Annotated in this window: 53 protein-coding genes and 1 pseudogene (2 of these 54 only partly in view); 19 read left to right on the top strand and 35 right to left on the bottom strand. The window is 54.7% G+C overall.

All coding sequences use genetic code 11. The annotated features are described in order from the left end of the window. From GN112_RS29655 to mnmG, 4 genes are all read right to left on the bottom strand, one after another. Positions 1–736, bottom strand: partial view of a zinc-ribbon domain-containing protein gene (locus GN112_RS29655; RefSeq protein WP_155314449.1) — the 5' portion only. Its footprint begins 1,820 nt before the window's first position; only the first 736 of its 2,556 coding nucleotides appear in the window; its start codon is at positions 734–736; its stop codon lies off the left edge, out of view. Positions 737–751: 15 nt separating this feature from the next. Next, a complete protein-coding gene (gene hpt, locus GN112_RS29650) occupies positions 752–1,273 on the bottom strand; it encodes a hypoxanthine phosphoribosyltransferase (RefSeq protein ID WP_155313455.1) in 522 nt (173 codons plus the stop codon). A 128-nt stretch (positions 1,274–1,401) separates the two neighbouring features. Next, positions 1,402–2,307, bottom strand: coding sequence for a DnaJ C-terminal domain-containing protein (locus GN112_RS29645; RefSeq protein WP_155313454.1), 906 nt, complete (start codon positions 2,305–2,307; stop codon positions 1,402–1,404). Between the two features lie 214 nt (positions 2,308–2,521). Beyond that, entirely contained in the window at positions 2,522–4,396 is a 1,875-nt protein-coding gene (gene mnmG / locus GN112_RS29640) for a tRNA uridine-5-carboxymethylaminomethyl(34) synthesis enzyme MnmG (RefSeq protein WP_155313453.1), read from the bottom strand. 157 nt (positions 4,397–4,553) lie between these two features. Here mnmG and mnmL point away from each other — a divergent pair, with 157 nt between their 5' ends. Next, a complete protein-coding gene (gene mnmL / locus GN112_RS29635) occupies positions 4,554–5,474 on the top strand; it encodes a tRNA modification radical SAM protein MnmL/YtqA (RefSeq protein WP_331457551.1) in 921 nt (306 codons plus the stop codon). Between the two features lie 136 nt (positions 5,475–5,610). On the opposite strand, the gene GN112_RS29630 is transcribed toward mnmL, so the two are convergent. Then, positions 5,611–5,808, bottom strand: coding sequence for a hypothetical protein (locus GN112_RS29630; protein ID WP_155313452.1), 198 nt, complete (start codon positions 5,806–5,808; stop codon positions 5,611–5,613). A 255-nt stretch (positions 5,809–6,063) separates the two neighbouring features. Between GN112_RS29630 and GN112_RS29625 the strand changes: the two genes are divergently transcribed. From GN112_RS29625 to GN112_RS29605, 5 genes are read left to right on the top strand one after another with little or no spacing between them, the layout of a single operon-like run. Continuing rightward, positions 6,064–6,765, top strand: a complete 702-nt coding sequence (locus GN112_RS29625) for a CerR family C-terminal domain-containing protein (protein WP_155313451.1) — start codon at positions 6,064–6,066, stop codon at positions 6,763–6,765. After that, positions 6,762–7,949 (top strand): beta-barrel domain-containing protein, encoded by a 1,188-nt coding sequence (locus GN112_RS29620; protein WP_155313450.1) that lies wholly within the window; start codon positions 6,762–6,764, stop codon positions 7,947–7,949. Before GN112_RS29625 ends, GN112_RS29620 begins: the two co-directional genes overlap by 4 nt. After that, positions 7,946–9,892: an ATP-binding cassette domain-containing protein gene (locus GN112_RS29615; RefSeq protein WP_155313449.1), complete on the top strand. Its 1,947-nt coding sequence runs from the start codon at positions 7,946–7,948 to the stop codon at positions 9,890–9,892. The genes GN112_RS29620 and GN112_RS29615 overlap by 4 nt, the downstream gene beginning before the upstream one ends. Before the next feature lie 36 nt (positions 9,893–9,928). Further along, on the top strand, positions 9,929–11,050 hold the full coding sequence (locus tag GN112_RS29610; protein ID WP_155313448.1) for an ABC transporter permease: 1,122 nt from the start codon (positions 9,929–9,931) through the stop codon (positions 11,048–11,050). Beyond that, complete coding sequence (locus GN112_RS29605; RefSeq protein ID WP_155313447.1) at positions 11,047–12,168, top strand: ABC transporter permease; 1,122 nt, start codon at positions 11,047–11,049, stop codon at positions 12,166–12,168. Before GN112_RS29610 ends, GN112_RS29605 begins: the two co-directional genes overlap by 4 nt. Positions 12,169–12,221: 53 nt before the next feature. Here GN112_RS29605 and GN112_RS29600 read toward each other — a convergent pair whose 3' ends face one another. The 6 genes and pseudogenes from GN112_RS29600 to GN112_RS34095 all read right to left on the bottom strand — a co-directional run bounded on the left by GN112_RS29600 (position 12,222) and on the right by GN112_RS34095 (position 16,568). Continuing rightward, entirely contained in the window at positions 12,222–13,070 is an 849-nt protein-coding gene (locus GN112_RS29600; RefSeq protein ID WP_197743433.1) for a formylglycine-generating enzyme family protein, read from the bottom strand. 41 nt (positions 13,071–13,111) lie between these two features. Continuing rightward, on the bottom strand, positions 13,112–13,243 hold the full coding sequence (locus GN112_RS34960; RefSeq protein ID WP_269434958.1) for a hypothetical protein: 132 nt from the start codon (positions 13,241–13,243) through the stop codon (positions 13,112–13,114). A 36-nt stretch (positions 13,244–13,279) separates the two neighbouring features. Then, positions 13,280–13,375, bottom strand: a pseudogene (locus GN112_RS35475) (formylglycine-generating enzyme family protein); the annotation flags it as partial. A 42-nt stretch (positions 13,376–13,417) separates the two neighbouring features. After that, the gene (locus tag GN112_RS29590) at positions 13,418–14,428 is read right to left on the bottom strand and encodes a reverse transcriptase domain-containing protein (RefSeq protein ID WP_155313446.1); all 1,011 of its coding nucleotides are present in this window, start codon (positions 14,426–14,428) and stop codon (positions 13,418–13,420) included. Further along, positions 14,425–14,904: an HRDC domain-containing protein gene (locus GN112_RS29585; RefSeq protein WP_155313445.1), complete on the bottom strand. Its 480-nt coding sequence runs from the start codon at positions 14,902–14,904 to the stop codon at positions 14,425–14,427. The genes GN112_RS29590 and GN112_RS29585 overlap by 4 nt, the downstream gene beginning before the upstream one ends. Further along, positions 14,901–16,568 carry a formylglycine-generating enzyme family protein gene (locus GN112_RS34095; RefSeq protein WP_197743432.1) on the bottom strand — a complete coding sequence of 556 codons (1,668 nt, stop codon included), beginning with the start codon at positions 16,566–16,568 and terminating at the stop codon, positions 14,901–14,903. Before GN112_RS34095 ends, GN112_RS29585 begins: the two co-directional genes overlap by 4 nt. Positions 16,569–16,736: 168 nt before the next feature. On the opposite strand from GN112_RS34095, the gene GN112_RS29575 reads away from it, so the two are divergent. Then, on the top strand, positions 16,737–16,931 hold the full coding sequence (locus tag GN112_RS29575; RefSeq protein WP_155313444.1) for a hypothetical protein: 195 nt from the start codon (positions 16,737–16,739) through the stop codon (positions 16,929–16,931). 929 nt (positions 16,932–17,860) lie between these two features. Here GN112_RS29575 and GN112_RS29570 read toward each other — a convergent pair. The 3 genes from GN112_RS29570 to GN112_RS29560 are packed head-to-tail and all read right to left on the bottom strand — an operon-like array spanning position 17,861 to position 20,717. Beyond that, positions 17,861–18,868 (bottom strand): AAA family ATPase, encoded by a 1,008-nt coding sequence (locus GN112_RS29570; protein ID WP_155313443.1) that lies wholly within the window; start codon positions 18,866–18,868, stop codon positions 17,861–17,863. A gap of 14 nt (positions 18,869–18,882) precedes the next feature. After that, a complete protein-coding gene (locus GN112_RS29565) occupies positions 18,883–20,382 on the bottom strand; it encodes a S1 family peptidase (protein ID WP_155313442.1) in 1,500 nt (499 codons plus the stop codon). An 11-nt stretch (positions 20,383–20,393) separates the two neighbouring features. After that, positions 20,394–20,717: a CU044_2847 family protein gene (locus GN112_RS29560; protein ID WP_155313441.1), complete on the bottom strand. Its 324-nt coding sequence runs from the start codon at positions 20,715–20,717 to the stop codon at positions 20,394–20,396. A gap of 259 nt (positions 20,718–20,976) precedes the next feature. Here GN112_RS29560 and lgt point away from each other — a divergent pair, with 259 nt between their 5' ends. Beyond that, entirely contained in the window at positions 20,977–21,840 is an 864-nt protein-coding gene (lgt, locus tag GN112_RS29555) for a prolipoprotein diacylglyceryl transferase (protein WP_155313440.1), read from the top strand. A gap of 2 nt (positions 21,841–21,842) precedes the next feature. Here lgt and GN112_RS29550 read toward each other — a convergent pair whose 3' ends face one another. Then, positions 21,843–22,337 carry a DUF3124 domain-containing protein gene (locus GN112_RS29550; RefSeq protein WP_155313439.1) on the bottom strand — a complete coding sequence of 165 codons (495 nt, stop codon included), beginning with the start codon at positions 22,335–22,337 and terminating at the stop codon, positions 21,843–21,845. Between the two features lie 110 nt (positions 22,338–22,447). On the opposite strand from GN112_RS29550, the gene GN112_RS29545 reads away from it, so the two are divergent. From GN112_RS29545 to GN112_RS35470, 3 genes are all read left to right on the top strand, one after another. Next, a complete protein-coding gene (locus GN112_RS29545) occupies positions 22,448–23,842 on the top strand; it encodes a CDP-archaeol synthase (protein WP_155313438.1) in 1,395 nt (464 codons plus the stop codon). Positions 23,843–24,156: 314 nt separating this feature from the next. Next, a complete protein-coding gene (locus tag GN112_RS29540) occupies positions 24,157–24,357 on the top strand; it encodes a type II toxin-antitoxin system HicB family antitoxin (protein WP_155313437.1) in 201 nt (66 codons plus the stop codon). Next, positions 24,357–24,482, top strand: a complete 126-nt coding sequence (locus GN112_RS35470) for a type II toxin-antitoxin system HicA family toxin (RefSeq protein ID WP_155313436.1) — start codon at positions 24,357–24,359, stop codon at positions 24,480–24,482. Before GN112_RS29540 ends, GN112_RS35470 begins: the two co-directional genes overlap by 1 nt. Before the next feature lie 303 nt (positions 24,483–24,785). Here GN112_RS35470 and GN112_RS29530 read toward each other — a convergent pair whose 3' ends face one another. Further along, positions 24,786–25,643: a chitobiase/beta-hexosaminidase C-terminal domain-containing protein gene (locus GN112_RS29530; protein WP_155313435.1), complete on the bottom strand. Its 858-nt coding sequence runs from the start codon at positions 25,641–25,643 to the stop codon at positions 24,786–24,788. A gap of 862 nt (positions 25,644–26,505) precedes the next feature. Further along, the gene (locus GN112_RS34955) at positions 26,506–26,811 is read right to left on the bottom strand and encodes a DUF1016 N-terminal domain-containing protein (protein ID WP_155313434.1); all 306 of its coding nucleotides are present in this window, start codon (positions 26,809–26,811) and stop codon (positions 26,506–26,508) included. Positions 26,812–26,861: 50 nt separating this feature from the next. Between GN112_RS34955 and GN112_RS29520 the strand changes: the two genes are divergently transcribed. Continuing rightward, a complete protein-coding gene (locus GN112_RS29520; RefSeq protein WP_155313433.1) occupies positions 26,862–28,097 on the top strand; it encodes an ATP-binding protein in 1,236 nt (411 codons plus the stop codon). Positions 28,098–28,337: 240 nt separating this feature from the next. Here GN112_RS29520 and GN112_RS29515 read toward each other — a convergent pair whose 3' ends face one another. Together GN112_RS29515 and GN112_RS29510 are read right to left on the bottom strand one after the other, a co-directional pair. Then, a complete protein-coding gene (locus GN112_RS29515; protein WP_155313432.1) occupies positions 28,338–28,841 on the bottom strand; it encodes a hypothetical protein in 504 nt (167 codons plus the stop codon). After that, positions 28,763–29,092 (bottom strand): hypothetical protein, encoded by a 330-nt coding sequence (locus GN112_RS29510; protein ID WP_155313431.1) that lies wholly within the window; start codon positions 29,090–29,092, stop codon positions 28,763–28,765. The genes GN112_RS29515 and GN112_RS29510 overlap by 79 nt, the downstream gene beginning before the upstream one ends. A gap of 398 nt (positions 29,093–29,490) precedes the next feature. Here GN112_RS29510 and modA point away from each other — a divergent pair, with 398 nt between their 5' ends. From modA to GN112_RS29495, 3 genes are read left to right on the top strand one after another with little or no spacing between them, the layout of a single operon-like run. Next, positions 29,491–30,249, top strand: a complete 759-nt coding sequence (gene modA / locus GN112_RS29505) for a molybdate ABC transporter substrate-binding protein (protein WP_155313430.1) — start codon at positions 29,491–29,493, stop codon at positions 30,247–30,249. Continuing rightward, entirely contained in the window at positions 30,237–31,019 is a 783-nt protein-coding gene (locus tag GN112_RS29500) for an ABC transporter permease (RefSeq protein ID WP_155313429.1), read from the top strand. Before modA ends, GN112_RS29500 begins: the two co-directional genes overlap by 13 nt. Next, complete coding sequence (locus GN112_RS29495; RefSeq protein WP_155313428.1) at positions 31,016–32,080, top strand: ABC transporter ATP-binding protein; 1,065 nt, start codon at positions 31,016–31,018, stop codon at positions 32,078–32,080. The genes GN112_RS29500 and GN112_RS29495 overlap by 4 nt, the downstream gene beginning before the upstream one ends. Positions 32,081–32,240: 160 nt before the next feature. On the opposite strand, the gene tsaA is transcribed toward GN112_RS29495, so the two are convergent. Further along, positions 32,241–32,663, bottom strand: a complete 423-nt coding sequence (gene tsaA, locus GN112_RS29490; protein ID WP_155313427.1) for a tRNA (N6-threonylcarbamoyladenosine(37)-N6)-methyltransferase TrmO — start codon at positions 32,661–32,663, stop codon at positions 32,241–32,243. 89 nt (positions 32,664–32,752) lie between these two features. Further along, positions 32,753–34,102, bottom strand: a complete 1,350-nt coding sequence (locus GN112_RS29485; protein ID WP_155313426.1) for a replication-associated recombination protein A — start codon at positions 34,100–34,102, stop codon at positions 32,753–32,755. 156 nt (positions 34,103–34,258) lie between these two features. On the opposite strand from GN112_RS29485, the gene GN112_RS29480 reads away from it, so the two are divergent. Continuing rightward, positions 34,259–35,422, top strand: coding sequence for an amidohydrolase family protein (locus tag GN112_RS29480; protein WP_162459170.1), 1,164 nt, complete (start codon positions 34,259–34,261; stop codon positions 35,420–35,422). 35 nt (positions 35,423–35,457) lie between these two features. Here the strand turns inward: GN112_RS29480 and der are convergent, their stop codons facing one another. From der to GN112_RS29460, 4 genes are read right to left on the bottom strand one after another with little or no spacing between them, the layout of a single operon-like run. Continuing rightward, positions 35,458–36,843 (bottom strand): ribosome biogenesis GTPase Der, encoded by a 1,386-nt coding sequence (gene der, locus GN112_RS29475; protein ID WP_155313424.1) that lies wholly within the window; start codon positions 36,841–36,843, stop codon positions 35,458–35,460. Between the two features lie 30 nt (positions 36,844–36,873). Beyond that, a complete protein-coding gene (gene grpE / locus GN112_RS29470; protein ID WP_155313423.1) occupies positions 36,874–37,332 on the bottom strand; it encodes a nucleotide exchange factor GrpE in 459 nt (152 codons plus the stop codon). Continuing rightward, complete coding sequence (locus GN112_RS29465; protein ID WP_155313422.1) at positions 37,329–37,610, bottom strand: hypothetical protein; 282 nt, start codon at positions 37,608–37,610, stop codon at positions 37,329–37,331. The genes grpE and GN112_RS29465 overlap by 4 nt, the downstream gene beginning before the upstream one ends. A 14-nt stretch (positions 37,611–37,624) precedes the next feature. Further along, on the bottom strand, positions 37,625–39,688 hold the full coding sequence (locus GN112_RS29460) for a tetratricopeptide repeat protein (protein ID WP_155313421.1): 2,064 nt from the start codon (positions 39,686–39,688) through the stop codon (positions 37,625–37,627). A gap of 198 nt (positions 39,689–39,886) precedes the next feature. On the opposite strand from GN112_RS29460, the gene GN112_RS34650 reads away from it, so the two are divergent. Continuing rightward, a complete protein-coding gene (locus tag GN112_RS34650; RefSeq protein ID WP_231716904.1) occupies positions 39,887–41,143 on the top strand; it encodes a hypothetical protein in 1,257 nt (418 codons plus the stop codon). On the opposite strand, the gene GN112_RS29450 is transcribed toward GN112_RS34650, so the two are convergent. Together GN112_RS29450 and GN112_RS29445 are read right to left on the bottom strand one after the other, a co-directional pair. Then, positions 41,058–42,077: a LysM peptidoglycan-binding domain-containing protein gene (locus tag GN112_RS29450; RefSeq protein ID WP_155313420.1), complete on the bottom strand. Its 1,020-nt coding sequence runs from the start codon at positions 42,075–42,077 to the stop codon at positions 41,058–41,060. The two genes, GN112_RS34650 and GN112_RS29450, sit on opposite strands and share 86 nt — an antisense overlap. After that, positions 42,078–44,390 carry an Hsp70 family protein gene (locus GN112_RS29445; RefSeq protein ID WP_155313419.1) on the bottom strand — a complete coding sequence of 771 codons (2,313 nt, stop codon included), beginning with the start codon at positions 44,388–44,390 and terminating at the stop codon, positions 42,078–42,080. Between the two features lie 168 nt (positions 44,391–44,558). On the opposite strand from GN112_RS29445, the gene GN112_RS29440 reads away from it, so the two are divergent. Beyond that, positions 44,559–45,407 carry a D-amino acid aminotransferase gene (locus tag GN112_RS29440; RefSeq protein ID WP_155313418.1) on the top strand — a complete coding sequence of 283 codons (849 nt, stop codon included), beginning with the start codon at positions 44,559–44,561 and terminating at the stop codon, positions 45,405–45,407. Positions 45,408–45,415: 8 nt separating this feature from the next. Here GN112_RS29440 and GN112_RS29435 read toward each other — a convergent pair whose 3' ends face one another. The 6 genes from GN112_RS29435 to GN112_RS29410 all read right to left on the bottom strand — a co-directional run bounded on the left by GN112_RS29435 (position 45,416) and on the right by GN112_RS29410 (position 54,287). Then, positions 45,416–48,853, bottom strand: a complete 3,438-nt coding sequence (locus GN112_RS29435; RefSeq protein ID WP_155313417.1) for an adenylate/guanylate cyclase domain-containing protein — start codon at positions 48,851–48,853, stop codon at positions 45,416–45,418. Between the two features lie 32 nt (positions 48,854–48,885). Continuing rightward, complete coding sequence (gene alr / locus GN112_RS29430; protein WP_155313416.1) at positions 48,886–50,010, bottom strand: alanine racemase; 1,125 nt, start codon at positions 50,008–50,010, stop codon at positions 48,886–48,888. Between the two features lie 12 nt (positions 50,011–50,022). After that, the gene (locus GN112_RS29425; RefSeq protein WP_155313415.1) at positions 50,023–50,799 is read right to left on the bottom strand and encodes an amino acid ABC transporter ATP-binding protein; all 777 of its coding nucleotides are present in this window, start codon (positions 50,797–50,799) and stop codon (positions 50,023–50,025) included. 68 nt (positions 50,800–50,867) lie between these two features. Beyond that, positions 50,868–51,962 carry an amino acid ABC transporter permease gene (locus tag GN112_RS29420; RefSeq protein WP_155313414.1) on the bottom strand — a complete coding sequence of 365 codons (1,095 nt, stop codon included), beginning with the start codon at positions 51,960–51,962 and terminating at the stop codon, positions 50,868–50,870. After that, a complete protein-coding gene (locus GN112_RS29415) occupies positions 51,959–53,137 on the bottom strand; it encodes an amino acid ABC transporter permease (RefSeq protein WP_155313413.1) in 1,179 nt (392 codons plus the stop codon). The genes GN112_RS29420 and GN112_RS29415 overlap by 4 nt, the downstream gene beginning before the upstream one ends. Before the next feature lie 136 nt (positions 53,138–53,273). Next, positions 53,274–54,287 carry an amino acid ABC transporter substrate-binding protein gene (locus GN112_RS29410; RefSeq protein ID WP_155313412.1) on the bottom strand — a complete coding sequence of 338 codons (1,014 nt, stop codon included), beginning with the start codon at positions 54,285–54,287 and terminating at the stop codon, positions 53,274–53,276. Between the two features lie 359 nt (positions 54,288–54,646). On the opposite strand from GN112_RS29410, the gene GN112_RS29405 reads away from it, so the two are divergent. After that, the gene (locus tag GN112_RS29405; protein ID WP_155313411.1) at positions 54,647–55,258 is read left to right on the top strand and encodes a hypothetical protein; all 612 of its coding nucleotides are present in this window, start codon (positions 54,647–54,649) and stop codon (positions 55,256–55,258) included. Between the two features lie 7 nt (positions 55,259–55,265). On the opposite strand, the gene GN112_RS29400 is transcribed toward GN112_RS29405, so the two are convergent. Together GN112_RS29400 and GN112_RS29395 are read right to left on the bottom strand one after the other, a co-directional pair. Further along, on the bottom strand, positions 55,266–56,663 hold the full coding sequence (locus GN112_RS29400) for a sigma-54-dependent transcriptional regulator (RefSeq protein WP_155313410.1): 1,398 nt from the start codon (positions 56,661–56,663) through the stop codon (positions 55,266–55,268). 21 nt (positions 56,664–56,684) lie between these two features. Continuing rightward, a protein-coding gene (locus tag GN112_RS29395; RefSeq protein WP_155313409.1) for a sensor histidine kinase crosses the window boundary here: on the bottom strand, positions 56,685–57,671 show its 3' portion. 552 nt of this gene lie beyond the right edge of the window; 987 of the gene's 1,539 nt are visible here — the last part of the coding sequence; the start codon falls outside the window, past its right edge; it ends in the stop codon at positions 56,685–56,687.

Raw genomic sequence — 57,671 nt, 5'->3', positions numbered from 1 at the left:
GTTCAAGTGAGAAGTCATCTTCCAGGTCCAAGGCATCGAGGTCGGCGACGATGGTGGCGGTCTCCGCCTCGGTATCGTCAGGCAGGTCCGTCAGTTCCATTCCCAGGTCATCCTGATCCAGGTCGACAATGGTGGTTTCCACGGCATCCGGAAGATCATCGAACGCGAGATCAAAATCATCATCGTCCAAATCAACGATTACCGTCGCTTCCGCTTCTGCGTCGACGGATTCCGAAGAGAGGTCAAGGTCCGTGTCATCGTCGTCCAGACTGGCGATCATGGTGGCATCGCTCTCAAAGCTGTCATCCGCTTCAAGGTCCGGATCAGGGATCGATTCCGTTTCAAATGAAATATCGGACAGATCCTCATCGGCAACAGGGGGTAATGGTTCTTCGATTTCGGTAGCGGAACCGGTCTCTTCATCCGCATCATCCACGTCGAAATCGAGGTCAATATCCTCATCAAGGGGTGACGCTTCAAGGTCGGAAACCATTGGGCGGTCCGAATCCACCGTCTCTGTGGCCGTATCCGTGATGGATTCGGCGACAGGCTCAGGCGGCGGCACCGGAATTTCCGGGTCCGCAACGACGTCAGCTGTCGCTGAAGGGAGTTCCGCCTGTGGGTATGCGGTAAAAACATTGGCGCAGACCGAGCATCTGACCTTTGAACCAGAGGGCTTGAGCATTTTGTCATCAAGATTGAAACTGGTGCCGCATGTTTTACAGGTGATAATCATAGCTCCCCTCACTGACTAAAGTTTCATATGATATATTTCTGGAAGGTTTCTGTAATTCTCGGCATAATCCAGGCCGTATCCCACCAGAAAGCCTTCTTCAACACAGCCACACGCATAATCGACATTGACGGCCACTTTTCTCCGTTCGCGCTTGTCGATCATGGCGCAGATACGGATGCTGTTGGGATCATGGCGTTTGAGATGTTCGATCAGACGGGCCATCGTCAGCCCGGTATCGACGATGTCTTCGACCACCAACACGTCTTTCCCGCGAATATCAACGTCAATATCCTTTTTTAGAACGATATTTTCTGATGATACTGTATCGGCACCGTAACTGGAAGCTTGAAGGAAATCGATTTTAATTTTTTCAAGTTTCAGCTCGCGAACCAGATCGGCAAGAAACAAAAATGCCCCTTTGAGCACACCGATCATAATCAGTTCCCGACCCTGATAATCTGCCGAAATGGCTGCGGCAATGCGTGTTATCTGGCGCTGGATGTCATCTTTCTTAATAACAGGAATAAATTCAGGCATATGAAATCTTCAGTGCGCATTGCCTGGCTGGCAAGCACGATAACTGTTGGGAACAGCGGGTAAACCGGTCATTGAGGTTGACCGGAAAATTACCCCACCATGGGTTAGTTGTCAATGAATTTAATTTGTTACATACCTGTGGCCGATAGTTCGCCCACCAGTTTTTTCTGCTCGGAAGTCAATTTTTTGGGTACATCCACGATGACGGTAACATACAGATCCCCCTTTTCGCCGCCCTTCATTTTGGGCAGGCCGTGCCCGGCCAGTCGCATGCGTGTTTTGTGGCGGGTGCCCGGCGGAATCTTGAGACTCAACTCCCCCCCGTCGACAGTGGGAATACTCACCTGGGTACCGAGCAGCGATTCACTAAGCCGAATGGTCACAGTGGTGTTGAGGTTCCATTCCTCGCTGGTAAAAACCGGATCGTCAACAACCCGGGACTGAATAAAAAGGTCCCCGGCAGGGCCGCCAAAACCGCTCTGTTCCCCTTTTCCCGCCAGTCGCAATTTTTTCCCGGTAATCATCCCCGGGGGAATTTTAACGGTGATGTTTTCATTGCGTCCCTGATGCTGAAAAGTGACCGTTTTACTGGCACCACTGGCCACCTCTTGCAACGTCAGGGGAAGTTCATAAACCAGGTCCGAACCCTTTGGCGGTGCCTGGCGACGCTGATGCCCGCCAAAGGGCCCCCCACCGAAGGGGGAACCGCCGCCAAAAGAGAACCGCATCCCCTTACCGCCAAAACCGAACTCCTTGAGGATATCTCCCAGGTCCGCGTTTCTGAAGATATCCTCCTGGGAATAACGCTGATGGAAATCCGTGGAGCCGAAGGTATCGTACTGCTGCCGTTTCTCCTTGTCGCTGAGCACGGCATAGGCTTCACTGACCTTCTTGAACATCTCTTCGGCATTCTTGTCACCCTTGGAGTGGTCCGGGTGGTATTTCATGGCGAGTTTGCGATACGCTTTTTTGATTTCACTATCGGTGGCGGTTTTGGATACGCCCAAAATCTGATAATAGTCCTGTTGGGACATGATCGGTCCTGCTCCCTGCAATGGTTAACTTTTTTTAAGCACAGCAACGGTGCCGTTGAAATTCCCCAGTTCCGGCAGCCGCACGATGAATACAGTGAAAAAAAAATAAGGTGTAAGCCTTTTGATGTCAAGCCGTTGGGATTGACTCGGCCGGCCTGTGGAGACGGTCGAGACGCAACCGATGCCGGTCGTCGAACAAACGGCGGGCAGGGCATCAGCGATTTTTCCATAAGCGCAGATAGACCATCAGCACCGAAATGGCCGCCGGTGTCATGCCCTCGATTCGGGAGGCCTGTCCCAGGGAGGTCGGTCGCACGGCACTCAATTTCTCTTTGAGTTCACTGGAAAGGCCGTGAACCGTGGCATAATCGATGCCTTCGGGAAGTTTGATCTGCTCCAGGTGCCTGAATTTTTCAATCTCCTGAAGCTGACGCTGGATATAGCCCTCGTACTTGATTTCGATCTCCACCTGCCGGGCGGCCGACTCTCCCAGGGGCGGGTCGACCGGCGCCAGTGCCGTCACGGCGCCATAATCCAGTTCGGCCCGCTTGAGCAGCTGGACCAGGTGAATGCCGTTGTCGATGGCCGGCGTCTGCCGGGATTCCAGGTAGCGGTTCACCTCGGGAAGCGGTTTGATCACGGTTGTCTTGATTCGCGCGATCTCGGCCTCGATATGGGCTTTGTGGCCCCGGAGGGTCTTCACCGTGTCGGCATCGACGATACCCAACTCATGGCCGATTTCCGACAGGCGCAGATCGGCGTTGTCCTCACGCAGCATGAGGCGGTACTCGGCCCGGGAGGTAAACATGCGGTACGGTTCAAGGGTTCCCCGGGTGACCAGGTCGTCCACCATCACGGCCATGTATGCCTGGCTGCGGTCCAGCACGAAGGGCGGCCGCTTCTGCACGGCGCAGGCGGCATTGATGCCGGCCCACATGCCCTGGGCGGCGGCCTCCTCATAACCGGACGTGCCGTTGATCTGTCCGGCAAGGTAGAGTCCCCGCACCCGCTTGGTCTCCAGGGTGGACCGCAGCTGGATGGGATTGATGAAATCGTACTCAATGGCGTAGGCCGGACGCATGATCTCCGCCTCCTCCAGGCCGCGCACCTGCCGGACCACCTGAATCTGAACGTCCATGGGCAGGCTGTTGCCCAGACCGGAGGCATAGATCTCACGGGTATCCAGCCCTTCGGGTTCGAGAATGATCTGGTGGCGGTCACGGTCGGGGAAACGTACGATCTTGTCTTCGAAAGAGGGGCAGTAGCGCGCCGGCACACCTTTGATAATGCCACTGTGCAGGGCCGACAGGTGCAGGTTGTCCCGGACCAGGCGGTGAACGGCGTCACTGGTGTGCCCGATGTAACTGGGCACCTGGGGCAGCCGCATCGACGGTTGGGAAAAGGAAAACGGACGCGAGAGCTCATCCAGCGGCTGCATCTCAAACTGGGTAAAATCGATGCTGTCCCGGTTAAGGCGCGGCGGCGTGCCGGTTTTCATGCGCCCCAGGGCAAAGCCGAGTTCCTTGAGATGCTCCGGCAGCCCATAGGCGGCGAACTCTCCGGCACGACCGGCCTGCATGGTCTTGAAGCCGATGTGCACCAGACCGGAAAGGAAGGTGCCGGTGGCCAGCACCACCGTCGGCGCCTGAAACCCGAAACCGGTGTGGTCCTCAACACCACAGACCCGCCCCTCCTCGACAATCAGGCGTTCCACCAGAGCCTGTTTGAGGTCCAGGTGGGGTTGCGCTTCGATCACCGATTTCATGGCACTGTGGTAGCGCCCCTTGTCGTTCTGGGTGCGGGTGGACTGGACCGCCGGCCCTTTTTTGGTATTCAGGGTCTTGTACTGAATCGCCGTCTGGTCGGCGATCTTGGCCATCTCGCCGCCCAGGGCATCGATCTCCTTGACCAGCTGGCCCTTGGCCATACCGCCGATGGAGGGGCTGCACGGCATGGCGGCCAGTTTGTCCAGGTCAATGGCCAGCAGCAAAACCCGGCACCCCATGCGCGCCGCAGCCAGCGCCCCCTCGCAGCCGGCGTGCCCGCCGCCGACGACAATTACATCATATTGTTTTTGATAGACGCTCATCGATGTTGACGCTTTTGCGCAAACGGGCACCCACACACCAGCGGGGGAGCCCGTTTGAATGGTCACGATTGATACACACGAATGATACCCGGTTGCTTTTATTTCGTGCAGCGGACTATATAATTGCGGGGAGATTAAGGTCAAGCAGAGGATGATGATGCCTGAAAAACCATATCGGGATCTGAATACTTACTTCCGCGGCCTGTTCGGCGGCCGGGTGCACAAAGTCACCGTCGATGCCGGGCTGAGCTGCCCCAACCGCGACGGCACCCTCTCCACCGGCGGATGCATCTACTGCAACGCCAGGGGGTCGGGCACCGGTGCCCATCAACAGGGAATATCGATCGGCCAGCAGATCGAGCGCAGCAAGACGCGCATCGCCCGGCGTTTCAAGACCAACCGGCTGATGGCCTATTTCCAGTCCTTCACCAACACCTACGCCCCGTTTGACCGGCTCAAGGCGATTTATGATGAAGCCCTGGCCGTGGAGGGAGTGGTGGGGCTGGCCATCGGCACCCGGCCGGATTGTGTGACCGGCGACGTGCTGGACCTGCTCGAGGAATATGCCCGCAGCCGTCTCATCTGGATCGAGTACGGCCTGCAGAGCGCCCACGATCGCACCCTGGCCCTGATCAACCGGGGTCACGATTTTGCCTGTTTCGAAAAGGCGGTCGCCGCCACACGCCACCGCGGCATCAACATCTGCGCCCACGTCATCCTGGGGCTGCCCGGCGAATCCCGCCGGGACATGCTCGACACCGCCGATATCATTGCCGATATGGGCATCGACGGCCTCAAGCTGCATCTGCTTTATGTGGTGCGGGGAACCGCCCTGGAAGCACTCTATCGCGACGGCCGCTACCACTGCCTGGAGCAGCGCGAATATGTGGACCGGGTCTGCGCATTCATCGAACGGCTCCCGGAAACCATGATCATCCAGCGCCTCACCGGCGACCCCCACCCCAACGAACTGGTCGCCCCGGCCTGGTCCCTTGAGAAACGGGAAACCCTGGAGATGATCCATGATCTTTTCCGGGAGCGCAACACCTGGCAGGGGAAACAGTACAGCGGCAGCTGAGCAGTTACTGTTTTCCTGCTATGGCCAAAGCGTGGTTTTGGCCATGGCAGGGCTTCCATTTTGCTTTTTTCCCTATCCGCCAACATTTTTGGTCAGGCCGTGATCACGACCCAGTGGGCCGATTTCCGGACGGAATCTATTTGGCCTCCTCCTGATCGAGAAGGGCGGCGATATCGAGCCCCCAATGGGACTGATTTTTCCGAAACGTCATCCCCGGATTGATCCGATAAATTCCAAAAGCATTCTGAATGTCCGTGTTTTGTTTAGAAGACCATGAGCCATCGGGATTTTTGCTGAATTGCTCAGGCTTGATCAGGACGACATTCGGGTCCATTTTTGGCTTTTCTTTTGTTGAACTGTGGTGCATCGCTTTTTTCCTTTCTTTTTGTGATTGGAATGAGTGCGTTTCCGTTACAGACCAATGGTTCTCTATAAATATTTTTGACGCAGGATGTCAAAATTTTTTTCCGCTCACCGTTCTTTTTTTCCCTTCGTCTTTGCGCTTGACGAATCTCCCCGCATGGTTTAATCATTTGTTTAGATCATTTGATTTAAACATGTGTTCATATCCAACCCCAAGACAGATACCATGCCAAATGTTTCAGATGACAAATCGGTCAAGCAAAAAATCCTGGATGCCGCCGGGGATGTATTCGGCCGCGTGGGCTACAAGGCCGCCACAACCCGCGAAATCTGCCGCGCAGCGGGTGTCAACATCGCCTCGATCAATTATTATTTCGGCAGCAAAACGTCGCTTTACCAAACGGTGGTGACGGATCTGATCGCCCGGACCTTCGCACGCTATCCCGTGGATAGCGGGGTTACGCCGCAGTCGCCCCCCCATGTGCGGCTGCGCGCCTTCATCAATGGCGCCCTTTTGCGTCTGCTGTCACCCGACGGGCTTTCCGGCTACCCGGGCAAAGGGCAGCTGGTGGCTCGGGAACTGGCCGACCCGTCCCCGTTCATGGATGATCTGGTGAACGAATTCATCCGTCCCGCAGCCGCCATCCTCACCGCCATCATTGCTGAATTACTGGGACCGGAGGCGAATCCGCAGGCAATCATGCGCTGCCAGATCAGCGTGATCGGCCAGTGCTTTCACTATGCCACGGCACGCCCGATTCTCTCCCGCCTGGCAGGAACGAATGCATCCGATGCATCCGCGATCAACGCATTGACCGACCACATCACCCGTTTTTCCCTGGCCGGAATCGCGTCGGTCCGCAACACCCTGGCGAGTGCAAAGGACGCTCCCGCCCAAGCCGGCTCCGTGAATGGAGGGACCCCATGAAAAAACGCCTGGGCATCATCATCCCCGTGGCCATCGTTATCCTGGCGGTTGGAATTTATAGCGCTTTTCTGAAGCCGGATACCGGTAGGGGCGAACTGCAATTGTCCGGCAACATCGATATCACCCAGGTGGACCTGGCCTTCAAAGTCGCCGGCCGCCTCAGGCAGCGTTTGGTGGAGGAAGGGGATACGGTAACCCGCAACCAGGTCGTGGCCGAACTGGATGACACGGACCTTGAGATCCAATTGCAAAAGGCGCTCGCCGACACCGGTTACGCCGCCGCCGTGCTGGCCGAACTGGAGGCCGGCAGCCGCCCGCAGGAGATCCAGCGGGCCAGGGCACGCGTCAGGCAGGCCCGCGCGAATCTGGACGACCTGCTCAGCGGCAGCCGCAGCCAGGAAATCGCCGAAGCCGCCGCGGATCTTGAACGGGCCAAAGCCGACGAACGCACGGCGAAAAGCCAGCTGGAACTGGCCCAGGCCGATTTCACCCGCTATCGGTCGGTCTTCGCCGAAGGCGGTGTCAGTCGACAGGACTTTGACACCCAACGCACCCGGCTGGAGGCTGCCCGGAACGCCGTGGCCGCGGCGACATCGCGGCGGCAGGCGGCCGAACAGCGCCTCAGCCTCCGGCGCGAGGGCAGCCGCCAGGAGCAGATTGGCCAGGCCCGTTCGGCCCTGGCCCAGGCCGAGGCCGATTACGCCCTGGTGGAAGCCGGCCCGCGCAAGGAGGTCATCGATCAGGCCCGGGCCAAAAAAGCGGCGGCCACGGCCGGTGTGGCCGTGGCCCGGCAGCAACTCGATGACACCCGGCTGCCCGCCCCCTTTGACGGCGTGGTACTCAGCACCTCGGCGGAGGCCGGCAGCTATCTCTACCCCGGCACCGCGGTGCTCACCATCGGCGATTTGCGCAATGTCTGGCTGCGGGCCTTTGTGGCCGAAGCCGATCTGGGCCGCATCCGCATCGGGCAGCCGGCGTCGGTAACGGTGGACGCCTACCCGGATCGAACCTGGAAGGGCCGGGTCAGCTTCATCAGCAGTGCCGCCGAATTCACTCCCCGGTCGGTTCAGACTTTCAAGGAGCGCACCACCCTCGTCTACCGGATCAAGATCCAGTTGGACAATCCGGACGGCGTGCTCAAACCGGGAATGCCCGCCGACGCCATGATCGAGGTGGCCCCGTGAATCGTCCGGCGGACCCGCCGGCCATCGTGGCCGAGCAGGTGACCCGCCAATTCGGCGACCTGGCGGCGGTGGACGGGCTTTCGCTCACGGTTTCCGCCGGTGAAATTTACGGACTGGTGGGCCCGGACGGCGCCGGCAAAACCACGACCCTGCGCATGCTGGCCGGCCTGCTGGATCCTTCCGGCGGACGCGTGCGGGTGGCCGGGTGCGAGCTGCCGGCCCAAAGCGCAACCGTCAAAACCCATCTGGCCTACATGAGCCAGCGCTTCGGCCTCTACCCCGACCTGACCGTGGATGAAAACATCCGCTTCTACGCCGACCTGTACGGCATGACCCGCCGGGCACACCGGGCAAGGCTTGACGAATTGCTCGATTTCTCCAATATGCGTCCGTTCCGCAAACGGCTGGCCGGCAATCTTTCCGGCGGCATGAAGCAGAAGCTGCAGCTGATCTGTGCCCTGATCCACACCCCCGAGGTGCTGCTGCTGGACGAGCCCACCAACGGCGTGGATCCGGTCAGCCGACGGGATTTCTGGCGCATCCTCTACCGCATGCTCAAGGCCGGCGTGGCCATCCTGGTGACCACCGCCTACCTGGACGAGGCCGAGCGCTGCAACCGCATCGGCCTGATGGATCAGGGACGCCTGCTGGCCGAAGGCCGCCCGGACCAGGTTCGCCAATCCTTTGCAGGGCGGATTTTATCGGTCCGCAGTGCCCAGAGCCGCCGAGCCAGCCGCATCCTGCACGACCGGCTTGCCGATGTCACCAGCGTGGATCTTTATGGGGATAGCGTTCACATTGTCTGCCAGGATCCGCAGGCGGCCACGCGAAATGCCACCCGGATCCTGGCGCACGAAAACATCCCGGTCCAGGAGATCCGAACCATCGCCCCCACACTCGAGGATGTCTTCGTCAATATGGTCGCCTCGCCTAACGAACGCGTTTCGGACATCGTCTCCAGCCAGACGCCGGTCCCCACCCCCGACACTGCTGCCATCGCCGTCCAGGTCACCGATCTGACCCGGCGCTTCGGTGATTTTGTTGCCGTGGACCGCCTCAACCTGAGCGTGGAGACCGGTGAAATTTTCGGATTCCTCGGCCCCAACGGTGCCGGCAAAAGCACCACGATCCGCATGCTCTGTGGATTGCTCAGCCCATCTGCCGGCGGCGGCCGGGTGGCTGGGTGTGAAATCGTTGGCCAGGCCGAGGCCATCAAACAGCAGATCGGTTACATGAGCCAGAAATTTTCGCTTTACGAAGATCTCACGGTTTCGGAAAATATCGATTTTTACGGCGGCATTTACGGACTGAGCGGCGCGCACCTGACCGACCGCAAACAGTGGGCCCTCTCCATGGCCGGACTGGAAGGGAGCGAGGCGCAGCCGGCCCGGCTATTGGCCGGCGGATGGAAACAGCGGCTCTCCCTGGCCTGCGCCATCCTGCACCGGCCGCCGATCATCTTCCTGGACGAACCCACCAGCGGGGTGGACCCCTTGAGCCGGCGGCGCTTCTGGGATCTGATCTACGACATGGCCGGTCGCGGCCGCACCGTCTTCGTCACCACCCATTACATGGAAGAGGCCGAATATTGCGACCGCGTGTCCCTGATCTACCAGGGCCGCATGATTGCCCTGGGTTCTCCCCGGGAGCTGAAAGAGCGGTTGGTGGAGGAAACCATCCTCGATTTGCGTTGCCCGGCCCCCCAGGATCTTCTGGATCCCCTGGCGGCCGTTGAGGGGGTTCGGGATGTAGCCCTGTTCGGCGCTGGTCTGCACCTGAAAGTGGATGATGAGGCCGCAGCCACCCGTCAAATCAAACACCTGCTCGACCGCCTGGGTCGCAGCGATGTCACTGTGGAATCGATCGTTCCCACCATGGAGGATGTTTTCGTCTCCCTGATCGAAAAAGAGGATCGTCGCAATGGGTCAACCCAACACCCCTGACATGGCCGGCAAAAGCCACCCCAAAAGGGGCCGTCGATGAAATGGCAGCGATTCGTGGCCGTGGCCCGCAAGGAATTCATTCATGTCTTGCGCGACTGGCGCAGCCTGGTGCTGGCCATCGCCATTCCCATGCTGCTCATCGCCCTGTTCGGCTATGCGCTGACCATGGACCTCAAGCACGTGCCCACGGCTGTCTGGGACCGGTCGCAGACCGCCGAAAGCCGCGAATTGGTCAGCCTCCTTGACGGTTCGGCCTATTTTTCGGTGGACCATGCCACAGACAATTACCGCGACCTGGGCGACCTGCTCGATGCGGGCCGGATCATGGTGGCGCTGGTGATCCCGGCCGACTTTTCCGATCGTGTCCGCGCCGGCCGGCCGGTAACCATCCAGGCCTTGATCGACGGTGCCGACGCCAACAACGCCACCCTGGCGGCCGGCTATCTGGATGCCGTCAGCACCATTTACAACAGCCGTCTGAAAGTGGTGCGCCGATCTTTGCAAAGCGGCACGGGTCGGATCACTCTGGAACCCCGCGCCTGGTACAACCCGGAGATGGAGAGCCGCAATGTGATCATTCCCGGCATCATCGCCCTGGTGATGGTGGTCATTGCCGCCATGCTGACCAGCGTCACCATTGCCCGCGAGTGGGAGACCGGTACCATGGAACAGCTGATCAGTACACCGATCCGGGTTCCGGAACTGGTGCTGGGCAAGGTGGTGCCCTACTTTGTCATCGGCCTGGCCGATGTGGCCATTGCCGTGGCCATGGGACACTGGATTTATGGCGTACCCTTAAGAGGCAGCACGGCCCTCTTGTTTCTTTCGGCATCGGTCTTTCTCACCGGCGCCCTGTTCCTGGGCCTTTTGCTGAGCATCAATCTGAAAAGCCAGGTACTGGCCAACCAGATCGCCCTGTTCACCGGCTATCTGCCAACGTTATTGCTCTCGGGATTCGTCTTCGGCATCTACAACATGCCCGTGGCCATCCAGGCGATCACGTTTATCGTGCCGGCGCGCTATTTTATCGCCCTGCTCCGGGGTATTTTTCTCAAGGGCATCGGCCTGGAAATTCTCGGCCTCAACATGGTTCTGCTCACCATCTACGCTGCCGTAATGGTGCTGCTCTGCCACCGCCGGATGAAGCTGAAACTATGATCCTGCGCATTCGTCAGATACTGGTCAAGGAATTCCTGCAGATGTTCAGGGACGTGCGCATGCGCATAGTGGTACTGGCCATGCCCCTGGTGCAGATGACCGTCCTGGCCTTTGCCCTGACCACGGACGTCAAGGAGATCGCCACGGCCGTGGTCGACCCGGACAATACCCCGGCCAGCCGCCTTCTAGTGGATGAGTTTACCGGTGGCAACTACTTTGCCGTCACCCACCGTCTGGCCACCGACCGGGACGTACAGGAATTGCTCGACGCCGGCCGGGTGCGCGCGGTGCTCCGCATTCCGCAAAACTTCAGCGCGCGCCTGCGGGAAAACAAAACCGTTTCCGTCCAGTTGCTGGTGGACGGCACGCTGAGCAACGATGCGGCCATCACCTTCAACTACGCCAACCAGGCAGCCACGCATTTCAACCGGCGCATGGCCGCTGAAGGCGGTGGCACGGTTGCGGTTGCCGGCGGGATCGTGGAGATGCGTACCCGGACGTGGTACAATCCCAACCTGGAGAGCAAATACTACTACATTCCCGGCCTGATTGCCGTCATGCTGATCCTGATCGGCCTGATGCTCACCTCCATGGCCATCGTGCGCGAAAAGGAGATCGGCACCATCGAGCAGGTCATGGTCACACCCATCCGGCGGGTGGAGTTCATCGTCGGCAAAACCCTGCCGTTTCTATTGACCGGTATATTGACCATGACCCTGATGTTCGTCATCGCCCGCCTGATCTTCGGCATCCGCATCCACGGCAGCCTGACTCTGCTTTACGCCGCGGCAACGATCTACATCCTCGGCAACCTGGGAATGGCCCTGTTGGTCAGCGTTACTGCCCGAACCCAGCAGCAGGCGCTGCTGACCGCCTTTTTCATCCTCGTGCCGGCCATCCTGCTCAGCGGGTTCATCTTCCCCATCCGCAATATGCCGGAGACCGTCCAGTGGCTCACCATCCTCAACCCCATGCGCTGGTTCCTGCAGATTCTGCACGGCATTGTGGTCAAGGGGGTGGGCGTTCGCATCCTGTGGATGCCCCTGGGTACACTGACTTTTCTGGCAGGCGGTTTTCTTGGTCTGGCGGTATCGCGTTTCAAGAAAACACTGGAATAAGGCTATTTCATTTGAGCATGGGCCGGGTTGGGTTTCGTCCCTCAACCCAACGTCTATCTTGTTACTGGACCGGCTGTCTGACCTCGGGCAAGCCGCAAGCCGCTGTCGTCGTTGCGAGCATCAGGCGCGTTCCTGTAACGGTAGGCAGAGCGCACGTTCCTGCCGTTGCCGATCCAGGAACCGCCGCGCAGGACACGGCCGTCGCCTTCATCAGGTCCGGTCGGGTCGACAGACGCCTCCTCAGGATATGGTCCATACCAATCCGCGCACCACTCCCAGACATTGCCGTGCATCTCATAGAGTCCCCAATCATTGCAGGGGAATGTCTTCACCGATACCGTTTCCTCACGATATTCTCCCTTGGGTCCGTAGTTGTATGGATAGTTTCCATCAAAGTTGGCCTGATCGGTGCCGATGGTTTCCCCGAAATGAAACGGCGTCGTCGTTCCCGCCCGGCAGGCGTATTCCCACTGCGCTTCGGTGGGAAGCCCCACGTCCATCCCTGGAATTACGGCATTGAGCTTTTCGATGAAGTCTTGGCAATCGTCCCAGTTGACATTTTCCACCGGACGATCGTCCCCCTTGAAGCGACTGGGATTCTTGCCCATCACTGCTTGCCAAAGCGCCTGGGTGCAGGCCGTTTCCGCAAGCCAGTACCCCTGGGTAAGAAGCACCTCGTGCTGGTGCTCATTATCAAACCGCTCGGGTTCAGTATCGAGGGAGCCCATCATGAACCAGCCCGGCATGATCCAACGGAATCCATGACGAATGCCCTGGTACCTGAAGGCCATCCAAACGCCGTAACCATCCTGGCCCCAGTCCGATGCCCATGGCTCCGGGAACCTTTTGGGAATACGCGGATCGGCCGCGTCTCTTTCAACCGTGGGAACACTGTCGGTCAATGTCAGCTCCGTGATAAAATTCTGTTCGCTTCGATGTCATATCACCATTGGATCGGATCACCCGGCAAGCGTTCGACGTTCGCCTCCACGTCAACGCCTACTGACATGCCGGGGTCCTTTTGCTTTTTGCCAAGCCTCATGCACCTGGACAGGATGACGATCTGGTCAGACATTTGCCATCCGGCAAATCTTTGAGCTCGGGCAAGCCGCAAGCCGCTGTTGTCGTTGCGTTCATCAGGCGCGTTCCTGTTACGGTTGGCAGAGCGCACGTTCCTGCCGTTGTTGATCCAGGAACCGCCGCGCAGGACACGGCACGGCCAGCACCTTGATGACCGTCACCCTAAGCCTTAAGCCTCTATCGTTACAGACCTTTCTAAATGATTTTTTCGCCATTGCATGCTGTCCGCATGCTGTGTCATGGCGTGAACCGCCGCATATCCCTGCTGTAATTTCTTTGCATCTATCGTTCCGCTGATGAATAGGCGTTCCCATTTACGCCGTAGCGCACCATATCTTCTTTTCCGGCGGGCACCCAATCGAATGGCCCCAGGTAAAACGCGAAAGCCGCAAAAGCTGATGCCACGTCGACTCCGATTGATTTGGACAGAGCTGGGCTTAACCCGCAAAGAGCGACGCTCTCGGAGATATGCTTCAACGGCTGCAAGCGTTCTTCCGGCAGCTTGTTTATCCATACACCACCAAACCACATCATCCATATATCTTGCATGGGCAAAGGCTTTTAGGGTTTCCATGAGGTGGCGATCGAGCCCGTCAAGATAGTAATTTGCAAAATGCTGGGACGTCAGTGAACCGATGGGTAGTCCTTTGCCCGGGAGGGTTTGATAGCCCGATATAATCCTGCCAACCAGCGCCATGAAATTCTCTCCCTTGAAGCGCCGTTCCAAAAGCTGCAACAAGAGCCGCTGGTCAATGGTGTCAAAATAGTGCTCGATGTCAATCTTCACATACCAGGGGTATTTGCGCAATTTCGATTGGACGTGTCTTATGCCGCAATGAATCCCCTTGTCCGGGCGGCATGCAAAAGAGGATGCAACCATGGCGCGGTCAATCGGTGGTCCCGCCACGTTCATTATCGCATGGTGCAATACCCGATCCTTGAAACAGGCTGCATGGATTATCCGTTCTTTAGGGTCGAAAATCCGAAATTGTTTAAACTCCCCCTCCGGCACCCGACCGGCAAGTATATCCCGGCTCAGCTGGTTCAGATTATGATCCAGGCAATGGAAAAACGTTTGCACCTCCGGACGATGGCGCTTGGCCCTGGCTGCGTTTTTGGCTGCTTTGGCAAGGTTATGGAGATCAGCAATATCTTCTACGTCGATGCGCAACCGTTTCAATTGGCCTTCCCTTCACCAACGGATGGGGAGGAATCATATTCGTTTCGCAACAACGCCAGAAATTCCTGACCATATTTCCCTATCCGAGCTTTCCCCACGCCATCGATGGCGGCCAATGCCGATTGCGTGGTAACCCGTTGTTGAACCATGACGGCCAATTGTTCATTGGAGAACAGCGCATACAGTGGCAACCCCTCTTTATCAGCGATACGTTTTCTCAAACTCCTGAGTTTCGCAAATACGGCAAAATCCTGTTCGTTTAAAATTTCCTTGTAGTCGATACGGCTTTTCGAGTGATTCTTCTTGTCACCATCGCCGTCTATCCAGGTAACACAAACGGACCAAAAGCTTCGCTCGCCGTCAGCCACAAATTCCTTTTCCACATTCAGAACCTGGCATCCTGAACAAAATGTATTGAGCGACTGCTGGGCATCATCGGGGTGTCTCGCTGGAATACTGAAAAACGCATATTTCATGATTTGAGTCCCCTTTTGAAAAACGTTTTCACGCGGTTGGCAATTTTTCCTGCAGATTGACCTTTCTCCTTTTGCCCGCTGGTCTCGCTTTGTCCGGCTCCGCCGGACACCCGACCGGCTGTCTGACCTCGGGCAAGCCGCAAGCCGCAGCGGCCGTTGCGTCCATCAGGCGCGCCCCCGCCACGGCCGGCACAGCGCACGTACCTGCCGCTGCGGATCCAGGAACCGCCGCGCAGGACACGGCCGTTGCCTTCATCGGGTCCCGTCGGGTCGGCAGACGCCTCCTCAGGGTATGGGCCAATCCAGTCCGCACACCATTCATAAACATTGCCGTGCATCTCGTACAAGCCCCAAGCATTGCAGGGAAATGTCTTCACCGATACCGTTTCCTGACGATATTCTCCCTGGGGCGCGTTGTTGTATGGATAGTTCCCATCGAAGTTGGCCTGGTTGGTGCCGATGGTCTCCCCGAAATGAAACGGCGTGACTGTTCCCGCCCGGCAGGCGTATTCCCACTGCGCTTCGGTGGGAAGCTCCACATCCAACCCTGGGATTGCGGCATTGAGCTTTTTTATGAAATCTTGGCATTCATTCCAGCTGACATTTTCCACCGGACGATCATCCCCCTTGAAACGACTGGGATTATTGCCCATCACCGCTTTCCAAAATGCCTGGGTACAGGTTGTTTCCCCAAGCCAGTACCCCTGGGTGAGAATCACCTCGTGCCGGTGTTCATCCTCATACCGCTCTGGCTCGGTTTCAGGTGACCCCATCAGAAATTTGCCCGGCATGATCCAACGCATTCGCTGAGAAACGCTTTTTATTTGAAAATCAGCATAAATCCCATACCCATCCAGGCCAAAATCCGTCGCCCAAGATGGTCTTTTAAAACCGATATCAAAATTTTCCGCCAAATCATCCTGATCCCACCAGAACCCTTGCTCCACAACGATTTCAGGACCACTTGCGGTCCAACTTCCGACCGGGTACTTTCCAGGAGGGAACCAGTATATGTGCCGTGTTTTTTCTTTCTCCTGTAAAATCAGGAACAGCCCCTTTTCGTCGCGCCCCCACCCTGTCGCCCAGGATGGCCGCGCCTGGCAGTCGAGAATGATTTTCTGGTGGGTGGTGATCAGCTCTAACCGGCCTTCCATAGGAACATCAACGGGCACGCGTTCCTTATGATTCAGATTCACGGCATATTCGTGTGAATGGCGCGTCTCAATTTCCCTTACCTGCAGCACGCCATTGGAAGAGACGAGATCGACGACCGGGCTGCCGCCTGGAAAGATCGCACCCCCGAAGGAGCCGAATTCCGATCGATTCGCGGCAATGAATCCCTGCCCCTTTCTGAACAGGGTATAATACCGGACCGATCCTTCCGGGGCGAATACCCAGGTCGCACAAGCGGGATCCATCCCTTCGGGTAAAACAATCTTTCCACGCGTCCACGCATCCTGGTTGGCCTTGGCCCACAAGGCGCACAGGGCGTGGCTTTGCCACATGGGTGGATCCCACCCGTGACGGTGCATGAGACGCTTGATCCACGATTCAAGCCCGGCCATTTCCCTGAATTCCGGCGTTGACAGGGTCCGCAAACTGCTCCAAAAGAAACACTCCGCCTCTTCGGAGGGTTTTCCTTGAAGCAGCGTGTCCGCAATCAATTGCTCCTCTTTTCCAACGGCTGGAGACAAATGCCGGTGATGGGATTCGATAAGCTTGCAAGCGCTCTTTTGTATGTCAGGGGCATTATTTCGGACAAAATCCGCTCTGTGGATTGCAACATGCGCGGGATCAAATGAAAAACCGGTATATCCCCGCCGGACATGGTCATGATTCCAAACCGCGGCTTCGTTCCCTGCGTCACACTGGTCGACGGGCAACAGCATACGCACAGCTCGCAGCAAGGCAGGCTCGACACGAATGGCTGGCGCCAGCAACGCGAGAAGCCGCTCGGTTCCGTCGCGTTTTGTTTCCAAGGGTTGACGCCCTACGCCTTTTTTCCCGAACGCGCCTCGTTTGGGTAGACGCATCCCCCTGTCCCAGCAGGCCATGCGATATAGTGATGTCAGCTCACGGGTCCACAACCGATACGGCGCCGGTGTCAAGACAACTGGCTGGAAATTGGATTGTCTCAATTTGTGGCCAAATTTAATCCAATCGTTTTTTACCTTTGCATCTCGGGAAAAAAGCCCCAAATCACTGATGATTAAAATGGGTGTGCCCGGTTCCGGGTTTTTGAAGGGTGAATGCGAAAGGGGCGCTTTACCAGGCTTACTGACAGGTCCGGATGGACCATTTTCGAAAAGTTGCAAATCAAGACCCAGCCTGCCCCTGACCTTTAGCACATTCCTATAAAGTTGCCTGGCGTCCTGCAAAAACGGTATGATCCTTGTGTCGGCATCAATGATTAAAACACAGCGGCGGGCCCACCCTGGCCTGTAGACACGGGGGAGTCGCTTCATCGGCCGCATTTCGGCGGTGGACTGAATCACCTTGGGAATATCGATGGCCCCAAGGTCTTTTATTTCACCCAAGATGCTTCGTTGAAATGGCCACATTCGCGCCCAGGGACACAATGGTTGGTGAACCGGCGGACGCTTATCAGGATCGGCTCTGATCGATTCTTCATCAAGGGCAACGGCCTCGATAAACGCCTTTGGCGCCTGGTGGTCCATTTCATCCTGATTGATGAATTCACACGATCGCGGCCGCCAAAAAGGGATCGATGTTTTTGTTTCACTCGATGTCGCCTTGGGCGGAACGTCACCCACTCCTTTCCCCGGTTCCCCAGGCCTCGAACCGTCGATATCATCATCCGGCTGCGGTTCTTTAGAATCATCTTTCGAGCGATAACCGACAACAATGCTCGCAGGAATCAATGCATCCGCACCAAAAGCCCCATAGAGCCTGATCAGATCAGCTCTTGAGATTGCCGGTTTGCCGCTGATTTTCATCAGGGCACCCGCTCGTATTTAACCAATGCAAAACGACTGATGGCCTTGAGGGTTTTCAGTTGTTCATCCTTATCTTCCTTGGCAATGCCGACCACGGCCCTGAGGATATCAAGATACTCCGCCTGGCCTGGTGTGGGTAAATTTAATTTTTCCGCCTCGTTGCGATCTTTGACCAACTGCTCGGCGGCCTCTTTTCTTACATCTATATGGCACTGGTCTTCAAAATGAACTTTTCCACGTTCGCAAAGCCAATTGATGAGTTTGTCATCACCTCTAGGTAAATCGAGGTGCAGCACCATGCACCTGCGTATGAATGCGGCTGGTAACTCCCGCTCTTCATTGGTTGTGATAACGACCAGCGGGACAGGATCCCCCTCGTTGACCTGAACCGGCTCATCCATATGGGGTACGGAAAAGGAACCATTTCCAAGGGTTTCCAGAAGACCATTGGGAAGATCGGCATCCGCCTTATCGATCTCGTCGATAAGCAGTACCGTCCCTTTTTCGGAAGTCCAATCCGCCGGTTTTTCCGGCCGACGGGCCGCTTTATTGCTTTTTTCGTATTGTTTTTCGGCTGCTGTCCAGTTGAAGGCCCACCACAAGGCTCCAGGATTAAGAAAACATATAGGATCGAGGGGGTTTTTCATATTTCTCTCGATAGCCGGCAGCAGGTCTTTGATCGTGTCGCCACCGGCCCCGATCAGCCCGAGCGTCTGGGCGGCCCCCAATCTCGCCACGGCATCGAAATAATATTGAAGGTCCTGGCATTCGCTTCGCGAATGCACCACCTCGGAGATAAATGCACGCCCCAGATAATATGCTGCGGCCCTTGCCAGTTGACTTTTACCGGTACCCGGTTCGCCGCGCACCAACAGCGGCCTTTCCGCCGCAACAGCAGCCTTGATTGCCCAGAGGCTTTTTTCATCGAATTGATGCCGGGTCTCGGGCCATGTACCCGTTTTGGGCAGTGTCACCGGCTCCGTCAGCACCTTTTCCGGGATTGCCATGACAACTCCTTTTGTTAACGGAAAAAGTTCTCAAGATACATATAGAACGTTATTTCAGAGACATTAAACGCATCCCCCGGCTCGTCGGTGTTGTGAAAAATCACCTGCAGGTCGGGAAGATCGTTTAGCAACGCCGTGTATACATCACGATCAATCGGGCAAGAGGTATCCGAGCGTCGAATCACCAAATATTTTCCTTGACGATGTCCATGGAACCACTTCAGCTGCGCATTCAAGGCCTCGTCATCATCACGTGTAAAATGGTCTGGAATATCCTTTTCTCCCCAGTACAGGTTCATGTAGCCAAAAATCGATCGTTTGATTTCATTGACCTTATTGACCGCTGCAATACCACCTTCCAGAAAATGGTCATCCGGTGCCGGCATCCGGTGGGATCCAAACAGGGTCGCATTTTGCAGGTTAAACCGCGCCTGTCGCCGATTCAGCGCAGCATGAATGATCTCGATACCGGTATCGCGCTTGACGGGCAACTCGATGGCGCCTGGATATTCCTCCAGATGCAACCGCTCTCGATTGGTCTCCAGCCACGCCGAGTTTACCGCGAGCAGCACCAACCAACCCAAAATATCCTCAACACCCCGACGAACGTAGCTTAAAGCCCCCTCACCGGCATTGTTTTTTTCAAGCGCCTTGATTGCTGATTCCTTTGCCAGGCTGACCAGCATCAGGGCATCCGTAGTTTTCAATTTAACGAGCGCAGCTGAAATAGCTGCTGGACGTTTCGCATCAACGCCCTCCTTTTCAAGGAATTCCTTCTGGAAGCCATTAACCAATTCTGTTAGCCCCGGCCCGTCAAGCGTTTCAGCGATCTTCGCTTCAACCTGGTCTTTCAAATCTCCAGGAATGCTTACACCGATTTTCGTGTACCAAGTTGGATGTTTCTGGTGATACTCTTCCTGCAACGCCTCAAGATCATCAAATACGCTCAATAAGGTTGCGGCAGTCACCCCGCCGCCCCCAAGCATCGAATTTTTATCGTCGGTGAAATTGATCATCCCACAAACGCGTTTGGTTTCCATGTTAAGCACCGGCGAGCCGCTCATCCCGCCACGGATGTTGTCCATTTTAATTTTCAACATAGGGGGCTTATCATCCGAGTATCCCTTGCATTCGAAAGTTGCCGGCTCAGCATGTTGTGCTTCTTTGGGATAACCGAATGTTGATAGCCTATCGTACGTAAGACACGCCCTTCCTAAAAGAACGCATGGGGGGTGTGGTTCAGGCATGGGATGGCATTGCAAAAGCGCAACATCCTCGTCTGGCTTCCATTTATCCGGTAAGACCGTTGCTGTTGAAAAATCGTCGTTATCCTGCCAACGAACCTTGATGGTGCCCTTTGGATCACCGTAAAAATCATTTGTCTTTCGATTACCGACAACATGCGCACAGGTGACAATAAGGCCAGGGACGACAAAAAAACCGGTACCGACGGCCTGTGGAGAAGTCAATTTGACTACACATGCATGCGTGAGATCAATTACAGGATGATCCATCGATCATACCCTCACTTACCTTTGTTATCCCATTCCAATGTAATTTCCAGGATTCCTTTTCCCGCCCCTTTTACAATCATTGTTGTCAAAGCCCCGGATTCGACGGCCATCTCGACACCGAATTTCACCGTGGCCTTATCCGGTTTTGCCTTGTCCAGCGCCCCTTTCAATTCGCTGACGATCTCTTTTAACGTTTCTGAAAAATCCTTGAAGGAAAGATCATTCAACCCAGCCACATCCTCGCGCCCGGGCCCTTCTTGAGGCGTGACTTCAATTTTAATTGTAGTGCCATTAGCCAACTTTACCGGCATTGGTTCGGTTTTTGTCCGGTCCATCAGGCCTCCTACAGAGTTGAGATTATGCCAAATGAATTGTATTTGTTATTTTGACGGGAAGGTTAAAATCATGGAACATGTTGGTTTTTTAGCAAATTATATTCAGCAAAGCAACAATCGAATTTCCTATGGTGAACGCTCACCCGAAATATCCACAACGCCGTGGTTAAGAAAAAAACGGTTTTGTTGACGCTGGTCTGTGCTGAGTGTAAGGTCTGCGTGTTATTCGAATTAGGGAAAAACAAGGAGTTGATCCCGCATGGAAGAATTTCTCAACTGGTGGCAACACCTGCCGGAGCACATGGACCCGGTGATTTTTCAGATCGGCAGCTTTCGGCTGCAGTACTATGGCCTCATGTACATCGTGGCCTTTGCCTTCACCTATGGGCTGGCTGCCTGGCGCCTGCGACGCGAGGATCGCTTCCCCATCGATACCGAGCAGTTGCAGGGTCTCATCACGGCCCTGATCCTGGGGCTGATCATCGGTGCCCGCCTGGGCTACGTGATCTTCTACAACTTCTCATACTACCTGCAGCACCCCCTGGAGATCGCCCTGCCCTTTGAGTTTTCCGGTGGGCTCCGGTTTACGGGGATTACGGGCATGTCCTATCACGGCGGGCTGATCGGCGTGGTGATCGCAGCGGTGATCTTCGTGCGCAAAAACAAGCTGTCGTTTTTCAACATGGCCGATCTGATCGTCCCCTGCATTCCGATGGGCTACACCTTTGGCCGGCTGGGCAACTTCATCAACGGCGAGCTTTACGGGCGGATTACCACCCATCCCATCGGCATGTTTTTTCCCCTGGCCCCCGGGCCGCACCGGCGCCACCCCTCCCAGCTCTACGAAGCCTTTTTCGAAGGCATCGTCCTGTTCATTGTTCTGTGGACCGTAAAAGGACGCGTCCGGACCAACGGCGCCATGCTGGCCCTCTATCTCATGGGCTACGGCCTGGTACGTTTTTTCATCGAATACGCCCGCCAGCCCGACGCCCAGTTGGGGTTCGTCTTCCTCTCCTTCTCCATGGGCCAGATGCTGTGCATGGCCATGATGGTCGCCGGTGCGGGACTCCTTTTCTATCTGAGAACAGTGGCCGCGGTGGAATCCAGGAAAAAGCGCCGGTAGCATCACCGGGCAAATTCCAGCACCCGCCCCCGCGAAGTAAATGAGATTCCTTGCTGGGTCTTGGTGCTGATCATCACCGATTCGATGAGCGGCTCGGCCACGGCTTGTTGCGACTGCCAGACAACGATGAACTTGGCCCCCGAGCCGCCGCTTTTATCCGATTCATGCACCACGTAGCGTTTGGTGGCCATGGGCCCGAGGGTTATCGGGGCCTCCAGATAATGTTTCAGGAACTTTCCATCGGAATCGTAGTAATCCACCGCCGTGAGCTGGATCGGATGGCGGCGGTCCGTATTGCGGATGCTCAGGGTGGCGGCCAGGTAGAACGGCAGCTCACGGTCGCCACTGTAAATGTGCGAATAGACGGGCACATAAACGGTCTGTCCGCTGAACAGGGGCATATCGGCAAGCGCGGTTTGGATCGAGCCTCCCCACACCACGGCCAGCAACAGGCAGCAAACAGTCGACACGGCTTTCAAACGACGGCATTTCGGCATCCCGAACCTCCCTTGATTTTAAAGATTCCGCCAATGGCGGGTTGTCATATCGACAATTGCTTTGTTATCAATATGGACGACTTAAATCAATTGACAGAAAGCGCCCCGTCATGTGGATCGTACTGAAATTCCTGTTTCTGCTCTGGCTGGTCAATCTGGCGCCGCCACTCCTGTCCCTTCTATTGAAGGAACGCTTTCGCACGCCCCTCGACCTGGGATACCGGCTGAACGACGGCCGGCCGCTCCTGGGCGATCATAAAACGATTCGTGGTGTCCTGGCCGGCATCATCACCGGCGGAACGCTGGGATGGCTGATGGGATGGCCGGTGGGGATCGGATTGGGCATAGGCGCCCTCAGCATGGCCGGCGACCTGTTGACCAGCTTCATCAAGCGCCGCCTCGGAAAGCCGAGCGGATCGGTCGTTCCCGGACTGGACCAACTGCCCGAGGGGGCATTGCCGCTGCTGGTGCTGGTGCCTTACGCCCACCTCGGCGCGATGCCATCCACAATCCTGCTGCTGTTGTTCTGTGCCGGGGCCTATGCCGGGTCCTTTCTCTTCAGCTGGATTTTCCTTAACCGCGCGGCCCGGCGTTACCGCCGCAACCTCCGTCCCGGCCTGCGGTGGCGGGAGTGGCGGGCCTGCGATATGGCGTACCATCCATTGCATCCCGTGCTCAATGCCGACCGGTCCATCTTTTACCATCTGCTGATGAAAACCGCGTTTCGGGTGTTGCGACTTTATGGCCGGGGCCGGAAAAATGCATTAGATATTGGGCTGAGCCCGGTGACCTTGTATTTTGAAGATCTACCGGCCGCTTTCGACGATTATACGATCCTGTTTCTCACCGATCTGCATCTGGACGGGTTGGCGGGCATCGACATAGCGGTCGAGGCCCTGGTGGCACCGCTTGCCGTCGACCTGTGCCTGTTCGGTGGTGATTACCGGGCCAAACTGTCCGGCCCCTATTCCAAAGTACTGCTCCGCATGCGCCGCCTGGTGCACGCCATCGACGCCCGCGATGGCTGTTATGCCGTACTGGGTAATCATGACTGCATCGGAATGATTCCGCCATTGGAAAAAAGGGGGCTTCGTTTTCTGATCAACGATGCCGCCGAGCTGACTCGGGGCAAGGATCACCTCTGGCTGGTGGGAGTCGACGACCCCAACTACTATCAGGCGCACGACCTGCGGCAGGCCTTCAGCGACGTTCCCGCCGGCGCATTCAGCCTCCTGCTCGTCCATTCGCCCGATGTCTACGATGAAGCCGCATCCTACGGCGCCAGGCTCTACCTGTGCGGACACACCCACGCCGGGCAGGTACAAATCCCCGGATTCGGACCGCTGGTCACCCATTCCCGGGCCCCCCGGGAATTCATCCAGGGGCACTGGCGGTTCGGCCGCATGCAGGGCTACACGAGTACCGGGGTCGGGGTTTCGGGTGTTCCCGTGCGTTTCGGCACCGTGGGCGAGGCGGTTTTGATCCGGCTCAAACGGAAATGTTAGCTTCCGTCATAGTTGGGTTTCATCCTTCAACCCAACCTACGCGGCTTTAGCGCTATCCAGTAATTTCAGTGCATTCTGGATGCCGGATCAAGTCCGGCATGACGATCCGGCGACTTTTTACGAGACCATCAACATTGTTCTGCCGCATTTTTTCGAGAATGGAATTGGCTACCGGTGACAAAATAAGCTATTATTAGGCTACTAATGAAAGGAGTTGTCCTACTTTGCTGTCTTTAAACCCCAAAAAAAATGATAGTTTTCCACTGAATATATATCTTGTTGATAAAATTAATAAATAAACACATGGTGACGCTATGAAATTGCATGTTATTATCGAAAAAGATGAAGAAGGATATTACGTTGCCGAGGTACCTGCTCTCCCGGGATGTTTTTCTCAGGGCAAAACCGAAAAAGAAGCGATTGCGAACATAAAGGAAGCCATCGAGGGATGGCTTGAAGTTATGGAGGCCAAAAGCCCCTTTGTCCCTGAACATGCCATCGCTGTTTCTGTCTAATGGCAAAGGATCGAAAGCTCTGTTCAGGAGCCCAAGCAGTCCAAAAGCTGCAAAAAGCCGGCTGGACTGCCGTGCGTCAAAAAGGTTCGCATGTGATGCTGACGAAACCTGGCTATAGTTTTTAAGATAATGTTTTTGGCAAGGCCAGAGGGAGGAAGCTGTATAAGCCATACCGCGACGACCGATAACGCAGCCCAAAAACATTATCTTGAATGCTATATCAATGGACATTATCTATCCCCCAGCATAAGGAACTTGGCTCGGGTCTTCTTCGAAAATTGCTTCGTCAAGCAGATATCACTGTAGAAGAATTTAATAATTTGTAATGGTAGTTGATTCATTCTTCCATCTATAGACCGAGGCAACTCCCACGACGAAGCCAAGTCAGGCGGTATCCAACCCGCGAATATCAGAGTGCTCAACCGTCGTTATTGATTACGGTAATACCCATACCAGATACTGTAATCCGTGTACGTCACGCAGCCATCACCGTCGTAATCCGCAGCGGCGATAAACCCGGCGTCGCCAGTGCACTTGCCTAACGTGCTTCTGAAAACTAAATAATCTGACGTATCGATGTCCCCATCCCCATCGAGGTCTCCGAGCACCCCGCCTGCCTGACAGATAATCGTCACTTCATCCGTCGTCTGGTCCTGGCCGTCGCTCACCGTCAATGCAAGCACATATTCACCAGCTGTGTCCGGTGTGAAGGAACACTGGGCCGTATCCGCACCAGTCATGTCGCTGTCCGTGATGCCGCTTCCGGAAGGAACGGATAGTACCTTCCAGGTAAACGACAGCGACTCAGGCCCATTGTCCGGGTCATGGCTGCCGCTGCCGTCGGCTTCGGCGCTGTCACCCAGCGATACCGTTACATCGCTGCCCGCATCGGCAACCGGGGGCGTGTTGGCCGAAGTCTCGATGGTGTAGACTTCGGTGAGAATCTCACTATCATTGCCCGCCGCATCGACTGCGATCGCCCTCAGCTTAGTGGTCTGATCGATGGTTATGGCAGTGGTGTATGGCGTCGATGCTGAGGTAGGCGCCGAACCGTCAAGGGTAAAGTAGATGTCGGCGGCTTCATCGGTTGACAGTTCGACACTCTGAGTATCCGCATAGGTGCCGCCCGCGGGTGCGGCGGTTACTTGCGGGGCTGTCCGGTCGATGGTGACCGATGCGGCGGCATAGGTGGCGGTGGTGTGGACCTCATCGGTGATGACGGCATACAGAAAATAGGTGCCGTCGGCCAGAGTCGACAGATCCCACAGGGACCTCCATAACTCCATGTGTGAAAAACAAATCAAATTGTTGATTCCGAATCATATTCATCCAAATTCACTGATTATATGTTTGCTTATTATCCAGCATTTGCTTTCATGGAATTATGGTGCGTTCCCCCAGGTAAGGAGATGCCGACCAGTCCCACACCGGTCTTCCCTGTCAATTATTTATAGAGTGCATCACCTGATTTATAGAGGGAATTTGGAACTCAGATTTTAAACTTTGCATGAAATATTCCATAGCTAACCTGCCAATAGTTACTGGCAATCGTACCCCTTTGTTTTTATATCGTTTCTATTGAGCAAAATCCCATAAACTTACCAATTACCCTATCGACAAATCATATAATTTTATTCATATTAAATATGTAAATTGTTTCATATCCTTACATATTTTACACAACCCCATCCATTATGCTTCGGGCCTTTCACCTGCAGTGTGGCAAAGGGATCTGGGCTTGGTTCCAACTTCGTCCACTTACCCCCTCGTTCCCACGCTCTTGTATGGGAATGCTTGGCCGCATACGTTCCCACGCAAGAGCGTGGGAACGAGAGGTAATATGGGATCAGCCCGTTTTAATCGTTCCTCAATCCAGGTGGACGAAGCTATAACCAAGCCCAGGGATCTTGATTGCAACAAACGTAAAGGGCCACCAGTTTCATCATTGTTGGGTTTCATGCTTCAACCCAACCTACGATAGTCTGTGGCCAATCAATTACGATAGTCCATACATCTTCGAAATTACGTAGGTTGGGTTAAGCGCAGCGCAACCCAACATCGATCAATACCATTCAACAGACAATCACGATATTTCAAAAGCGTATTATTCCATTTTTCCATTTATGCCAGTTCGGTGTTCCGTCATTGTTAGGTTTCGATCTGATGGACGAGCACGTTTTTCGACCAGCCGAACTTGCGGGTCATGCGGATATAAAATTCACGTTCCAGTGGGTCCGAGCAGCGCTCCATGATGACAATGTTATGGCTCCAGCCTATTTCTCGCATCAGTGGTGCGAGTTTTTCAACATTTTGATAGGACTGGAAAAACTTTACTGGAGCATTTCGTAAAATCGGTTTTCCGTTTTTATCGTGGACGATGATATTTGTCGGGTACCGTGGAGAAGGGCCTATGTTGAGCCTATCTTCGAAAATACAAATTCGCCTCGAAATCATCGGCTTTAAAAAACTTGACTATTGATGATATGGATTTTAAAATTCCAGATATGTATATCGATAGAATGCTAACTGATAAGCTCTACACATTGGCGGCGTCTTTTCCCGCCGTTGTGATCAGCGGCGCACGTCAGGTGGGCAAGAGTACACTGCTCCAGAACACGTTGGGTAAAAATGCTGAAATCGTTGTTTTCGATCCTGTTATCGATATTGAAAATGCCCGTCAGGATCCGGAACTTTTCCTGAACAACCATCCATCACCTCTCATTCTGGATGAAATTCAATATGCGCCGGAGCTGGTTGCCTCCATAAAGCGCCGTATCGATCGCGACCGTTCTCCCGGCCAGTATATCCTAACCGGTTCCCAGCAATGGGGCGTCATGCAATCCATGTCGGAAAGCCTGGCCGGACGGGCAGTTTTTTTGGATTTGCACAGCTTCAGCCTTCCTGAAATCAACCGGCAAGGCTCTATAACGCCCTGGATGGCAAGATGGCTTCGTTCTCCTGAGGCTTTCCTTACCGAGCGTCAGACACGCCACACCATGGCCACCACGCTATATGAGCAATTGTGGCGGGGATTTTTGCCCGAAGCCCAAATTCTACCCGCCGGCGTCATTCCCGATTTCTTGAATGCATACCAGCGAACCTATATTGAACGGGATGTCCGGCTTATCGCCGACGTGGCGGACTTCCAGTTATTCGGCCGTTTCCTTCAACTGGCATGCGCATTGACCGCCCAAGAGATCAATTACAGCCAATTGGGCCGGGAATTGGGACTGACCCCACAGACCGCACAACGCTGGATTGCCATCCTGAAATCCACGTTTCAGTGGTTCGAATTTCCAGCGTATTCCGGGAATATGATAAAAAGGGTAAGTAACAAACCCAAGGGCTATATCGCGGATACCGGGCTTGCCTGCCAGGCCCAGGCGATTTCCGCGCCGGCAGTGATTGGCGGGCATCCCCTCTGGGGGGCCTTGTTTGAAACCGCCGTGGCCGCCGAGTTGAAAAAACAGGCCGCACTGTTAACCCCCAGACCCAATTTCTACCATTGGAGAGCATACAGCGGCGCGGAAGTGGACATTCTATTGGAGTATAACGGCATCCTTCATCCGATTGAAATAAAGGCCAAGACCAACCCTTCCCGCCGCGACACCATGGGAATATCCGCATTTCGTAAAAAGTACCCCAAATTAAAGATCGCCCCGGGTCTCGTTATCGCGCCTTGTGAGACAACGACCCAGTTGTCTGAATCCGACTATGCCGTGCCATGGGATTTGTTATAAACTGCAACCTTGTTAGCGAACGATTTGCTTCACCACCTTGGTACCCTTTTAAACAGCAATGGTCAGTTTTGCCGTGCGCTGGGCTGTGTGAGTACCATCAAAAGCGCTAAGGATCGGGAATTTTATTAATTGAACAAAATTGCTTGTTCTTGCGCCCGTCTTCGTCGTTGCATCAACGGCCACATACTCCCAGTATGCAACCGTTGATGCGCCTTGAAGACGAACACAAGCCCGGCGCAATTACGTCCAATTAATTTCATCCCCGATCCTAAACTTCAGTGGATATGTGCCGTCCTGGCCGAGTTGGGGGGCCAGTCGAATATCGCCGAACCATCCCCTTGATCGGTGAATGTTGCCCCTGCCGGGAGTGTGGTGCGGCCGAGAGCGTGGGGGCCGTTCCATCTCTCCATAAAAAGGATCGTCGACCTTTACATATGTGCACCCGTTGGTGGCCGTGGTGGTCAGGGTGCAGGTATCGCCGGAACAGTTCAGGGACCCCGTGGGGTTGGTCACGTCCGTGGTCAGATTGTCCGACTCATAAACCCGATATATGCCGCTCTCCGGCGTCTCCTTCGATAGAAAATCCAGAACCGCATCCCGGTCGGAAAGGTCCATCCGGACATCGTGAATCAGGTAGTGGGTATCCGTACCGGTAAGCAGGGAGGTCAGTGTCCCGCCCAGCTCGTCGGAGTGGGTAAAATCGGCCGTAAACTCCGTAAATTTTCCGGACAGGCTGCACTCCATGATCCAACGGCCGTTCCCGAGGTATCGGGCACGATATCCCCGAAATCCACCAGCAGGCTGGATGATGTGGCTGATCCGTTCACCGTGGCCCCGGTGATTTCAAAGCCGACAAGGAGACCCAATTCATTTTCCTTGATTTTGGGCTGGGCCGATTCGATCCGGAGATCGTGGGCCGTGCAGTAACCGTTGTTGGAGACCCGCCCCCCCAGGTTGAAGCCGCGTAGGCTGGGCTTGGTTCCAACTTCGTCCACTTACCCCCTCGTTCCCACGCTCTGCGTGGGAATGCTTGGCCGCATACGTTCCCACGCAGAGCGTGGGAACGAGAGGTAATATGGGATCAGCCCGTTTTAATCGTTCCTCAATCCAGGTGGACGAAGCTATAACCAAGCCCAGGGATCTTGATTGCAACAACCGTAAAGGACCACCAGCTCTCCATCGCACCACAACTCAACGTGTGTCAGTATTGGTCGGTATCGGTCGTTATTAGCCATCATATTTCATAAATAAAATTACCGTTGACACGTGATGGGCATATACCTATAAATCTGGTCAATCAGATCCAGTCCATCATCGAAATAATCAATCGGAAATCCAAGCGAAATGGTGCGCATGGGCAGGGTTCACCTCAACTTACCAAGAGGAGAAAACAATGAAACGGATTTGGGCAGTTGTGATGGTCGTTCTGTTATGGACCGCTCCGGTTCGGGCCGCCGATCTCATGGTGTTCAGCGGGGCGGGGCTCATGAAGCCAATGGAAGAGATGCGCAAAAATTTCGAGCGGCAACACGCTGTGACGGTAGATGTGCACTATGGCAGTTCGGGTGAGATCTTCGGCATGATCGCCGCGGGTCAGCCCTGTGACGTGCTGATTCCGGGGGCCGAAAAATATACCCTGGATGCCCTTGATAACGGCTGGGTGGAAAAAGAGACAATCCGGAAACTGGTGCTTCACCTGCCAGCCATTGCGGTTCCCAAAGGCAATCCCGCCAACGTCAAAGGCCTCGATGATCTGGCGCGACAAGGGGTGCGGGTAGCGATCGGCGATCCCAAGGCACCGGCCATTGGTCGCGTTTCCAAAAAACTGCTGACCAAAGCGAAGCTGTGGGAACGCGTTCAGCCCAATATCGAGGTCTATGCCCCCACGGTCAACCAGTTGCTCATCTACGTGGCCCTCAATCAGGTCGACGCCGCCCTGATCTGGAAAGACCTGACCAGTTGGGCCGAGGCCAAGGGGAAAATTGAGGTGGTGGATATCGACCCGGGCAGAAACATCATCAAAACCATCCCCACCGCGGTCTGTACCCGGACAAAAAACAGAGCGCTGGCCCTTGAATTCAACAATTACGTCGCCAGTGCCGATGGGCTGGCCATCTGGGGGAAATGGGGGTTTGAACCTTGCGCCAAATAGGGATATTCCAGATCAGCTGTATCGGCATATCCCTTTTGGTTACCTTTCTGCTGGTGTTTGCGATCGTATCTTTGTTTCTGGTGCCGGATCTTACGGATGTATGGGAAAACCTGTGGAGCGAGGAGATGCGCTTCTCCCTGAAACTCTCCATGGTAACCGGCATCGTCTCCACGCTGATGGTAATGGTGTTCGCCCTGCCGATCGGCTACGCCCTTTCGCGGTTCGATTTTCCCTTTAAAGGCTTCGTCAAGACCATTCTCGATCTGCCGGTGGCCTTCCCGGAGCTTGTTTTGGGTCTTTGCCTGCTGCTTCTTTTCGGCAACACCGTGGTGGGAGAAGTGTTCAAACGGCTGTCCATCAACCTGGTTTTCACCAAACAGGGGGTGGTGGCGGCCCAATTTTTCACGGCCCTGCCATATGCCAGCCGAATCCTGAAATCGACCTTCGATTACATCAATCCGAGGCTGGAATTCGTATCCCGCTCCCTCGGCTATTCTCAAATGGAAACGTTCTACCACGTCTCGCTGCCGTTGGCCAAAAACGGCATTCTCGCCGCCACGGTCATTTCCTTCGCCCGGTGTATCGGCACCTTCGGTACGGTGCTGATCCTGGCCGGCGGCACCTATATGAAAACCGAAGTGCTGCCCATGACCCTTTACCTCAACATCTCCTACGGCAATATGGGCATGGCACTGACCAGCGGCATCGTGCTGACGACCGTTTCTTTCATCGCCATTTTTATCTTTGAGAAGGCAGAGGTCGGAATATGAGTTTCGTCGAAATCGACAACCTGCATATCAATCTTGGAGAGTTCCGTCTCAAGGGTGTCTCGCTCTCGCTGGACCGGGGAGATTATCTGACCATTATCGGTCCGACCGGAGCCGGCAAAACCATTTTTCTCGAGAGCATCGTCGGCTTTTGGCGGCCTGACCAGGGGAATATCGTTCTGGATGGAAGGGAGCTCGTCAATGAACTGCCGGAAAAGCGACATATCGGCATCGTTTACCAGGACTATGCTCTGCTTCCGCATATGACGGTCTACCAGAATATCGCCTACGGGCTCAAGAAGCACAAACCGGGGAATATGGACGACGCGATCCGTAAGATGGCGGGGTCCCTTCACATCGACCATTTGCTGCACCGGAAACCCACCACCTTGTCCGGCGGGGAACAGCAGCGGGCCGCCCTGGCGCGTGTGCTCATCGTCGAACCGGCGCTTCTGCTCATGGACGAGCCCTTTTCAGCCCTCGACCAGCAAACGCGCCGTCGTGCCCGCCTGCTGCTGAAAGAGGCGATTCGGGATCAAACCACAACGGTGATCCACATTACCCATGATCTTGACGATGCATGGGCCCTGGCAAACAAACTGGCGGTATTCAAAGATGGCCGTCTGCTTCAGTTGGGGGCGCTGCATGAGGTGTTCAACCGGCCCAACAGCCGTTTTGTCGCCGAATTTGTGGGTACCGGTTTTTACCGCGGCACGGTGGTCTCCCGCAAAAACGGCAGCGTCGCTATCGATTTGGGGGGAACCTGTCTCCAAAGTTTCGATCAGGCCGATCAGGGCGTGCCCGTCGATGTCGCCATCCGCCATGAGGATATCCGTGTCTCCCGCAACAAGCCGGCACACGCCAACGGATTCAATGTCGTCAAAGCCACCTTGAAAAATATTGTTCCCGAAGGATCGTCGTCACTGCTCGATCTTCAGGCGGACGCCATCGCCATGCATGCCCTCATCCCGCATCGTGCCATGCACCGGTTGAATCTCCATCGGGGCGACGACGTTTATGCGTGGATCAGAAAAGAGCATGTCAATATCGTCCAGGCCGGTTGATAGGGTGGCCACATCATTTGGATTGATTTTTGTCCTTTCGCGGGCATGGCCCGCTCCTACATGCGCAAACCGTCTGGTTCTACACCGTTTTCCGTAAGAGCTGGCCATGCCTGCGACCAGACTTTTCCAATCCGGGTTCCACTGGTGAATGGATTGTATCTCATTCCGCATCTTCCCGACTCGGCAGGTTACTCTCGTCGACGATGAACGGCTTGATGTCCAGAATCGGCGTGCCGTCGATCATATCCATGCCTTTAACGTGCAAAACATTTTCTTCACGCGCCGATACGGTCACCACCGAGAGACCAATGGGATTGGGACGTCTGGGCGAACAAATACTGAACACCCCCGATGTCTGATTCCGATGGGGCGGGGTTTGTTTTAACCATTGGGGTGTAAAGGGTGCGCTTTTGTGGAAGTGAAAAAGCACGATGATCCGTTGACCGGCACTGATATCCGCAAGCCCATCGGTGTACTGCGGATCAATAACCAGTGTTCCCTCAACGTCCGACACCGTCCAGTGACGGGGAACGCTCCGGGTGTCGGTGTGTGCGGTTCCAATCGACTGAAGTCTGATCTCCATTGTTTTTCCTTATTTTTGAGGATAATCACGTATGCCTTGGCATCTTGTTGGTCTGGCAAAATATGCACTTGTCTTGATCGAGGACTGAATCACTTTTTGTCTTTCTCCTTCAACGCCCGCCACTGTTTCACGCGTCCGGCAATCATTTTCTCGTATCCCCGGTCGGTGGGGAAGTAAAACAGATTGCCGGCAATGGCGTCGGGAAGATATTCCTGAACAACATACCCGTCCTTGAAATCGTGGGCATAGCGGTACTCCTTGCCGTAGCCCAGGTCTTTCATCAATCCCGTCGGTGCGTTACGGATATGCAGGGGAACCGGCAAGGCGCCTTTTTCCCTCGCCACTTTGCGGGCCGCGTTCCAGGCCTTGTAGACGCTGTTGCTCTTGGGTGCCGTGGCCAGGTAGACCGCCGCCTGGGCCAGGGCCAGGTCCCCTTCCGGATGCCCCAGAAAACGGAAGGACGCCATTGCCCCCAGGGCGATGCGCAGGGCGAAGGGGTCGGCGTTGCCAATATCCTCGGAGGCGAAGCGCACCATGCGGCGGGCCACGTACAGGGCATCCTCGCCGGCTTCGAGCATGCGCGCCAGCCAGTACAGGGCCGCATCCGGATCGCTGCCGCGCAGGCTTTTGTGAAAGGCGGAGATGAGGTTGAAATGCTCATCGCCATGTTTGTCGTAAAGCAGGGCCTTTTTCTGAAGGGCCTTTTCCACATGGGCAAGGGTGATCGTCCTCCCCGCAGGTTCCTCGGCATTCGCCTCGGCCAAGGCCAGCGTCGCCGCCACCTCCAGATTGTTGAGGGCGCTGCGCGCATCCCCTGAAGAAATGGAGACCAGGTGCTGGCGGGCTTCCTCGGAGAGGCTCAAACCGAGACCGCCGAGACCGGCCGCCTCGTCGGCCAGAGCCCGATCGATCACCTGGCCCAGGGCCGCTTCATCCAACAGATTGAGGGTAATCACCCGGCAACGGGAGAGCAGCGCGGAGATCACTTCAAAGGACGGGTTTTCTGTGGTGGCCCCGATCAGGGTGATCAGTCCGGATTCCACATGATGAAGAAAGGCATCCTGCTGGGCCTTGTTGAAGCGGTGGATTTCATCCACGAAGAGGATGGTGCGCCGGCGCTGGAACCGGCGTTGTTTTTTGGCGTCCTCGATGGTTTCGCGGATCTGTTTGACCCCTGAAAGGACTGCCGAAAAATGGATAAAATGGGAGCGGGTCTCACGGGCGACGATGCGCGCCAGGGTGGTCTTGCCGCAACCGGGCGGTCCCCACAGGATCATGGAGAAGATGCGGTCGTTTTCGATGGCATGGTGCACCAGGCTGCCCGGGCCGGTGACATCGTTCTGGCCGAACACATCGCTCAGCCGCCGGGGGCGCATGCGTTCGGCCAGGGGCCGTTCATGGTCGGTGGCGGACTCTGCCTGTTGGTCGAATAGATCCATGGCCGGCTATATATACCACCGGCCGGCTAAAAAAAAGTCGGACCGGCGAAAATTCACATTGAGTCCAAAGAATATTCGACGTAGGTTATCCATATGGCCCTGTGGGGTCTTCTTTTATTTTGTTCCTATCCAGTTGCCATGGGAGTACAAGCCACGATGAAATGTATTTTCGCCGACCAGCTCTATACAGGCACCGACCTGCTCAGCCAGGTGTTTTTATCATTCAAAGGCACGGACATTATTGGCGCTGCCAAAACAAAACAAGCCGCCTGCCAACTGATTGGCGAATTTCCGGTGGTGACGCCGGCATTTATCGACCCCCACAGCCACATTGGTTTGTATCGTGCCGGGGAACCGGAATCCGAGGGCGAAGGCAACGAGCAGGCCAGAGCCCTATTCTTTCTGCCCGACGCCCTCGACTCCCTTCAGATGGACGACCCGGCGTTTGCCGATGCCATCGAGATGGGGGTGTTGTACTCTTGCATCGTGCCGGGCAGCGGCAACATCGTGGGCGGCTTGTCGGCCATCATTCGCCATTTTGCCAACAACAGCAGCGAGGCGCTGGTCGGCCGGGCCGGCGTCAAGGCAGCCTTTGGCCACAATCCCATGTCCACCCGGAACTGGAAAGGCGAGCGCCCCACCACACGCATGGGCGCCGTGGGCATGTTTCGGGAAAAACTCTACCAGGTGCGCGATAAGCTGGACCGCCGGCAGGCGGCCAAGGGCAAGGAAAAAGACAAAATAGAGTTCTCCGCCGAAGAACGCGTGCTGCGGGATCTGATGGCAGGCAAGACCATTTTGCGGTGCCACGTCCACAAAACCGACGATATCGCCGCCCTGCTGCGCCTGGTCGATGCCTTTGGTCTGCGGGTCACCGTGGAGCATGCCGGCGACGTGCACCAACCGGAAATTTTCACCGAGCTGAGGCGCAGAAACATTCCCGTGGCCTTTGGGCCCCTGGATTCATTCGCCTACAAAGTGGAGCTGCGCCACGAAAACTGGCGCAATATCCGCCACTTGGTCGACTCAGAGGTCTTTTTCGGCCTGATCACCGATCATCCGGTTATTCCGGCGCGCAATCTTTTGCTCACCACCCGCTGGTTGATCCGTTGCGGCTACACCAGGCAGCAGGCCATCGAAGTCATCTCCCGCAAAAACGCCGAGTTTTTAGGCATCGAAAAAAAGGTGGGCACCCTGCGAAAGGGCCGCTGGGCCTCGTTCACCTGCTGGAACGGCGATCCCTTTGATCTGACCGCCTATCCGGTGGCCGTGTTCGGCGAGGGGCGCTGCCTCTATCAACCGCAGGCAGCCAATCGTTGACGAAGCCGTGAAAAGCCCGATATCGGCATCAACGGTTATCGCTTCTCCCGGCGTCTTCGCTTCCGCCTGACCGGTGTCCGTTTCTTGTTCAGAAAATCCGGGTTTTTTCCGGTGCGCTGTTTCAGCAGCAGCCGCAGGGGGGTTTTATCCAGCTTGAAGGTCTCGCGGATCTGATTCACCAGGTAGCGCTGGTAGGAAAAATGCACGGCATCGGGAAAGTTTACAAAACTCACGAATGTCGGCGGCCGGGTGGAGACCTGGGTGGCATAGTAGAACTTGAGCCGTTTGCCCTTGTGCAAGGACGGTGGCGTACGTTCCAGGGCCTTTTCCATGACCTTGTTGAGCTGGCCGGTGGTAATGCGGACCGCATACTGGGCAAAGACCTGATCCACCACGGGAAATATCTTCGGGACGCGCTGCCCGGTCTTGGCCGACACGGTCAGGACCGGGGCGAAGCTTAAGAATTTGGCCGTCATGCGCAGGTTTTCGGTCATGCGCTTGAGGGCTTTGCCGTCCCGGTTGTCCACCAGGTCCCACTTGTTCAGCAGAAAGATCGCTCCGCAGCCACGGTCGTAAGCGTAACCGGCCACCCGGGCATCCTGGTCGGAGATGCCCTCTTCCGCATCGATGATGATCAGGGCCACATGACAGCGTTCCAGGCTGCGCAGGGCCTTGATGATGGAAAATTTTTCCAGCCGCTGGGACACCTTGCCCTTGCGGCGGATGCCGGCGGTATCGACCAGCACATAGTTTTTCCCATCGCGCGTAAACGCCGTATCGATGGCGTCCCGGGTGGTGCCGGCCACATCGCTGACCACCAGCCGCTCTTCCCCCAGGATGGCGTTGATCAGGGAGGACTTGCCCGCGTTGGGCTTGCCGATCACCGCAATGCGGATCTCATCGGGGAGTTCATCTTCGGCCGGTGCATCGGGAAAGCCGTCGGTCAGTTCGTCGAGGAAACCGGCCACCCCGTATCCATGCTCGGCCGATACGGGAAAGAGGCGATCGACGCCCAGCCCGTAGAAGTCAAACAGGGCCTTTTCCTGCCCTTCCCCGTCGATCTTGTTGACCACGTAAAAAACGGGCTTTTCCACGGTCCGCAACGTCTGGATCAGGTCGGTGTCAAAAGGGGAACTTCCCCCTTTCCCGTCAAGGACCAGAACCACGGCATCGGCATGCTCGATGGCCTGTTCCACCTGCAGGCGGATGTGCGGGGCGAAGGCGTCCACATCGCCCTCGGCAAAACCGCCGGTGTCCACCAGGGTAAAGGCCTTGTCGTTCCAGCGGGCATCCCCGAAATTGCGGTCCCGGGTCACACCGGGCAGATCGTCCACAATGGCGTCCCGGCTGCGGGTGATTCGATTGAACAGGGTCGACTTGCCCACATTGGGCCGGCCGACGATAGCTACGATGGGTTTCATGGGGTATCTATCCGCTTACCGGAGCTTGGGTTACTCATCGTTGAAAACCGTAATCACTTCGGCTTTTCTGAGAACTCTTCCATTTTTCTTATTCACATACCCCTTTTTTACCACGGAAAGGATGGTCTCGTTCCTGGATCCCGGGGCAGAACGGGTGTCGACGATTTTACAATGATCGATTCGGGCCATGTCTTCAGGAAATTCGATTTCAACCAGATCCCGGGTCTGCAACAGTCGTTTGAGCTTTTTATGGACAGAACGGATATTTTTGGAAAGCATGCGGGCGCTTTTATCAAATTGATCCTGTTTGGCTTCGATCGTTTCATCGATGTTCTCAAATGCATCAAGCAGTGTAAGTAATTCAAGGATCAGGTCTGCTTCCCTTTTGCGAAACGATTCGCGCGATTCCTTCAGGCGATGATCGAGTTCGGCAATCCTGCGCTGGAACTCGATCAGCTTCTGTTTAAGAAACGCCTTTTTGGAATTCATGCCTCTTCATCGCCAATCGAAAGGCGCTTCAACCCGGCAATCGACCCTCGATCGGACATCACCCCATCCAGGCTGGGCAACGATCGCCTGACATCATCCCAATGGATGCAATGGATAAATTCTTGAACGGCGGCGGATACGGGATCCAGCAACATTTTCTGGGCTTGCGCCAATTCCCGTCCGGTGTATTTTTTTTCACGCATTCCCCGGGCTACCGCCTGGATGATCTCTTTTTTGGTTGCATGGGGATCAACATTCAAAACTGTGTACGGGTTCATTCGCTCACCATCGATCAGTTCATGTTTAAATGCATTTCCAATTTCGTCATGATGGGTTGATCGGCATCCACCGATGTTCCCCATTGATACAGATCGTTAATCAGCATCATTTTTTCCTGTTCCTCCCAACCGCATCTTCCAATTTGATCCAATGCATCCTCGATGAATTGAAAATATTGATCCCGGACTTCATCGTATTCGGATTCCCTGGCGATACGACTGGCTTTACCCAATTTCATTCGATCGAAGGCGTCGCACACGGCCTTAATTTCCTGGTTGATTTCGCCGCTCTCGCTCGCCTCTCGCGCCATCTCATTTTCCGGATCGAGTTTCAGGGCCCTGTTGATAATACCATTCAAGGCTTTGGGAGCCAATTTCCTTTCGTTGTACATCGATATCGCCCGGCGAGTCATCACCAGGGACAATGCTTTCTCCAACACTTTCGAGGGACGCTGACGATAAATGGCGGACAGGACATCTTCGAAAGGTTTTAAGGACGGCCACTCTTCGAAGTCCAACGCTTTCTGGATCAATTTCTCCTCCAAGGCCGGTGCAACATCGAAAAGGGCCGGTGCGGACAGGAAAAATCGACCTGCCTGGACATCTTCGTTGTCAAGGCAATGGCAACCATATTCGAAACTGATCAGATTGAATGCGTAATCGATGAAAGCATCCTTTTTCCGATCCTGTGGTAAATCCGTAAACAGGCAAACGGCCTTTTCGTAGTCATGGTTTTTCAAGTGGTATAGATATCGACCCGCGGCCGAATAGAACGCCCCGGTTTCCAGATACCGGTGCTTGTCTTGAAAAAAGGATTCGTTCTCACGGATGAGAGAGAGGAATTCCTCGGACCGGTCGAGAAGAGCCGCCAGCCTCGGGGTAAAAATAAAATCGGTCCGGCTCCTCTGATGCTCCATTATTTCACGGATGGTTTGAATCAATTCCGTATCGATGGTGAGTTCGGTCAACACCCGGCGGCCGTTTTGTTTCCCCTTGGCCTTTTTTATCAAACTTTCGGCCATGGCAATCAGTTTCCGGCGAACCTGCTGGCGCTTACCGGCATTGTCGCCAAAAGACGTTGCAATCAGCGGCGAATAGATCGCAGGCAGCCAGTAGAGCAACATCGTATGAAGATGCCGGCCGTTCGCACCGGCAGTTTTGAACCCTACTTTCGCCTTGAGTGCCAAAAGATCCGGCGTCAACGGCAATGCGGAGGTTCCAAGGATCTTTTCGATGGTATGAAAATCCTCTTTTTCCCAAAGTTCCTCGATCCAGGCGAATACGGCATGTTCATGGATGGTTTTGATTTCGTCTCGTCGACTTTGACCAAAAAACGAATCCGCCTTGTGCATCAAAAAAGAAACATCGTCGTGGATCGAAGCCAAATCCGCTTTCCGATTCAATCGATCCACGAGATCGGCAGCCAATTGCCGGGCAACCAAATGTTTTTGTTCCGTAAAGCGGCTGTCCTGAACATCCACCTCGTCCCAGGCACGAAGTCCTTGGGCGAGAAAACCGGATTGAACCAGCGCGAAACCGTAATCGTAACGGGCCCCTGAACCAGCCAGGGATACGTCTTTAAAAATGTTCAACGCTTCCGCATAGCGGCCGGCTTTGACAAAGCAGCGCGCACTTTTTATCAGCATCGATTCCCGGGATGGGTCATCCGGTTCACAAACCGCTGCATAACATTTTGCCGCTTTTTCAAAATCGCCGGCCGTTTCAGCGCTCCGGGCACTGGAAAAAGCGTCTCGACGGGTCAGTTTCCCCTCGATGGCCTCGATTTGCTGGGTAACCCACGGTTCGTTTAAAACGGCGTTGGCCCGTTGAAACGATGTCAAGGCCGAATCGAGGGTTCCCTTTTTCACCGCTCTGCACGCCTTTTTTACCAGTTGCTTGGCCTGACCGATTTTCACTTCTTGCCGGCAGCGGGTGATCTTGTCGGCAATATCATCACGGTTCAATTCTTTTTGAACGGTTTCGAATGTTTTCAAGGCCAGAGCAAAGTTTCCGCAACGTAAAAACTTCTCCGCCTTTGCCAGGGTGGCCTCAATGTTCGTGCTCTTTTTTTTCTTCATTGCAGCCCTTCCGCCAGTTGAATTTTTACTGATTATAACGGATTTTGGGGAGTTTGATTCCAATAAGCCGAACATACAGTGGCCTATCCCCCGACAAAAACACAACATGTTGATATTATTGAAGATTTGAGTCTAGACTTTTTACTAATAATTTTATATAGTTAGAGACACATCCCGCCAAAGGAGGTCTCTAACTATATGGGAATAGCAGATACAAGATCCGCTAACCGAAACAACAGAATCATATGTTTGCCCTTTTCTCAAGGCAATTATGAATGCAACATACTCAACCCGGTTGATTTCAGAACTTCCGTAAACAAAAGGATCGAACTGTTTCCGGAATTATTCCCGGCTGAAATCGAAAATGGATATCGGATGAAGGATCTTTATTACTCAAAAAAACAATCCATATGGATCCGTCGAATTAAAATATCCGGTGTTGCTTACACCATTCGTCCTTCATTTGTACTGCCATACCTCGTTGGATTTGTTGACGAAATCGAAGATGCAATGTTTTTTAGAAAGTTCGACATACCATTTTGGGCCATAAGTCGTGTTTTCGGAAAAGATCCCATGTATTGGTATCGAATCGAACAATCTATCGGGCGAAACAGCATTGTCGGAACAACTGTCCGAAATCCTCAAGATGTTCCCGAACATCTTGCCGCTGATGAAAAGCATACTCGAATTTTAGGTGAAAAAACGTATGTGGCCACGACAGTTGGTGATGGCTGTATTCTCGGTGCAGCCGTTGCCAAAGACGCCGGAGAACAAGCGTTAACAGATGCGTATCAAGTGTACAAACAAGAGGCCCAGTGTATAAAGCCGGAATATTCACCGGAAACCGTGAATATGGACGGCTGGAAAGCCACCCGAAATGCGTGGCAATTCCTCTTCCCGGCAGTAGTTATCATTTGCTGTTTTCTTCATGTGTTTATCAAAATTCGTGACCGTGCCAAAAAGAAATACCGAGATATTTTTGAAAACGCCGCATCAAAGCTATGGGAGTGTTATCGCGCTGAAAGTAAGGCATCGTTTTCCCAAAGAATAAGAAGGTTGTACGAATGGTGCGAAAAGAATGCTGTGCCATCCGTTATCATAGATCCCATAACGAAGTTACGGAAAAACATTGCCGCCTATCGTGTTGCCTACGATCATCCTAAAGCACACCGAACCAGTAACATGGTTGACCGGTTGATGCAAAGAATGGATCGCCACCTGTACAGTACCCAATATTTTCATGGATCGATGGATGCAGCGCAGTTGAGTATTCGAGGATGGACGCTCATCAATAATTTTTCACCATACAATCCTCGAACGGTTAAGTTGCACAATGGATTTAAAAGTCCGGCGGAACAGCTAAACCAATTCAGATATCACAACAACTGGTTGCAAAACTTGTACGTTTCGGCTTCTTTGGGTGGGTACCGGAGACCTCCCCAAAATCCGATATAATCAGAATTTTTATTTTTCTTCCGGGGCGTATCCGTACCCTCGGTTCGGCATCCAATGACAATGGCAAACACGACTTGCCGGGGCAATACCGCATTTTGATGGACACGGGGGTATCACCGGGACGGGCCGTGTACAGCCAATAGCGGCGATTGTCCTCGAAAACGATAATCTCCTTGTAAATTTGCCGGGCCTGGTCGGCATCCTTGAGCAGTTTAATCCGGTCCTTTTGACTCATGCGATAAATGGACAGTTCCGGATTATGGTGCAAAACAACCGGGTAGTAATAACCGGCACCGTAAAACCTGCGGGCGATGCCCCATAAGGTGTCGGTATCCGTCGCCTGATAAACATGGAAAGCATGACCCATAGCGATAGGATTGGAAAGCTCGGTTGCGACATCCACCGTATCGTCAAGCGATTCGGGATGTGGTTGGGAAGCAGGCGCTGTTTCCCGATGCCCATCCACGGGTAATGGATGATCTCCATCCGTTTGCAACGGCGGCTTCTCCACCGATCGTTTGCCTTCCGTCTCCAGGTGCTTTTCAATCAAAGATGCAAAGCGTTCCTGTTTTTCATGGGCAGCATCCAATCGGGACGCCACCCTTTCCACCTTATGACGAAAAATCGTCTGCTGTTCTTTCACAAGGGCTTCGATGGTCCAAAACCGGTATACCCCCACTGCGAATATAAAGACCGCCGATGCGACCAGAATCCCCCAAAAGAAGGATGATGCGGTCCGCTTTTCAGATATAAGGCGGTTCTCTGCTGGTTCTGTCACCGCACCATTACCACCACCACCACCGGTGGCGACGGCTTCTTCCAATTCGTCGAGAACCCTGAAACAAGTCAGGTCGGCCCCACATTGGGGACAGGTTTCTTGATCCGTTGGAATATGCTCCCGCTCACAAACGGGGCAGACCATCTCCGCTTCCATCTAACGTCTGATATCCTTGTAAACGGTTCCGGTCTGCGAATCGTATTGATCCAAGACCTCATGGGCGATGGGCAAAATCTCCTCGAGTTTCGAGCTGACCCGGTCGATCTTGGCTTCCCTGTAGCTTCGGGCAATGCCGGAAAGCGCATTGAAAAACAGGGAGGCTTTGGCCGGTTCATGCAACTCGCAGCACTCTCCGGCCTTCTCGATGGTCATCAAGGTGTTGATCCAGCCCAGTTTGTCCAAAGCGCTGTCCAATGCATCGTGGGCCGCCAGCGTTTCCTCATAGGTGCCCTTTTCATCCATGGCAGTAAGATGTTTGATCCGTTTTTGTATTTTCGCTTTGTCTTTCTCTTCAATTAATGGTCCGAAACTACTCAACGCGCCTTCGGCATAGTAAATCAACGATGTGGGGGTGGTATCCGTCTCCGCCAATCGGGCGGCCTTGTCGATCTGCATCTCCGCCGATTCATAGGCCGGGATATTCACTTCGCCGGTTTCCGGATCGATCACGAGATCGATTTTTCGGATCGTGGAGAGCATGCGGCGGGTCAAATCATTGATCGTATACGTATCATGACCGTTTTGGTTGGTCGCATCGATCAACTTTTCCATGGAAAGAAATAATTTCTCATCCGCTTTTCCGCGGGACAATGTCTTCGATAATTGGATGTGGGGCAATTCCGTTACTTCGGCGGCCACCTCAACGAGGTTGTTTTCATCTATTTTCAAGGTGATCTCTATTTGATACGGCTCTTTCTCATTGTTTTTCTTTTCTTCCACACCCAGCCACAAATCACCGATGGACTCTTGCTTGTCATTCACGATGTTGAAAAATTTCATATGGACCAGTTTCTGATCCTCATGAACCAGCGTAAACGTTTCGGTCTTCTCACAAGGAAGGGGTGTGTTCTTCTCAATCAGCAAGTAGCGTTCATTGTTTTCAAGATGGATATAATAATCGTGGGCCGCCGCATGCACGATGTCGAAAACACCTTCGGAAATCATGTACGTCTGTAAGTCGAATCCACAACCGTTGCAGACCTCGTCCGCCTGGGAAACGGTCTTCCCGCATTGAGGGCATTCATAGGTGTCGGAAAGCCGGTGGCTCAATATGGCGGCACCTTCGGCGATGGCCAGCATGGGTCGTTCGTGAAGCATCACTTTTTGCTTTCCGAATTCGGTTTCCATTGCCGCGACCACCGCCGGAATCCGCGAACTGCCCCCCACAAGCAATACCTTGTCGATCAGATCGGCTGTAAAATGAATGTCTTCCAACAGCCGGCGGGTCAGCGTAAGCGTGCTATCGATGATCGGAGCGATCATCTCATCAAAGCGTTCGCGGGTCAGCTCCACATCGATGTCGATTCGGTCGCCGTCATCATCTTTCAACAGGGCCGGCAGTTCAATATAGGCGCTATCGTCGTCGCTTAGCCGGATCTTGGCCTTCTCCACGGCCACTTTCAGCTCCCCCAGGAAAAGGTTTTTGTTCCCTTCATCCTGGCCGGCGATCAGGGCGTTGATATCGTCAACGCCGTATTCCCGGGCGGTTTCGTCAAGTACGAAAGCCATGATTGCGGAATCGATATCCTCGCCGCCCAACCACATGTTTCCGCCTTTTCCCTGTTCGATGAACTGTCCGCCACTGATGGTCAGTACGGACAGATCAAAGGTGCCGCCACCGAAATCGAATACGAGTACGGTGGTGGCATCGTCTTTTCCCATTGTATCCACACCAAAGGATATGGCCGCCGCCGTCGGTTCGGGCAACAACCGTCGAACTTTCAATCCGGCAAGCGCCGCAGCGGTTCGCGTGGCATGTTTCTGCTTGTCGTTGAAATAGGCAGGCACCGTGATGACGGCAAAATCCACGTCGGCGCCAAGTTTTTTTTCCGCATCCGATTTCAGTTTTCCGAGAATTTTGGAGGAAATTTGCTCCGGCGTGTATTCGTTCCCGCCCAATACCACCGCCAGGCTGTTGGACGTGCCCCTGGAATGGCCGGCAATCCGATAAGGACATTTTCGGTCGGCAATTATTTTCTGTATCTCCGGATCGCCAAGATTGCGTCCCATCAACCGCTTGACGGCCGTGATCGTATTGGCCGCATCTTGCTTCATCCAGTCCAATGCATCCCGCCCGACAACGAATTGCGTTTTGCTGCCGAATTTCAGTAATTTGCTTTTCTTTTTGGCGGACACACAAGATGGGGTCAGCATTTCACCGTCTTTGTTGGTAATGATTTCCAAATGGGTGGTTTTTATTCCCATTACGGAATTTGTGGTCCCCAGATCGATACCAATGGATCTTGCCATTTTTTCTCCGTAACAGTTTGAAAGAAAGTAAAATATTGGATAAGAGACTGCGTTGATGGAAACAGCGTGAATTTTTCAGGAGCTCGTTTCCACACTTCATGGCTATATACAATATATTGTGCTTGATGTCAATAACACCACAACCAAAGATGGTATAAGGAGACGACCATGCCCGACTTGGCCTATTTGAATGGCGACATCATGCCCATAGAAAAAGCGACCGTTCCCATCGAGGACCGGGGATACCAGTTCGGCGACGGCGTTTACGAATATATCGCCAGTTATGCCGGACGGTTGTTCATGCTTGGCGCCCATTTGGACAGGCTGGAACGCTCCATGGGAGGGCTGGATTTTCCTCCGATTCCGCGGTCACGGATCAAAGCGGCGATCGTCGACCTGTTTGAACGCGCCGGGTACGACCGCGCCGGCATTTACATCCAGATCACCCGTGGCGTCGCCCCGCGCAACCATGCCTTCGACCCGACCCTGTCGCCCCAGGTCGTCATGACCATCCGGCAGATCAACGCATTGCCGGAAAACCTGCACCGGGACGGCATAACGGCGATCACGGTCCGGGACATTCGCTGGGGCCGATGCGACATCAAGACGATCCAGCTTCTGGCCAACAGCCTGGCCAAACAGAAGGCCCTGTCAGAAGGCCACAGCGACGCCATTTTCATATCGGATCAGAATGTCGTTCGTGAGGGTACCAGTTCAAATCTCTTTATTGTCAAAGGCGGGCAATTGATTACCCATCCCCTGACGCCGAATATTCTGCCAGGGATCACCCGCATGGCGATTATCGACATCTGCCGGGAGACAGACCTCAAGATCGATGAGTCATTCTTTACCACCGACGCGCTCTATCACGCCGACGAGGTATTTCTCACCGGCACTGTCACCGAGGTTATGCCGGTGACACAGATTGACGGTCGCTGCATTGGGGACGGCAACGTGGGTCCGCTGACCCGCAAGCTTTATGACGGGTTGCGCCAAAAGGCGCTGGCAGGTGCATAGGCGGACAATTACATCAACGTCTCCATGGTCACCGTTGCCGCTTTGAAATGCTCGGTGGCGCCAAGCCGCTCGAACAGGGCGAGGCTTTCCCGCACCAACGGTTCGGCCAGGTCGTCTTTTCGCCGGACCCGATACAACCGCCCCAGATTGAGGCAGGCCTGGGCCTTCATTCCCAGGGCGCCGATCCGTTCGGCGATACGAACGGCGGCCTTAAAATGGGTTTCGGCCTGTTTGGCCGCCCGTGGCCGGTGGGACAGAAAAAACCACAGATTTTTCAGCCCCATGGAAGGCCGCCGATCAACGTTTCCCGATACCATGTTGAGATAAACACATCCCAGCAGAAAGTGGGCAATCTGAACGTGATAGTGCTTCCCGATGGCCATGTATTGTTCCACATACCGGTTGAACGCCTCTACCCCGACGGCCACATCCCCTTTGGCAACGGTAATCACGTAGGACAGGGCTTGTGCGGTTTTTCCGATGAACTCATAGCCCGACGACCGGCAGAAGTCGATGATTGCCGTAAATTCCTTATCCGCCGCGGAGAAATCGCCCAATGACATGGTGGCCCAGGCCTTAACGAAATGGGCATTGCAGGCAAACATGGAATCCACCGAGCCGTCCACGGCCAGGGAGCATTGCTGGATGGCGGTGCGGAAATCACCGGCTACAAAAGCCCCCATGCCGTGGGACAGATATCCAACGGAAAGGGTATTGACATCGTTATCGCTTTTTCCGTAGGCCAGCAGCCGATCCCCCAACTGGACGCACTGCCGGCTGTCCCCGCGAAACATGTGGGCGATGGCCGCGCCGAAAAAAAGGGAACGAATCAGGTCCTGGTCCATTTCAGACGGCCAGAGGGAGGCACCGACATCGAAACGCGGTAACGCGGCCTCCGCTTTGGCAGCGAACGCCAACGCGTCGTCAAGCCGCCCCATATCGGTACAGGTCCAGGTCAGGTAGGCGCAGGCGTAAGCAATCACCTGATAATCGCCGGTCTGCTCACCGATGCCCATCGCCTCCAGCAGATAGTTCCGCGACGTATCCAGCCGTTCCCGCTTCTGGTACGCTCCACCCAGACAGGCAAGGTACATGCCTTTGATATGCGGGTTGCCGCTCATCCTGGCCAGGGATTCGTGTTTTTTCAACAATACCGACGCTTCCCGGTACCGTCCGCGAAGATGAAAGGCAAAAAACCATTCGATGAGCAAAGCCAACAACGGAGCCGTTATATCGTCATTCGACGGTGAGCCGGCGGTCAATATCTGATACGCCTTCTGATAATACCCCAGGGCCTCGGTCACCGCATAGATTTTCAAACCTTTGCGGGCGGACCGGATCAGGTAGTCGACGGCTTTGGACAACGTGTGGCCATGGCTGAAATGGTAGGCCAGGGTCTCACTGATGGCGTCGATGCGATGACCGTTCAAGCGGATCAGCGCCTCGGCAATCTTCTCGTGGAGGTCTTTACGCCGCCGCCGGAGCAGGCTGTTGTAAGCGACATCCTGAACGAGGGCGTGTTTGAAACACAAACCGGGCTTATCTCCCATGGTACTGTCCAGAATGAGTCCGAGAGACTTGAGGACAGACAGGCTTTCATCTACTCGTTCGGGGGTATTCGAAATTTTTTTCAGCACCCGCGTTGAAAAGCGCCTGCCGATAACCGACGCTTCCTGAACAATCCGTTTGGCGTCGTCTCCGAGGCTGTCAAGGCGGGCGGCAATCACAGTGGTGATATCGGATAAGAAGGCACGTGTCCCGATGGTCCCATGCAACTGCCATTGACCGCCACTCTTCCTCAACGTGCCATCGTCGACCAGCGAATTGATCATCTCTTCGATAAAAAAGGGATTGCCCCCCAGGTACTCGGCGACAAAATTCAGCAAGTCCGGTGGAACCCGGGTGACCCCCAACATGGATTCGACCATGGTTTGTCCCATTTCCGGAGAAAAATCTTCCAGTTCAATGGTGGTACACCGGTAATAGGAATTGGTGATCGGATCGGAAGAGAAGTCAAGTTGACTCGGCCGGTGGCTAATGACAAACAGGACCGCCAGGTTTGCATCATTGAGGATACTGCGAACCATCTTCACTGTCGAAGGATCGGCCCAGTGAAGATCTTCAAGGCAGATCACCGTGGGGGTTCGACGGGACTGGCTGGCAATCAGCCGCATCAGGGTCTGGCGCAGTTTGCGCTGCCATGCTTCCGGTGTCAATCGGGCCTGTTCTTTATCGGCCAGCGTAAACAGACGATCGATGATCTCGACAATCGCCCCGGTATCGGCCTCCAGCAGGGAGAGCTCCCGGTTCAGCTTTTCCCGGATGACGCCGTCGGTGTCATGTTCACGGACATCCACGGCCCGCCCCAACAGATCGACGATCGGGAAATAGGGAACCGTCTGGGTATAATGGTAGGCATTGCCTTCGAGCCAGCGTACCTCGGTTTGGGACAGACTATCCTTGAATTCCGCAATCAACCGGCTCTTTCCGGTTCCGGCCTCTCCGGTGACCAATACACAACCGCCCCGCCCCCGGGAAATGGCAAGCCAGGCGTTATGCAGGGCGGCCAATGCCTCCTCACGACCGATCAAGCGGGCACGCAGACCCCGCACCCGGCGGATCTTATGCGGATGGGGGGCGGTTTTCAACACGCGATAGGCATCCATGCAATCGACACCGTCCCACTTCCCGCCCAAGGCGCTTTTCTCGAAGAGAAAGAACCCCGACGTGGCGGTCATGGTACGCTGCTCCACAAGAATCGCTCCGGAGGGTGCCAGATTGGTCAACCGCAAGGCCCGGTCTACCGTATCCCCGGTGATCCCGTGTCTGCCGGTGGCCAGATCGGTCTTGCCGGTAACGACCAGCCCTGTGGCAATGCCCGAATGCATCTTCAGGGGCTGAATCAAATGGTCCTGGAAACGATTGCTCATCCCGGACACCACGGCATGAATCTCCATGGCCGCGTGCACGGCACGCAGGGGATCGTCTTCGTGCACATGGGGGGTACCGAAAACGGCCAGGACCTCATCACCGATAATGCGGTCGATGCTACCTTCATATCTGAGGATAATGCTGATGATCTTCCTGAAAACCCGGTTCATCATCTCGCATACATCTTCGGGATCCATCTGCTGGCAGATTCTGGTATAGCCGGAAAGGTCGGAAAAAAGGATGGTGACCCGCTTACGCTCACCGCTCGGCGGCGGGGTGAGCGGCGTTAACGGTCTGGCGGTTTCGGCTGGCTGTTTTATAGGTGTTCGTGCAGCAGGTGTCAGCGGCATGACATCGGTTCCGCACGGCAGGACAAATCCGCAGGCGCTGCAAAAACGGCTCCCGCGCCGGTTGACCGTTCCACAGACCACGCACGATGGACCGATTCGGCAACGGCATACCGGACAAATCGCTGCGTCCGGATCCACGGGAGTATGGCAGTCAGGGCATTTCATGGGGCGGGGTAATGCTCCTCACCATCTTTTTGTCATCCGGGAGCGTCGGATCCGTTATCCACAACCACACGCCGCACCCTGGCGGAAACCCCACAGGTCAGTTCATAGGGGATGGTTCCCATGGCCTCGGCAACGTCGAGCACCTGGATGACACTGCCGGACGCCTCACCCCAGATCAGCACATCATCCCCCACCCGGACGGCATCATCGCCCACATCTACCATGAGCTGATCCATGGTAATGGTCCCCACCACCGGATAGGCCCGGCTGCCAATCCTTACCTGGAGCCGGCCGGTCATCTGGCGCCGGACACCATCCGCGTAGCCGATGGGAAGCACGGCCACCGTCGTCTCACGCCCGGTCTGCCAGCGCCGTCCATAGCTCACGTTGTGACCGGCGGGCAGGCGCCGGATATGGGCGACCACCGTTGTCAGGGCCATGACCTGTTTCAGGGGGATCGCTTTGGATGTCTCCGGGGATGGATAGTGACCGTACAGCATAATACCGGACCGACAGGCATCGAAACGACTCTCCGGCAAATCGATAATCGCGCCGCTGTTGGCCATGTGAACCATGGGCGGCCGTGTCGCCTTGGATTCCAGGCGGTTGATCAAGGCATTGAAGTTGTCGAGCTGCTGGCGGGCATAGGTTTTGTCCGCTTCATCGGCAGTGGCGAAATGGCTGTACAACCCTTCCCACACGCAGCACCGGGAATGCACCAGCCGATCGAAAAAAGCCGCCTGCCGCGTCGGTAGCACGCCTACCCGCCCCATGCCGGTTTCTACCTTGACATGCACCACGGCCGGCCGATCGCCGCCAAGCGCTTCAATCCAACGGATGTCATCCTCACCGAACAGGGTAATCCGGAACCCTGCGCGGATGGCAGCAGGCAGTTCGTCGGGAAAAAGGCGGCCGAAAATCAGAATGGGCACCTGGATCCCGCTGTCGCGCAACTCCATGGCCTCCTGAAATTGGGCAACCGCCAGCAATGGCGCGCCTTCATCGGACAGGCAGTTGGAGACAGCAACGGCGCCATGACCGTAAGCGTTTGCCTTGACCACGGGTATCAGGCGGGCCGGTTTGATATGTTGTTGAATTTGGCGGTAGTTGGCGCGCAGGTGATCAAGATGAATGGTGGCGAGGGTTCGGGCTGGCATGATCGATGGCTTTCAATGCAGAATCTGGCTTAAAAACAGTTTGGTCCGGTCGTGTTGGGGATTGTCGAAAAATTCAGCGGGGGTGTTCTCTTCAACGATGCGGCCGTAATCCATGAACAGCACCCGGTGGGCGACACTTTTGGCGAAACCCATTTCGTGGGTCACCACCAGCATGGTCATCCCTTCCCGGGCCAGGCTGATCATGACATCGAGCACCTCCTTGACCATCTCCGGATCCAGGGCCGATGTCGGTTCATCAAAAAGCATCACATTGGGCTTCATACAGAGGCTGCGGGCGATGGCCACCCGCTGTTGCTGCCCCCCCGAGAGCTGGCCGGGATATTTTTTGGCCTGTTCCGCGATGTGCACTTTTTCCAGATAAGCCATGGCCGTCGCTTCCGCTTCCCGCTTGGGTGTTTTTCTCACCCATATCGGTCCAAGGGTGAGATTTTCCAGGATGGTCAGGTGGGGAAAAAGGTTGAAATGCTGAAACACCATCCCCACTTCGGCCCGAATTTTTTCGATGTTTTTAAGATCGTTGGTCAACTCGGTGCTATCGACGATAATTTTTCCGCGCTGATGCTCCTCCAGCCGATTAATACAGCGGATCAGAGTCGACTTCCCGGACCCCGAGGGACCGCAGATAACGATCCGCTCCCCCCGCGCCACGTCGAGGTTGACGTCCTGAAGCACATGGAAATCGCCGTACCATTTGTGCATGCCGACGATTTTGATAATCGTATCGTTGGTTTCTAAGTCATTGTGAGTGGCGGTGTTGGGTTCGTTCATATCAATAACCTGAGAGGAGAAGTGTTACGTTTAAAGTTTTAATCAAAGGAAAGGCGGTAATCCGCCCCTTAAAACCCCGTATCCAGTTCACGCTCCAGACGCCGGCTGTAGTTGGACATGAAATAACAGCACAGAAAATAGACCAGCGCCAGAAATATGTAAGCCTCGGCGGAAAACCCCATCCATTTGGGATCCGAGAGCACCGACTTGGTGGTCTTGAGCAAGTCGTACAAGGCAATAATAACCACCAGGGAGGTATCTTTGAAGGCCGAAATGAGAATACTCACCGACGGTGGAATGACGATTTTGAGCGCCTGGGGCAGGATGATCAGACGCATGGTCTGAACATAATTCAACCCCAGCGAGTCGGCGGCTTCATATTGGCCTTTGGGGATGGCCTGCAATCCGCCACGCACGACCTCGGCAATGTATGCGGCCGTAAAAAAAATAATGGCCGCCTGGGCACGCAAAATTTTGTTGACCGTGACTCCCTCGGGAAGAAACAGCGGAAATATCACCGATGACATGAACAGCAAGCTGATCAGGGGAACGCCGCGGATCAATTCGATATAGACCACACACAGGGCTTTTACGGCCTTCATGTGCGAGGCACGACCCAGCGCCAGAAGGATACCGAGCGGGTAGGCCGCGGTCAGACCGAAAACCGAAAGCAGCAGTGTCAACGGCAGGCCACCCCACTGCGTGCTCTCCACAACGCTCAGCCCGAACAGCCCCCCTCTGAGCAATACACCCATGACGGCCAGTCCCACCAGCCAGCCCCATCCGAGAATCTTGCGCCAGTGATCGCGGTTCCGGCTGTAGAAAAGCAGCGCCACAAGAATAACCATGGCCAAAAACGGACGCCACTGCAGATCGTGCGGATAGAAACCGAAGATAATAAACCGCAGGTTGGCGGTAATAACCGACCAGCAGGCGCCCTGCCCGTTCAGGCACGCCTCACCGGATGGCAGCCAGTGGCTTTCCAGAAGCGCCCATTTTACTAGTGGCGGAACCGTTTGTATCAGAAGGGCAGCGACCATGATCGTCAGCACCGTGTTGAACCATCCATTGAAAAGATTGTGGCGCATCCAACCCAGCACGCCCACCGATGTTGCCGGTGGTTTCATTTCCGCAATCTGGTCGTCGTATTCGTAGACGGTCATCGTTCAACCAATGCCATTTTCTTGTTGTACCAGTTCATGAACACCGAAGTCAGCAGGCTGAGGCACAGGTAGACCGCCATGATCATGGCCACCCCCTCAATTGCCTGTCCGGTCTGATTGATCGTGGTATTGGCCACGGAAACAAAATCGGGATAGCCGATGGCCACTGCCAGGGAACTGTTTTTGGTCAGATTCAACATCTGGCTGGTCAGCGGCGGAATGATGACCCTCAGCGCCTGGGGCAAAATCACCAGGCTCAGCACTTTTCCGGTCTTTAGTCCCAGCGCCTTGGCCGCCTCCGTCTGTCCCTTGTTGACCGACTGAATGCCGGCGCGAACGATCTCGGCCACAAAAGCCGCCGTATACAATACCAGTCCCAACAGCAGAGCAGTGAACTCGGGGCTGATGCTCATCCCGCCCTGGAAATTGAAACCCCGCAAATGCGGCAGGTCCATGGCCGTTGGTGCGCCGGCCAGCAGCCACACAAAAAATGGCAACCCCAGCAGCACCCCCAGGGAAGTCCAAAAAATCGGAAAGGGTTTACCGGTTTTGAACAGACGCTGCATCGCCCACCGCCGGAGCAACCATGCCAGCACGCAGGCCACCAGAAAAGCCCATCCCATCCAGGCCCAGGCCGGGTGGGCAGCCGGCACGCCAAAAATCATACCGCGGTTACATAAAAAAAGGCCGGTGACCGGGTTGAGGGCCTGGCGCGGCGATGGCAGCATCTCATAGAAAAAGGCATACCAGAAAAAAAGTTGCAGCAGAACGGGAATATCCTGAAGCAGTTCTATGTAGATGGCCGCCAGCCGGGAAACCAGCCAGTTTGTGGAAAGCCTGGCGACACCGATCAAGGTACCCAGAATGACGGTCAGCACGATGCCGACAAAAGAGACTTTCAGTGTATTGAGAACGCCCACCAAAAGCGCCCGGGCGTAATTATCGGCAGCGGAGTATTCGATTAGGGATTCACCGATTTCAAAGGAACTCTCTTTTTCGAGAAATCCGAAACCGGTGGCGATGGACTGCCGATCAAGGTTGGCCAGCGTGTTGGATATCAGATAGTAACCCAACGCCGCCACCATCAGCACCACCCCCACCTGATAAATCAGTGATCGTTTGGCAGGGTCGTTGAGCAGGGGAATTTTCTCATCCCCGATATCGATCTTTTGCATCCGGTTATCGCTCGTGGTGGCGGGTTGCTGTACGTCCATGGGATCAGGAGCGCACAGCAACCGATTGACTAAGATACCGAAGCGTTATCACCGCCAGACAGCATTGCTTTCCTGCGGCGACAGGCGGTACGATGGATTACTTGAACGGCGGGGAGTACATCAAGCCGCCATTGGTCCACAGGGCATTCAGACCACGCTCGATCTTGAGTGGCGTATCCTTACCGACGTTGCGTTCGAATACCTCACCGTAATTGCCCACCTGTTTGACAATGTTGTAAGCAAATTTTTCATCCAAGCCGAGCGCCTTGCCATTTCCGGGGGTGACGCCCAAAAAACGCTGGATCTTGGGATTGGCGCTCTTTAGCATCTCGTCAACGTTTTTCGAGGTGATGCCCAGTTCCTCGGCGTTAATCATGGCCAGCACCGATAAATTGACGATATCGTACCACTGATCGTCGCCATGGCGAACGGCAGGCGCCAACGGCTCCTTGGAGATAATCTGGGGTAAAATCATATAGTCATCGGGATTGGGTGCCACGGCACGGGTACCGGCCAACTGGGAAGCGTCCGAAGTCAGGCAGTCGCAGCGACCGGCAAAGAAGGTTTTGGCCAATTCCGCGGTGTTTTCGATCACCACCGGTTTCATCTTAATGCCGTTGGAACGAAAATAGTCCGCCGCATTGAGTTCGGTGGTGGTGCCGGGAAGCACGCAAACCGAGGCGCCATCCAGTTCCTTGGCGCTTTTCACGCCCAGAGACTTGGGTACCAAGAATCCCTGGCCATCGTAATAGTTGACCTGCACGAAGTTGAGCCCCAGTGCTGTTTCGCGACTGAGTGTACGGGTAGCGTTGCGGCAGAGGACATCGATTTCACCGGACTGCAGGGCGGTAAACCGGGTTACCGCCGTCAGCGGAATGAACTTGATTTTGCTGGCATCGCCAAATACGGCCGCGGCAATGGCGCGCCCGGTGTCAACGTCAAGGCCTTTCCAGACGCCTTTTTCATCCGGCTTGCCAAAGCCGAATACATCGCCGTTAACGCCAACCTGTATGAAGCCTTTTGATTTAACGTCATCCAGCGTGCCGGCCGATGCGGAGCAAACCATCGAGAAAACTGCAAAAAGCGCCAATACAAAACTAAATCGTTTCATCAATTCCTCCTAAAGTCCAAGAAAGCGGTTAATATTATCGTTGAACCTTCTCATAGTCCGGTGGAACGTTATCAATATTTCCTGCGATCATGTGGATACGGCATTAGTGTCATCAATCAAAATCGTGAATAAGATCGAAATAACATGGAAACTTTCGTCTTGGCAAGCGGATTCCCCGGGCGATGGCACGGCCGCCCCAGCGATTAACCGGCATTCAGGATAGCCACATTTGGGTTTCCCCTGAACCGGCGTTGTGCCGGCATTGACAAAAGGGGCCAACCTCATGTAGTCAGCAAGGAGCATATCCATCCCGACGGTCACCGAATCGTTTCTCCATAAAGGAGGAAAGCATGTATCGTATGAGAAAAAGATTCTACTCGGAAATGTTTATCCTGGTCCTGGTTATCCTGGGGGCATTTGCCTGTGCAAAGAAATCCTATATCGATGTGATCTACCAGCTTCCCACCGCAAGTGAAGGCCTGGCGGGTCGTACGGTTTTTATCGAAACCCGGGACCTGCGCAGTGATAAAGAAATTTTCAACGCGCCCGCCAAAAAGAATTTTGAATATTTTACCGGTCTGTTTTCCCTTTCCCTGGAAAAACCGGATACAACGGTGACCATGTTGGGGGCATATCCGTTGCTCAGGCTGTTCGAAACCGCAATGAAGCAGCGCCTGACTCAATTACACGTCAAAGTTGCAGACAAACGGTCACCCAATGTGCCGGTCTTCCAGATTAAAATCAATCGGTTCCGGATTAACCTGGACGGACAGAAATGGAAGGCGGATATCAGCTATGAGGCCAACCTCTCCGAAGATGCCCATCTGGTGGCCCGGGAAGTGGTCAGCGGCACGGCCGAACGGGTAAAAATCGTCGGAAGCGGTGGCGCGGAAAAAATAATCGGTGAAATATTTACAGAAATCATCAACCGCCTGAACGTCGAAAGGCTGTTCCAGCAAGCCAAATTGTAATGCGGTCTTATTTGATGCCGTAAAGCTTCATCTTACTCAACAAAGACGGGTGGCTGATTTCCAACAAGCCGGCTGCATGGGTGCGATTGCCTTCGGTTGCGGCCAGCGCCTTGCGGATCATCCGCGCTTCCAGTCTGGCCTTGGCCACTTTCAGCGAAAAACCGCCGTCACCGGCGTCTTCATCTTCTCCTGGATGCGAATCGGCCGTCGAAGTGGTTCCCCCAAAAAAGTTGTCGGCCTCGAGCGTATGCCCCTCGGCCAGCACAATGGCCCGCTCAATGGCGTTTTCCAGTTCACGGACGTTGCCGGGCCAATCATGCCGCATGAGGGCAGCCATGGCAGCGGATGATATATTTTCTATCCGCGTGTTCAGGGATTCGTTGAAACGATTGATAAAAAACCGGCACAACCGGGGGATATCATCCGTCCGCTGCCGAAGCGGCGGCAAAACAATAGGGACCACGTTGAGCCGGTAGAACAGATCTTCCCTGAAGTGACCGGCAGCAATCTCCTTTCCAAGATCCCTGGAAGTGGCGGCAATCACGCGCACATCAATGGATTTGGATTTTGTGCCCCCCACTGGACGGACCTCCCCTTCCTGTAACACACGCAACAGCTTGGGTTGCAATGAAAATGGGATTTCCCCGATCTCATCGAGAAAAAGGGTTCCCTCCTGGGCCATTTCAAACAGCCCTTTTTTGTCTTTGTCCGCACCGGTAAATGCGCCTTTGGCATGCCCGAACAGTTCGCTCTCCATCAGGCTTTCCGGAATAGAGGCACAGTTTACCGGAATGATGGGTCCGCTCCTGCGCTCACTCTCCTGATGAATGCCTTGTGCGATCAGTTCTTTTCCAGTGCCACTCTCACCGGTAATCAAAACGGTGCTGTCAAAACGCGCCACCTTCAAGGCCATGGAGAAGACCTGTTGCATGGCCGGGCTTTTGCCAACCATGTTTCCAAAAGAGAGGCTGCCAGCGATCCGCTGAATTTTATCTTTGAGTTGAAGGTTCTCCGACTTTAAGCGTTCGCGCTCTTCCGCCTTTTTCAGGGTTAATCGGATCTCTTCATTTTTAAAGGGCTTGGAAATGAAATCGTAGGCACCAAGCTTCATGGCTTCAATCGCCAGGTCGATACTGCCGTAAGCAGACATCATGATGACGGTTGTGTTCTGCAGATGTTCGCGGGATGCCTTGAGAAAAGTCATGCCGTCCATGCGTGGCATTTTAATGTCGCAAAGCACAAAATCAAAACGCTGCTGTCCAATTTTATCCAATCCTTGGACGCCATCTTCCGCGGTTTCGATAAGGTATCCGTATCGGCGTAACATGGACTGAAGCATGTGACGCATGTTTTCCTCATCATCAATGATCAGAATGGCCTTTTTCCGGGCTTCAGGCTCTGGCATCCTGCAATCTTCCCATTTTATTTATTTTTTGATTGTATCTGTTGATAGCGGCAAGGTCAGACAAAAGCAGCTCCCACCGCCGTCCTCACTCACCGCCGCCAATGTCCCCCCGAGCCTGTCAACAATCATCGCTGATACACTGAGACCTAATCCGGTTCCCTTCCCGGGTTCCTTGGTGGTGAAAAACGGATCAAAAAGATGATCCAAATGAGAGGGGGCGATACCGGGGCCATTGTCCTTGACCGTCACCTGGAGGGATTGCGGACTTTGATGGTCATTGTTTTCTTGATCGTCTGCCCCATTGCTGGTGATCAATTGGATTATCCCCGGATTGACCGGGTCAGCATTGACGGCATCAATGGCATTGATCATAATATTTAAAAAAACCTGCCGAATCTGTTCGGGATCGCCATGCACGAAATCATTATCGGCATAAAACAAGGATTCGAAGCAAATATTTTTAGCCGCAGGCTGATATTTAAAAACACCGATCAATTCATCCATCAGTTGATGGACGGACATCGTTTTTTCTTCCCCGGCCGCTGAGCGCGACATATCCAGCAATTGCCTGATTATACTGTTAATTCGAGTTATTTCATTTTCCGAACGATTGATAAAATCATTGCGTTCTTCCCCTGTCAGGTCGGATTGTTTGAGCAAATCGAGATACCCGAGCACAATCCCGATGGGATTTCCAATCTCGTGAGCAATTCCAGACGTCAAACGTCCGACGGTGGCCAGCTTTTCAGCTCGGATAATATCGTTCTGAGCCTTTTTCAGCTCTTTGTTGGCCGCCTGCAATGATCCAATAGTTTTTTCCAACGCGGCTTTATTTTCAACGATGCGCTGCAGCATTTTATTCAATGCTGAGGAGAGAATTGAAAAGTCATTATCCTCTTTTCTTACTGAGAAAAAAAGCTCATCCTGATCATCGTAAGATTCCGCTTTTTTTGCAAGACGCTGCAGGGGCCGAAAGTAGATCCGGCTCAGTTGCCGGTTACCAAAAAG

The organism is Desulfosarcina ovata subsp. ovata, from assembly GCF_009689005.1.
GTDB lineage: Bacteria > Desulfobacterota > Desulfobacteria > Desulfobacterales > Desulfosarcinaceae > Desulfosarcina > Desulfosarcina ovata.
The sequence above is the reverse complement of the archived record's forward strand: the minus strand, read 5'-3'. Positions and strand labels throughout refer to the sequence as shown.

Bases quoted from the DNA above. Each gene is read 5' to 3' on its own strand.
- GN112_RS29465 (WP_155313422.1), bottom strand. From the start codon at position 37,610: ATGAACCCGTACACAGTTTTGAATGTTGATCCCCATGCAACCAAAAAA.
- GN112_RS29445 (WP_155313419.1), bottom strand. From the start codon at position 44,390: ATGGCAAGATCCATTGGTATCGATCTGGGGACCACAAATTCCGTAATG.
- GN112_RS29425 (WP_155313415.1), bottom strand. From the start codon at position 50,799: ATGAACGAACCCAACACCGCCACTCACAATGACTTAGAAACCAACGAT.
- GN112_RS29400 (WP_155313410.1), bottom strand. From the start codon at position 56,663: ATGCCAGAGCCTGAAGCCCGGAAAAAGGCCATTCTGATCATTGATGAT.
- GN112_RS29530 (WP_155313435.1), bottom strand. From the start codon at position 25,643: ATGGAGTTATGGAGGTCCCTGTGGGATCTGTCGACTCTGGCCGACGGC.
- lgt (WP_155313440.1), top strand. From the start codon at position 20,977: ATGGAAGAATTTCTCAACTGGTGGCAACACCTGCCGGAGCACATGGAC.
- GN112_RS29515 (WP_155313432.1), bottom strand. From the start codon at position 28,841: ATGGAGTGCAGCCTGTCCGGAAAATTTACGGAGTTTACGGCCGATTTT.
- GN112_RS29630 (WP_155313452.1), bottom strand. From the start codon at position 5,808: ATGGACCCGAATGTCGTCCTGATCAAGCCTGAGCAATTCAGCAAAAAT.
- GN112_RS34955 (WP_155313434.1), bottom strand. From the start codon at position 26,811: ATGATTTCGAGGCGAATTTGTATTTTCGAAGATAGGCTCAACATAGGC.
- GN112_RS29545 (WP_155313438.1), top strand. From the start codon at position 22,448: ATGTGGATCGTACTGAAATTCCTGTTTCTGCTCTGGCTGGTCAATCTG.
- GN112_RS34650 (WP_231716904.1), top strand. From the start codon at position 39,887: ATGGGAATAGCAGATACAAGATCCGCTAACCGAAACAACAGAATCATA.
- GN112_RS29420 (WP_155313414.1), bottom strand. From the start codon at position 51,962: ATGACCGTCTACGAATACGACGACCAGATTGCGGAAATGAAACCACCG.
- tsaA (WP_155313427.1), bottom strand. From the start codon at position 32,663: ATGGAGATCAGACTTCAGTCGATTGGAACCGCACACACCGACACCCGG.
- GN112_RS29605 (WP_155313447.1), top strand. From the start codon at position 11,047: ATGATCCTGCGCATTCGTCAGATACTGGTCAAGGAATTCCTGCAGATG.
- GN112_RS29460 (WP_155313421.1), bottom strand. From the start codon at position 39,688: ATGAAGAAAAAAAAGAGCACGAACATTGAGGCCACCCTGGCAAAGGCG.
- GN112_RS29645 (WP_155313454.1), bottom strand. From the start codon at position 2,307: ATGTCCCAACAGGACTATTATCAGATTTTGGGCGTATCCAAAACCGCC.
- der (WP_155313424.1), bottom strand. From the start codon at position 36,843: ATGAAACCCATCGTAGCTATCGTCGGCCGGCCCAATGTGGGCAAGTCG.
- GN112_RS29405 (WP_155313411.1), top strand. From the start codon at position 54,647: ATGAGAAAAAGATTCTACTCGGAAATGTTTATCCTGGTCCTGGTTATC.
- mnmL (WP_331457551.1), top strand. From the start codon at position 4,554: ATGCCTGAAAAACCATATCGGGATCTGAATACTTACTTCCGCGGCCTG.
- GN112_RS29560 (WP_155313441.1), bottom strand. From the start codon at position 20,717: ATGGACCGGACAAAAACCGAACCAATGCCGGTAAAGTTGGCTAATGGC.
- GN112_RS29450 (WP_155313420.1), bottom strand. From the start codon at position 42,077: ATGGAAGCGGAGATGGTCTGCCCCGTTTGTGAGCGGGAGCATATTCCA.
- GN112_RS29540 (WP_155313437.1), top strand. From the start codon at position 24,157: ATGAAATTGCATGTTATTATCGAAAAAGATGAAGAAGGATATTACGTT.
- mnmG (WP_155313453.1), bottom strand. From the start codon at position 4,396: ATGAGCGTCTATCAAAAACAATATGATGTAATTGTCGTCGGCGGCGGG.
- hpt (WP_155313455.1), bottom strand. From the start codon at position 1,273: ATGCCTGAATTTATTCCTGTTATTAAGAAAGATGACATCCAGCGCCAG.
- modA (WP_155313430.1), top strand. From the start codon at position 29,491: ATGAAACGGATTTGGGCAGTTGTGATGGTCGTTCTGTTATGGACCGCT.
- GN112_RS29575 (WP_155313444.1), top strand. From the start codon at position 16,737: ATGATTCCAAACCGCGGCTTCGTTCCCTGCGTCACACTGGTCGACGGG.
- GN112_RS29435 (WP_155313417.1), bottom strand. From the start codon at position 48,853: ATGAAATGCCCTGACTGCCATACTCCCGTGGATCCGGACGCAGCGATT.
- GN112_RS29570 (WP_155313443.1), bottom strand. From the start codon at position 18,868: ATGGCAATCCCGGAAAAGGTGCTGACGGAGCCGGTGACACTGCCCAAA.
- GN112_RS29415 (WP_155313413.1), bottom strand. From the start codon at position 53,137: ATGCAAAAGATCGATATCGGGGATGAGAAAATTCCCCTGCTCAACGAC.
- GN112_RS29585 (WP_155313445.1), bottom strand. From the start codon at position 14,904: ATGAAATATGCGTTTTTCAGTATTCCAGCGAGACACCCCGATGATGCC.
- GN112_RS29550 (WP_155313439.1), bottom strand. From the start codon at position 22,337: ATGCCGAAATGCCGTCGTTTGAAAGCCGTGTCGACTGTTTGCTGCCTG.
- GN112_RS35470 (WP_155313436.1), top strand. From the start codon at position 24,357: ATGGCAAAGGATCGAAAGCTCTGTTCAGGAGCCCAAGCAGTCCAAAAG.
- GN112_RS34960 (WP_269434958.1), bottom strand. From the start codon at position 13,243: ATGTCTGACCAGATCGTCATCCTGTCCAGGTGCATGAGGCTTGGCAAA.
- grpE (WP_155313423.1), bottom strand. From the start codon at position 37,332: ATGAATTCCAAAAAGGCGTTTCTTAAACAGAAGCTGATCGAGTTCCAG.
- GN112_RS29440 (WP_155313418.1), top strand. From the start codon at position 44,559: ATGCCCGACTTGGCCTATTTGAATGGCGACATCATGCCCATAGAAAAA.
- GN112_RS29565 (WP_155313442.1), bottom strand. From the start codon at position 20,382: ATGGATCATCCTGTAATTGATCTCACGCATGCATGTGTAGTCAAATTG.
- GN112_RS29625 (WP_155313451.1), top strand. From the start codon at position 6,064: ATGCCAAATGTTTCAGATGACAAATCGGTCAAGCAAAAAATCCTGGAT.
- GN112_RS29495 (WP_155313428.1), top strand. From the start codon at position 31,016: ATGAGTTTCGTCGAAATCGACAACCTGCATATCAATCTTGGAGAGTTC.
- GN112_RS29480 (WP_162459170.1), top strand. From the start codon at position 34,259: ATGAAATGTATTTTCGCCGACCAGCTCTATACAGGCACCGACCTGCTC.
- alr (WP_155313416.1), bottom strand. From the start codon at position 50,010: ATGCCAGCCCGAACCCTCGCCACCATTCATCTTGATCACCTGCGCGCC.
- GN112_RS29610 (WP_155313448.1), top strand. From the start codon at position 9,929: ATGAAATGGCAGCGATTCGTGGCCGTGGCCCGCAAGGAATTCATTCAT.
- GN112_RS29520 (WP_155313433.1), top strand. From the start codon at position 26,862: ATGTATATCGATAGAATGCTAACTGATAAGCTCTACACATTGGCGGCG.
- GN112_RS29620 (WP_155313450.1), top strand. From the start codon at position 6,762: ATGAAAAAACGCCTGGGCATCATCATCCCCGTGGCCATCGTTATCCTG.
- GN112_RS29485 (WP_155313426.1), bottom strand. From the start codon at position 34,102: ATGGATCTATTCGACCAACAGGCAGAGTCCGCCACCGACCATGAACGG.
- GN112_RS29410 (WP_155313412.1), bottom strand. From the start codon at position 54,287: ATGAAACGATTTAGTTTTGTATTGGCGCTTTTTGCAGTTTTCTCGATG.